The 57671-nt window shown below is 54.4% G+C and carries 40 protein-coding genes and 1 pseudogene (1 of these 41 only partly in view); 36 read left to right on the top strand and 5 right to left on the bottom strand.

Annotated features, from left to right (window positions below):
* Nucleotides 1–2085: the 3' portion of a YhgE/Pip domain-containing protein gene (locus tag MKZ24_RS29485; RefSeq protein WP_340789352.1), read on the top strand. 834 nt of this gene lie to the left of the window's left edge; 2085 of the gene's 2919 nt are visible here — the last part of the coding sequence; its start codon lies off the left edge, out of view; it ends in the stop codon at nucleotides 2083–2085.
* A gap of 150 nt (nucleotides 2086–2235) precedes the next feature.
* On the top strand, nucleotides 2236–3630 hold the full coding sequence (locus MKZ24_RS29480; RefSeq protein WP_231637802.1) for a helix-turn-helix domain-containing protein: 1395 nt from the start codon (nucleotides 2236–2238) through the stop codon (nucleotides 3628–3630).
* Between the two features lie 122 nt (nucleotides 3631–3752).
* Here MKZ24_RS29480 and MKZ24_RS29475 read toward each other — a convergent pair.
* Nucleotides 3753–4114, bottom strand: a pseudogene (locus MKZ24_RS29475) (aldo/keto reductase); the annotation flags it as partial.
* Between the two features lie 295 nt (nucleotides 4115–4409).
* On the opposite strand from MKZ24_RS29475, the gene MKZ24_RS29470 reads away from it, so the two are divergent.
* The 4 genes from MKZ24_RS29470 to MKZ24_RS29455 all read left to right on the top strand — a co-directional run bounded on the left by MKZ24_RS29470 (nucleotide 4410) and on the right by MKZ24_RS29455 (nucleotide 11685).
* On the top strand, nucleotides 4410–6020 hold the full coding sequence (locus tag MKZ24_RS29470) for a GAF domain-containing hybrid sensor histidine kinase/response regulator (RefSeq protein WP_340789349.1): 1611 nt from the start codon (nucleotides 4410–4412) through the stop codon (nucleotides 6018–6020).
* 1459 nt (nucleotides 6021–7479) lie between these two features.
* On the top strand, nucleotides 7480–9234 hold the full coding sequence (locus MKZ24_RS29465) for a cache domain-containing sensor histidine kinase (protein WP_340789347.1): 1755 nt from the start codon (nucleotides 7480–7482) through the stop codon (nucleotides 9232–9234).
* Nucleotides 9224–10861, top strand: a complete 1638-nt coding sequence (locus tag MKZ24_RS29460) for a response regulator (protein ID WP_340789345.1) — start codon at nucleotides 9224–9226, stop codon at nucleotides 10859–10861. The genes MKZ24_RS29465 and MKZ24_RS29460 overlap by 11 nt, the downstream gene beginning before the upstream one ends.
* Nucleotides 10858–11685 (top strand): AraC family transcriptional regulator, encoded by an 828-nt coding sequence (locus MKZ24_RS29455; protein ID WP_340789344.1) that lies wholly within the window; start codon nucleotides 10858–10860, stop codon nucleotides 11683–11685. The genes MKZ24_RS29460 and MKZ24_RS29455 overlap by 4 nt, the downstream gene beginning before the upstream one ends.
* 11 nt (nucleotides 11686–11696) lie before the next feature.
* Here MKZ24_RS29455 and MKZ24_RS29450 read toward each other — a convergent pair whose 3' ends face one another.
* Nucleotides 11697–13202, bottom strand: a complete 1506-nt coding sequence (locus tag MKZ24_RS29450; RefSeq protein WP_340789343.1) for an FAD-dependent oxidoreductase — start codon at nucleotides 13200–13202, stop codon at nucleotides 11697–11699.
* Nucleotides 13203–13433: 231 nt separating this feature from the next.
* On the opposite strand from MKZ24_RS29450, the gene MKZ24_RS29445 reads away from it, so the two are divergent.
* The 19 genes from MKZ24_RS29445 (at nucleotide 13434) to MKZ24_RS29355 (ending at nucleotide 36470) form a co-directional block, all read left to right on the top strand.
* Nucleotides 13434–14669, top strand: a complete 1236-nt coding sequence (locus MKZ24_RS29445; RefSeq protein WP_340789341.1) for a glycoside hydrolase family 130 protein — start codon at nucleotides 13434–13436, stop codon at nucleotides 14667–14669.
* A 132-nt stretch (nucleotides 14670–14801) separates the two neighbouring features.
* The gene (locus MKZ24_RS29440; protein WP_340789339.1) at nucleotides 14802–16220 is read left to right on the top strand and encodes an ABC transporter substrate-binding protein; all 1419 of its coding nucleotides are present in this window, start codon (nucleotides 14802–14804) and stop codon (nucleotides 16218–16220) included.
* Between the two features lie 69 nt (nucleotides 16221–16289).
* Nucleotides 16290–17189 (top strand): carbohydrate ABC transporter permease, encoded by a 900-nt coding sequence (locus MKZ24_RS29435; RefSeq protein ID WP_340789337.1) that lies wholly within the window; start codon nucleotides 16290–16292, stop codon nucleotides 17187–17189.
* Between the two features lie 13 nt (nucleotides 17190–17202).
* On the top strand, nucleotides 17203–18102 hold the full coding sequence (locus tag MKZ24_RS29430; RefSeq protein ID WP_340789335.1) for a carbohydrate ABC transporter permease: 900 nt from the start codon (nucleotides 17203–17205) through the stop codon (nucleotides 18100–18102).
* Between the two features lie 36 nt (nucleotides 18103–18138).
* Nucleotides 18139–19149 (top strand): glycoside hydrolase family 130 protein, encoded by a 1011-nt coding sequence (locus MKZ24_RS29425; RefSeq protein WP_340789334.1) that lies wholly within the window; start codon nucleotides 18139–18141, stop codon nucleotides 19147–19149.
* A 28-nt stretch (nucleotides 19150–19177) separates the two neighbouring features.
* On the top strand, nucleotides 19178–20593 hold the full coding sequence (locus MKZ24_RS29420; protein ID WP_340789332.1) for an FAD-dependent oxidoreductase: 1416 nt from the start codon (nucleotides 19178–19180) through the stop codon (nucleotides 20591–20593).
* Nucleotides 20590–21591, top strand: a complete 1002-nt coding sequence (locus MKZ24_RS29415; RefSeq protein WP_042233899.1) for an SGNH/GDSL hydrolase family protein — start codon at nucleotides 20590–20592, stop codon at nucleotides 21589–21591. Before MKZ24_RS29420 ends, MKZ24_RS29415 begins: the two co-directional genes overlap by 4 nt.
* A 505-nt stretch (nucleotides 21592–22096) precedes the next feature.
* Nucleotides 22097–22411, top strand: a complete 315-nt coding sequence (locus tag MKZ24_RS29410) for a helix-turn-helix domain-containing protein (RefSeq protein ID WP_052416735.1) — start codon at nucleotides 22097–22099, stop codon at nucleotides 22409–22411.
* Nucleotides 22412–22416: 5 nt separating this feature from the next.
* Nucleotides 22417–23349, top strand: coding sequence for an IS3 family transposase (locus tag MKZ24_RS29405; protein ID WP_340789329.1), 933 nt, complete (start codon nucleotides 22417–22419; stop codon nucleotides 23347–23349).
* 606 nt (nucleotides 23350–23955) lie between these two features.
* Nucleotides 23956–24093: a hypothetical protein gene (locus MKZ24_RS29400; RefSeq protein ID WP_156123013.1), complete on the top strand. Its 138-nt coding sequence runs from the start codon at nucleotides 23956–23958 to the stop codon at nucleotides 24091–24093.
* Nucleotides 24059–24214: a hypothetical protein gene (locus MKZ24_RS29395; protein WP_156123015.1), complete on the top strand. Its 156-nt coding sequence runs from the start codon at nucleotides 24059–24061 to the stop codon at nucleotides 24212–24214. The genes MKZ24_RS29400 and MKZ24_RS29395 overlap by 35 nt, the downstream gene beginning before the upstream one ends.
* Nucleotides 24215–24251: 37 nt before the next feature.
* Nucleotides 24252–26060 (top strand): cache domain-containing sensor histidine kinase, encoded by a 1809-nt coding sequence (locus tag MKZ24_RS29390; RefSeq protein WP_042233901.1) that lies wholly within the window; start codon nucleotides 24252–24254, stop codon nucleotides 26058–26060.
* A 2-nt stretch (nucleotides 26061–26062) separates the two neighbouring features.
* Nucleotides 26063–27706, top strand: a complete 1644-nt coding sequence (locus MKZ24_RS29385) for a response regulator (protein ID WP_042233903.1) — start codon at nucleotides 26063–26065, stop codon at nucleotides 27704–27706.
* A 195-nt stretch (nucleotides 27707–27901) separates the two neighbouring features.
* Nucleotides 27902–29284, top strand: coding sequence for an ABC transporter substrate-binding protein (locus tag MKZ24_RS29380; RefSeq protein ID WP_042233905.1), 1383 nt, complete (start codon nucleotides 27902–27904; stop codon nucleotides 29282–29284).
* Between the two features lie 107 nt (nucleotides 29285–29391).
* Nucleotides 29392–30294, top strand: a complete 903-nt coding sequence (locus tag MKZ24_RS29375) for a carbohydrate ABC transporter permease (protein WP_042233907.1) — start codon at nucleotides 29392–29394, stop codon at nucleotides 30292–30294.
* Between the two features lie 13 nt (nucleotides 30295–30307).
* The gene (locus MKZ24_RS29370; protein WP_052416103.1) at nucleotides 30308–31144 is read left to right on the top strand and encodes a carbohydrate ABC transporter permease; all 837 of its coding nucleotides are present in this window, start codon (nucleotides 30308–30310) and stop codon (nucleotides 31142–31144) included.
* A 50-nt stretch (nucleotides 31145–31194) separates the two neighbouring features.
* On the top strand, nucleotides 31195–32196 hold the full coding sequence (locus MKZ24_RS29365; protein ID WP_042233911.1) for a glycoside hydrolase family 130 protein: 1002 nt from the start codon (nucleotides 31195–31197) through the stop codon (nucleotides 32194–32196).
* A gap of 9 nt (nucleotides 32197–32205) precedes the next feature.
* Entirely contained in the window at nucleotides 32206–35292 is a 3087-nt protein-coding gene (locus MKZ24_RS29360; RefSeq protein WP_340789325.1) for a glycosyl hydrolase, read from the top strand.
* A gap of 665 nt (nucleotides 35293–35957) precedes the next feature.
* Nucleotides 35958–36470 carry a GNAT family N-acetyltransferase gene (locus tag MKZ24_RS29355; protein WP_340790236.1) on the top strand — a complete coding sequence of 171 codons (513 nt, stop codon included), beginning with the start codon at nucleotides 35958–35960 and terminating at the stop codon, nucleotides 36468–36470.
* Between the two features lie 155 nt (nucleotides 36471–36625).
* Here the strand turns inward: MKZ24_RS29355 and MKZ24_RS29350 are convergent, their stop codons facing one another.
* Both MKZ24_RS29350 and MKZ24_RS29345 read right to left on the bottom strand, forming a co-directional pair.
* Nucleotides 36626–37831, bottom strand: coding sequence for an ROK family protein (locus MKZ24_RS29350; RefSeq protein ID WP_042233915.1), 1206 nt, complete (start codon nucleotides 37829–37831; stop codon nucleotides 36626–36628).
* Nucleotides 37832–38037: 206 nt separating this feature from the next.
* The gene (locus MKZ24_RS29345) at nucleotides 38038–38493 is read right to left on the bottom strand and encodes a CBS domain-containing protein (RefSeq protein WP_042233917.1); all 456 of its coding nucleotides are present in this window, start codon (nucleotides 38491–38493) and stop codon (nucleotides 38038–38040) included.
* 126 nt (nucleotides 38494–38619) lie between these two features.
* Here MKZ24_RS29345 and MKZ24_RS29340 point away from each other — a divergent pair, with 126 nt between their 5' ends.
* Both MKZ24_RS29340 and MKZ24_RS29335 read left to right on the top strand, forming a co-directional pair.
* A complete protein-coding gene (locus tag MKZ24_RS29340; RefSeq protein ID WP_042233920.1) occupies nucleotides 38620–39054 on the top strand; it encodes a MarR family winged helix-turn-helix transcriptional regulator in 435 nt (144 codons plus the stop codon).
* Between the two features lie 82 nt (nucleotides 39055–39136).
* Complete coding sequence (locus MKZ24_RS29335) at nucleotides 39137–39604, top strand: MarR family winged helix-turn-helix transcriptional regulator (RefSeq protein WP_042233921.1); 468 nt, start codon at nucleotides 39137–39139, stop codon at nucleotides 39602–39604.
* Between the two features lie 93 nt (nucleotides 39605–39697).
* On the opposite strand, the gene MKZ24_RS29330 is transcribed toward MKZ24_RS29335, so the two are convergent.
* Nucleotides 39698–41332, bottom strand: a complete 1635-nt coding sequence (locus tag MKZ24_RS29330; protein WP_340789321.1) for an MDR family MFS transporter — start codon at nucleotides 41330–41332, stop codon at nucleotides 39698–39700.
* Nucleotides 41333–41539: 207 nt separating this feature from the next.
* Here MKZ24_RS29330 and MKZ24_RS29325 point away from each other — a divergent pair, with 207 nt between their 5' ends.
* The 9 genes from MKZ24_RS29325 (at nucleotide 41540) to MKZ24_RS29285 (ending at nucleotide 57617) form a co-directional block, all read left to right on the top strand.
* Entirely contained in the window at nucleotides 41540–42040 is a 501-nt protein-coding gene (locus MKZ24_RS29325; protein WP_042233925.1) for a MarR family winged helix-turn-helix transcriptional regulator, read from the top strand.
* Nucleotides 42041–42643: 603 nt separating this feature from the next.
* Entirely contained in the window at nucleotides 42644–46609 is a 3966-nt protein-coding gene (locus tag MKZ24_RS29320; protein WP_340789320.1) for a X2-like carbohydrate binding domain-containing protein, read from the top strand.
* Nucleotides 46610–46866: 257 nt separating this feature from the next.
* The gene (locus tag MKZ24_RS29315; protein ID WP_340789319.1) at nucleotides 46867–49158 is read left to right on the top strand and encodes a helix-turn-helix domain-containing protein; all 2292 of its coding nucleotides are present in this window, start codon (nucleotides 46867–46869) and stop codon (nucleotides 49156–49158) included.
* A 1095-nt stretch (nucleotides 49159–50253) separates the two neighbouring features.
* A complete protein-coding gene (locus MKZ24_RS29310) occupies nucleotides 50254–51138 on the top strand; it encodes an ABC transporter permease (protein ID WP_042233931.1) in 885 nt (294 codons plus the stop codon).
* A gap of 15 nt (nucleotides 51139–51153) precedes the next feature.
* Nucleotides 51154–52059, top strand: a complete 906-nt coding sequence (locus tag MKZ24_RS29305) for a carbohydrate ABC transporter permease (protein ID WP_340789316.1) — start codon at nucleotides 51154–51156, stop codon at nucleotides 52057–52059.
* 94 nt (nucleotides 52060–52153) lie between these two features.
* The gene (locus MKZ24_RS29300) at nucleotides 52154–53833 is read left to right on the top strand and encodes an extracellular solute-binding protein (RefSeq protein ID WP_042233935.1); all 1680 of its coding nucleotides are present in this window, start codon (nucleotides 52154–52156) and stop codon (nucleotides 53831–53833) included.
* Between the two features lie 119 nt (nucleotides 53834–53952).
* The gene (locus MKZ24_RS29295) at nucleotides 53953–55182 is read left to right on the top strand and encodes an SGNH/GDSL hydrolase family protein (protein WP_340789315.1); all 1230 of its coding nucleotides are present in this window, start codon (nucleotides 53953–53955) and stop codon (nucleotides 55180–55182) included.
* Nucleotides 55183–55326: 144 nt separating this feature from the next.
* A complete protein-coding gene (locus MKZ24_RS29290) occupies nucleotides 55327–57081 on the top strand; it encodes an alpha-1,3-galactosidase-related protein (protein WP_340789314.1) in 1755 nt (584 codons plus the stop codon).
* Between the two features lie 2 nt (nucleotides 57082–57083).
* Nucleotides 57084–57617: an HAD family hydrolase gene (locus tag MKZ24_RS29285; protein WP_042233937.1), complete on the top strand. Its 534-nt coding sequence runs from the start codon at nucleotides 57084–57086 to the stop codon at nucleotides 57615–57617.
* Nucleotides 57618–57671 lie beyond the last annotated feature (54 nt).

The following is a 57671-nucleotide window of genomic DNA, read 5'->3' as shown; positions in this document are numbered from 1 at the left end:
GCCCTGCTGGTATCCGAGCTGGATTCGAACTTCAGCAAGGTGGACGGTGTGCTGGACCGGGCGGAGGTCCGGTTGGAAGAGGCCGCAGCCGCAGTGGACACTGCGGCCAAGGTTCTGCCGCAGGCTGACCGGATCACCGCTGCCGGCAGCAGCTTCGGGCTTGCGCTGCAGCAGTTCCTGGCCGGGAACGGCACAGCCTTTGCGGCTGTCCCCGGGGTTGTGCAGCAGAACTTGTATCTGCTGCAGCAGGCCGGGGAAGCGGCCGTGCAGTTGACCGCGCAGCTGCGGCAAGATGCCGCGCAGCCAAGTGAAGCGCTGCGGCAAGACGCCGCGCGGTCAAGTGAAGCGCTGCGGCAAGGTGCTGCGCGGTCAAGTGAAGCGCTGCGGCAAGACGCCGCGCAGCCAAGTGAAGCGCTGCGGCAAGACGCCGCGCGGTCAAGTGAAGCGCTGCGGCAAGACGCTGCGCGGTCAAGTGAAGCGCTGCGGCAAGACGCCGCGCAGCCAAGTGAAGCGCTGCACCAGAGTGCGGTGCAGCAGGAACCCGCGCAGCGCTCTGCTGCGCGGCAGCTGCAGCTTGCCTCGGCCCGGCTGGCCGCGGCAAGCGAGGGGCTCGCCCACACAGCGCAGCTGCTGGGCGCCCTGAACACACTTGCGCCCGGGACCGCGGGCGCAAGTGATCTCCGCGCCGTCGAAGCGGCGCGGAAGCCCTATGCCGCCGCAGCTGCGCAGGCGGCGGCACTGGCACAGGCTGCGCAGGCAGGCGCGCAGCCCACGGAGGCTGAGCTGGATCAGCTCAGCCTGGTGGCAGGGCAGGCGGGAGCTGCCCTGGAGGGGGTTATCCCGCGGTACAACGCGGGAATTCTGCCCGCAGCGGAGCAGGTGCTGCAGCAGCTGACTGCGGATGCGGGGAATGCCGCGGCAGCGCTGCAGCATATTCCGCAGCGGCTGGCTGCGCTGGACACGATACTGGAGGAAGCGGGGACCGCCATCCAGTATGGACAATCCGGCCTGGCTGCCCTGCGGCAGGATTTGCCAGCCATCCGCGAAGAGGTGCATAACGCAACGGGGGGTATGACAGAGAAGATGGCGGCATTCAGCAATCTGGTCACTAACGTACTTCCGCGTATTAAGGAAGGACTGCCGGGGGCCGGGGCGCAGATTCACGAAGCGGCCGAATTTGCCAGAACCGGACTGCCTGCGGCGGAGGTGAAGTTCCGCAAGGCAGCGGATTTCATTACTGCCGGATTGCCGCGGGCAGACCAGGGAGTGGAACGTGCGGCGGAGCTGGTGCGCAGCGATTTGCCTGCGCTGGTGGCAGGCGTCCGCAAGGCGGCAGCGACGCTCCGCGATATCAAAGAAGAGGTCGATCTGGAGGAGATTGCCCAGCTGCTGGGCGGGGATATCCAGAGCCAGAGTGATTTCCTGGCGAATCCGGTTGTACTGAAGCAGCAGACGTTATATCCGATTCCAAACTATGGATCGGCGATGACGCCTTTTTATGTCGTGCTGTCCCTATGGGTAGGCGGTACCCTGCTGATCTCGCTGCTGCGTACAGCTGTGGATACCGGCGGAATCCGCTACCTTGGGTATCAGCTCTATTTCGGACGCCTGCTGACTTTCCTTACAGTCGGGATTCTTCAGGCGCTGGTGGCGGTTCTGGGTAATATCTTTCTGCTAGGCTGTTATGTTGCTGACCCGGTCTGGTTTGTCCTGTTTGCCGTACTGATCAGCGTGGTATTCGTGACGATAGTCTTCACGCTGGTCTCGGTGTTCGGCAGTATCGGCAAAGGGATTGCCATCGTATTTATGGTGCTGCAGTTCTCCAGCTCCGGCGGAACCTTTCCTATTAGTACCACCGGACACTTTTTTCAGGTACTGAATCCGTTTATGCCCTTTACTTATGCGATCAGCCTGCTGCGTGAAGCTGTAGGCGGTCTGCTGCCGGAGGTAGCGATCCGTGATGCGCTGCTGCTGGTCTTGTTCGGCGTGCTTGCGCTGCTGCTGGGACTTACGCTGCAAAAGCCGCTGCAGGGCTTCATCCGCAAAGCGGCCGCGCAGGCAGAAGAGTCTAAACTGATTTCGTAGATAAAATGGGGATATATAACATTTATTCCGTCTTTGTCAACCTATTTTGAACCGTTCAAACCGGATTGACCTGTATAATTGGGGGACTTATTATATAGGAATATCTGGATTAATATTCGAATATATGGTTTTTTGAGGGGCGGTATTGGTTTGCATCATAAGACTACAATTCAAGCGGAGCTGGCCGCTTTCCTAAGAAATGAAGGAATGACGATTAATCAATTCGCAGGGGTATCCGGCGTTAACTCCGGAACACTGAGCAGTATTATTAACGGCAACCGTCCCATTGCCATGCAGCAGCTGGACCGGATTACCTCCGGAATGGGGCTGGCTGAAGGGGCGTTCTACGAACTCTATATAGATGAATGTGTCATTCATTCCACACCCGACTGGCGGCGTCTGGGCCCGTTCCTCCACCGCTGCGCGGAGCTGAACAAACTGGAGTGTATCCGGCAGGTCGTCCTTATTATAATGGACAATATTACATATGCTCCTGTGCTGTTTGATACAGCGGAGCAATTCTACGGACAAGGCAACTATCAGGCGGCGGCTCTGCTCTATGAAGGGGTTGCCGACAGTGAGAAGTACCAGCATTCGGAACGGCTGGCCTTATGTCAGTACCGGCTGTTCACCATTAGGGTCGGCCAGGACCGGGAGGCGGACTTCCGGGCAGCCACGCGGTTCGAATATTTCGTGGAGCGGCTGGATGAGAGCGATCAATTAGGCGCTTTGCAGCAGCTGGCCGATGTCTATCTGTCATTACAGTACTGGGATAAGGTATGGCTGCTGGCCGAAGAGCTGTACCGTAAGACAGCGATTCAATATGAGATTAAGCATCACAAAGTCAGAAAGCAGAAAGAGCTGAAGGAACCTCCGAAGCCGCTATGCTTCTATATTTTATACGCCTACTGGCTGCAGTCCGTGGTATGTGACGGGCGCGGTGAATATGAGCGTGCTTTGCATTATGTAACCTTATATGCAGAAATGGACTGGATTGTGGAAGATTCAGAGGAAGTCCGGCAAATAAAAGAGTATTTCAGCAGTCAGGCAATAGTCAACACTTATCTGTTCCGTTTAATGTGCGGAGATTTGGAAGTGCTTCATAACTATGTGGAGTATATCGGCACGGGCGGCACCGGCCTGCTCCCCGGAATGCTGAAGGCCGTTCAGGCAGCCAACCGGTTTCACTGGAATGTGGATGAGCTGATCGGGCGGTTCCTGCCGCAGGTGGAGCAGGAGTGGTCTCCCCCGGGGTATGACAAGCCGGGAGCGGAACTGCCGGATAATTACGCGGAATTGCTCTATGAACTGGCGGGATATTACCTGCGTGCCGGGGAACAGGAGCAAGGATTCCGCTACGTATTCAAAAGCCTGGAGGCTTCGGCGGAACTGGGCAGCGAGACCTGTGTGATCCGCTGTGTGCGATTGTTTGAGCAATATCGGCCGCAGGCTTCGGCTGCGCAGCAAGAGGACTATAAGAAGCTGATCAATAAAGTACAGACTGCCCATGCCCGCAGACACATCGCGCCGGCAGGTAAATTGTAAGAGGAATATTATCCGCTATAGGCTTGCAACTATAGTAAAGCACCGTCCATTTCCGGGCGGTGCTTTAACGTGCAGGTATTTGCTGCAAATGGGAATTGCAGGGCGGGCTATGCCGTGCCGCTGATGCCGGCTGCATTAGAGATTTGGGCAGCGGTCCATCCGCTGACAGCCGAATAGAGGATTTTACCCTGTGCGGTCAGATCGTCGAGTGCGCGGAGCGTTGCTTCCACGGGGGTTCGTTATCGAACCGGTGGCAGAAATACACATCAATATAGTCCGAACCTGGGGCGGCGCAGACTGCTTGTTCACCTTCACCGCGGTTATAGGCATTAGCTGTATCAAAGAAATTGATACCGCATTCAAAAGCTTTGGCAACGCAGGCATCCGCCGCCTTCTGTTCCGCCGCCGTGCCGTAAGTAAGCCAGCTGCCCAGGCCGATTTCATTGACTTTAAGTCCTGTATTGCCCAGTTTTCTGTATTTCATCTTCTTTCCATTCCTTTCATAGTTTTTTTGTGCACTTTTTTAGGTTGTCTCTGTGTTTTTTCTGTTATGATGAGGAGCAGTCCAGTTGATCGTAACATACCCTCTTAAAGTGTAAGAACATAGGGAGTTTCCTTTCTAATTATCCAAATGGCTTATCATGCCGGCTCTGCTGGACAATCGGGCATTACAAGGTGAATGGTGACAAATAGGAATAATGGACAAAGTTCATACAGTGTGGAAATTAAAAATAAGTTTAAATAGTTAAATATGGATTTTGGAATGGAGTTCTAGAAAGATGATGGAGAAGATGAATACCCGGAGTCCGGTCATTTGCAATTTAGAGGATGCTGCAGACCGGATGATTGAACTGCTAAGCCAGATTTTTACGTCAAATACGATTATGATTACGATTCACGGTTTAGGCTTGGTTCCCCTGCTGCGGACCTTCAACCGGGAAGCGCCTATCATGAAGGAGGAGGACAATTTCGCCCTTCTTGATCCTATTCGTAGTCTGGTTATTCTTAATGACAATAAGCCGACAATGGTCGCTGACACGCATAATCATCCGGGGTCCACTGCTCTTGAATTTATACATACACGGGGCATACACTCGTTCATTGGCGTTCCTCTGATCACGGCGCAAGGGGAGTCTGTGGGTACGATCTGTCTGATGGACCCTGCAGCCGGCCTGCATACGAAGGAAGACCTGGATATATTAAGCGCAATGGCCTATTTTTTCACCTATATTATGAATTTGGAACGGAAAGTTGAATTCATAGAACAGCAGAGCCAATCCAAGCTGAATCTGTTTGCCATGCTCAGTCATGAAATCCGCACCCCGATGAACGGCATTATCGGCATGACCGATCTGATGATGACGACTGAAATGGACGAGCAGCAGCAGTTTTACATGGAGATCATTGAATCGAGCAATGCCAAGCTACTGCAATTTCTGAATGATGTTCTGGATTTCAGCAAAATGGAAGCGGGCAAGCTGGTCATTGAAAAGGAACCGTTTGATATTATCACCGCACTGGAGGAGAGCGTCTATTTGTTCTCCACCAAGGCTTTTGAGAAAAATCTGGAAGTGATTCTGAATGTGGATTCGGAAATTCCCCTGTATGTTCTGGGTGATGCCCCCAAGATACGCCAGATCATCATGAATATAGTAAGCAATGCCCTGAAGTTCACCCACGCCGGGGAAATCCTCATCGAGTTGAAATCATTGCCTGTCCTCCGAGAAGAAATAGGAATAAGGATCACGGTGCAGGATTCTGGAATAGGTATAGCGGAAGACAAGCTGAAGCTGCTGTTCAACAAATATACCCAGGTTCACCAGAGCAGCGAGCTTCATCATTACGGAGGTACCGGACTGGGACTGGCAATCTGCAGACAGCTGGTGGAGCTGATGGGGGGAGAGATCTCCGTTGAAAGCCGTGAGGGGACAGGGACGAAGCTGGAGGTCACTCTGTATCTCGAAAAATATACAAGCCTGCCCTCGATTCCTTTCGAGAAAGATGTGCTTGCCTCCATTAAGATGCTGGTTGTTGATGATAATCAGACCAGTCTGCATGTCATCTCTTCGGTACTTGAGGACTGGAGTGTGGTAGTTAATTCTGCCCAGACCGCCAAGCAGGCGATGGATCTTCTGGCAGCTAACAACGATTATGATCTGATCCTTATGGACAAGGATATTGCAGGGACAGAAGCTACAGAGCTTGCCAAGCGAATGCGCCAGCTTGCTCCGGGCAGGAAGCTGCCCGTGATTTTGCTTGCTCCCCTGGGGACGAATCTGGACGAGGAGACCAAATCGCAGTTCGCCTCCATCATTATCAAGCCCATCCGCAAGGTGCATCTGCTCAATAACATATTGGCTTTGCTGAAGCACAGCAAGCCGGAATCCTAATTGCGCATTCTCTTCATATAATTGACGCGAGCCGTTTCTCCTGAAGTTGGGCGCTCCTGCACAGAACTGGCCGGAATGGCTGAAGCTCCTGACTCATTGTTAGGAGGTTGTCCGCAGCCTTGCGGAGGAGTTCCAGGCTGTGCATGTACCGCTTCAGGCTGTTTTTGAGGGAACCGTAGCAAGAATAGATGCGTAATAATGGGTCTGGGATGGTGTGCATCCAACAGCGGCCAGTACAATCTGATCGCTGCAGAGTGGCTGAGAATTGTGGGGTAGAGCGGGATTCTGCAAGGGTAAGCCAGCCCGGTCTCAGCTCCTCTAAGACAAATTCGGATTACAGCACCTACAGTGACAACGGAATAAGAGTAACAACAGCAATAGCAATAGCAAGAGTACAAGTAACAGTAAATTAAAGTGAAAGTAACAGTTAAAGCAAAAGTATTTGCAGCAAAGTATACAAATACCGCAGCACTAGAGCCTGTTTGAAGCCGGGATGTTACCGGAATTCAAGCGGGCTTTTTGGTTAGGTTTACTTTAGGGAATCATGAGTTTTGTCTGTTGCGGATAAGTTTCATTGGGATGTGGAGCGGATCTGCCAGTCAAAGGGATAAATCCTTCTGAATCCGCCGAATGCGGGCGCCAGGCGGGAATGAGGGGCATTAGTGCGCTTGATTTCACAGGCGGCTGCCCGGAAGTAGTCTGTCTGGAGTGGCGTAAGTGGCTTGATCTACTTAAGCTGCACAGGCTCCATTAACTCCATAAACTCCATAAGCTCCATAAGCTCCAGCTTGATTTGCCTTCCGGGTGATTTTTTTCTTTGCCGAGCAAAGGCTGGCGAAATAAGCTGTTGCTGGTTGCTGGTTGCTGGTTGCTGGTTGTTGGTTGCTGGTTGCTGGTTGTTGGTTGCTAAGTGCTGGAGCAGGTGAGCGTACCGTCAGCAGAGTGAAGCGGACTGAAAAGCTCTTATTTCCCGAAAAACCCTTTTTATGAGGGTTAAGCGGACTGAGAATCAGCTATTTTGTTCATTTGGGCGTGAAATGGGCTGCGGCGGACCCATTTACGGAATCTGAGTCCGCTTAGCCAGCAAATCTGCCAGATTTGGGCAAATAGCGGATTTTCAGTCCGTTTGATTAGCTGATGGTCCAGATGGATGGACTATGATAAGCTCCGCCAAGCACTCGCATAGAGCGTGCGAGAAGTGCTAACTGCAAGTCCGCTTCATCCATTAGGGCTTCAGCCATGAAGGCCTCATCCATTACGGCGCCAACTCGGGTTGTAGCAGAGGAAATCCCCTCGAATTATGTTGGGGCGTATGAATTGGTGCCCTCCCCTTGTACATACGGTAAATCCATCCTCCGCATACGGTGAGTTCACTGTATCTTAAGCCGCTTATTGCCTGGCCCCTGGTCCGGGTGACATAATCGAAGAGTAGGCATGTACAGAGGAAGGCGTGAAGAACATGGACTATTTCCGGAAGCAATCGTTCCGCAGTAAATTAAAAACCGCATTCCTGGCCGTGATTCTCCTCTCTGTACTGATGACCGGAGGGCTATCCTATTCCATCTCGGCGGCGATCCTGGAGAAGAATGCGCTGAAGCTCACCCAGGATACCGTCGTCAAATCGGCACAGATCATCGACGAGAAGCTGAACAAGCTGACACTGATTATGATGACCTTTATGATCAGCCAGCCTTTTCACGATATGATGAGAGATGTCGTCTCCGGGGACACAGGCAGATATTATACCCACCTGAATGATCTTGATAACGTTTTCTCGCAGGCGCGGATTGCCGAGCCGCTGATTCAGTCCATCTATGTGTCCACGCCGATCGGGGAGTTCTACCCGTCGTCAATGAACCGCAACCGGCTGACGGAGTTCAAGGATACGTTTCTGTATGAGCGCATTGAACAGGATAAGAAGAACCTGTGGGTCGAGGGCCATGAGGATATGCTGTTCTCCGGTAAGGACCGGGTGATCTCACTGATTCTGGAGCCCATATTCGATACTCCGGTAAGAGGTGTATATATTGTAGTCAATATCCGCGAAGACGGCTTCCGCAAGCTGGTAAGCGGAGGCACCGGCGGCGGGGCGCGCAGCTTCCTGCTGAACGCTTCAGGTGAGCCCGTGTATTCTGTGAAGGACCCGCTGGTCTGGCAGGCGGTGGAGGGCAGTCATCTGACCGGTAGGATCAGCAGCAGCCGGGATCTCAGCAATACGTTTAAGCTCGGCGGTGAATCCTATCTGCTGAACTATGCCCATCTGGGCATCGCGGATTGGACGATGACCACGATCCAGTCCAAAGCCAGCGTGCTGAAGGATATGATCTATGTCAAGTGGATGCTTGTGGTGGTGGCCTTCGCTGCCTTCACGGTCACGATGATGGTATCCGGCGCATTTACCCGTTATCTGCTGAGGCCCCTTCAAGGTCTGATGAAGGTGATGAAAAAGGTGGAAAGCAATGATCTGACCGCCCGGTTCGAGAGCAGCAGTGGGGACGAGCTGGCCCAGGTCGGTATCCGCTTCAACCGGATGCTGGAGCAGATCGTAGTGCTGATCGGTGAAGTCACTGAGGCAGAGACGAATAAACGCTCGGCGGAGATCAAGGCGCTGTCGGCGCAGATGGACCCTCATTTTCTGTACAACACGCTGAATACGATCTACTGGAAGCTGAATCTGAAGCAGGTGGAGCAGTCGCAGCGAATGGTAGTGTCGCTGTCCCGGCTGTTTCAGCTGGGGCTGAATAAGGGGCAGGAGATTACTACGCTGTCCAAGGAGCTGGAGCATGTCCGCCAGTATCTGGAGCTGCAGTGCAGCTGCTATGAAGGGTTGTTCCGTTATGAAATCTACGTAGAGGATGAAGCGCTGAATACACTCGCTATTCCGCGCATTCTGCTTCAGCCGCTGGTGGAGAACAGCATTCTGCACGGCTTCCGTGATCTGGAAAGCGGCGGAGTGATTGATATAGAGATATTGGACGAGGGAGAGCGCTGGTGCCTTACAGTCCGCGACAATGGAACAGGCATGGAGGAGGATCAGGTTCGTGCGCTGTTCTGGCGGGAATCGGATAAGGGGTATGCCGTGTCCAATCTGATCCGCAGGCTGCAGCTCTATTACGGGGACAGTGCGGTGTTCCGGGTGGACAGCGGGCCAGGCAAGGGAACGGCGGTCATCATATCTTTACCCAAGAGAGAGGAGCATCAGGATGGACGATAATGGTGTGATCAGCATGTGCATTATAGACGATATCAAAAGCGTAGTCGCAGGACTCACCTGCATGAACTGGGCGGAGCAAAGTATCCGGGTGGCGGGTACGGCAGCCAACGGGGAGGATGGGCTGGACATGATCTCGGAGCTGCGCCCGGATCTTGTAATTACGGATATACGGATGCCGAGGATGGATGGGCTGTCCATGCTGCGGGCCGTGCTGGAACGCCACCGGGACTGTAAGGTGATTCTGATCAGCGGCTATGCTGATTTTGAATATGCGCAGCAGGCTGTCCAGCTTGGCGCTTTTGACTTTGTCGTCAAGCCGTTTACCGAAGAGGATATTATGAAGGCGGTGCTGCGGGCGAAGGCGGAGATTATGGAAGAACGGTCGAAGCTGCTTACCCTGCGGGAGATGGAAAATAGGCTGCGGGAGAGTCTGCCGGTACTGCGGCAGGAATATTTCGCCCTGCTGGTCAGCCACCGTACAGCCTGGGAGCAGGCGGCGGCCCGCTGGGAATTCCTGAATATTGATCTGAACCCGCAGGGGTTTGTGGTCATGCTGCTTGAGATTGATCACTTTCAGGAGCGGGCAGCCGAGCTGTCCATCCGCGAGGTGGAGCTGATCCGCTTCTCGCTGCTCAATATCACGCAGGAGACGATTGCCGAGCATGCGCGCTGCGTAGTCTTCCGCGCCAGACATAACCGCTATCTGGCGGTTATGAATGACTGCAGCGCGGTCAGTGCAGTGGAGATCGCCGAACGCTGCTGCCGGAATATTGAACGCTACACCAAGTTCACCGTTTCGGTCGGGGTCGGAGGCAGAGTGGAGGAGACGAGTGAGCTGCCCGATTCCTATCTGCAGGCCAACCGGGCGCTGGCCTATCATCTGTTCACAGAAGGCAATGCAGCCATCCGTTATGACGATATTCTCCCGGCCGGCAGCCAGGAGCCGCTGTCCCTGGAATACAAGGACGAGCTGCTGCTGGCTCTGCGCTCCGGCAATGCCAGCAAGGCAGCGGCCATTCTGGAGGATATCTCGACGGGCCTCCAGAGTCTTGTCTCCCGGCAGAATCCGGATTATCTGCTCAGCCTGTACGATGAGCTGGCTGCCTCGGCGATCCGGAGCTTCTATGAGCTGATTCCGTATGCGGATATTCAGCCGCTGATCCAGAGGTTCAGGGCCGCTCAGGGAACAGCGGGACTGCCGCTGGCCTCTCTGCAGCGGCAGCTGCTGGAATTATGCGTGGAAGGGGCCGGACTGGTGCGCAAGAACAGCCTGTCCGAGGGGCAGAAGGTTATCTATGCCTCACTCAATTATATTCAGAGCCATCTCTCTGAGGATATAACGGTAGGGGATTGCGCCGCTTACGTCCATCTTAGCGCGAGCTACTACTCCAGTCTTTTCAAGAAGGTGACCGGTATGACGGTCACGCAGTATGTGACTACGGAGAAAATCCAGAAGGCCAAAGCGCTGCTGGTAGAGGGGATGCCGGTGCAGGAGGTCGCCCTGGCAGCAGGTTATGAGGAGCGGCGGTATTTCAGTGAAATGTTCAAGAAAATCACCGGGCAGACACCTTCGGAATTCAGGGCGGGCTATCATCCTGACCGGCCGGAAGAGAAACCTTACCGATGACGAAGGCCGATCCGCAACGTACCGGCGTCATTTATGCTAATTATTTCGCACACACGGAGCCCCACTCCGTGAAGTACGAAGAGGGGCTGACCTACTATCTGTTCCGGTTTCAGGCGGAAGGAACCTGCCGGGCGCTGGTGGCGGGCAATTACGAGACCATCATCCCCGGAGACCTGCTCATTTATCCTCCCGGTCAGCCCTACGGACTAAACGTTCAGCCCCGGAGCGTAACAGCAGCGGGTGAGACTCAGCCTGCTTCGGACTATTTCCTGGCCGGCAAGGGGGAGTGGCTGGACTCGTGGTGGGCTAACACAAGCCTGCCCGTAAAAACGAATATCGGTTTTGACGATACGGTGCTTACGCTATGGAAGCATATCATCAGCGAGAAGAAAAAAATCATGCAGAACTTGGACGAGATCCTGGACTATCTTCTGAGAACGTTTTGCCTGACCCTGGAGCATGTGATTGGGGTCAATGCGCGCACCAAGGGAGCGGATACCGCGTACAAGCTTAAGTTATTCATAGACAACCATGCCCACGAACCGCTTAGCCTGGAGCAGATTTCGGCCTCCGCCGGGTTAAGTGTCTCCCGCTGCTCCTATCTGTTCAAGGCTGCTTTTGGCCATTCTATGTTCGCCTACTGTATCAGCGTCAGGCTGAAGCTTGCGCAGCAGCAGGTGCTGTACAGTGATCTGACGCTTGAACAGGTCGCCGACAAAACGGGCTTCCAGAGCTATGCCCATTTCTGCCGGATGTTCCGTGGACACTTTGAACATTCCCCGGGAGAATACCGGCGCAGATTCGGGTTCCGCTTCCATCCGTAGGGATGCACAGATTAGACATCTGTATACAGAACCTGATGCCCCTGAAGAAGGATCGAATGCAGCTTCTCCATCTGTACATTCTGAACAATCCCGTCTGCATCAAGCGCTAGTGCGGCAGCAGCCGCAGCCGATTGTCCAAGGATCATAAATACGGGCTCCATCCGGATTGATCCGTAGGCGGCATGAGTAGCAGATACACATACCGGTACGATCAGATTGGTGCACTCCGTCCGTTTCGGCACAACGGCCCGGTAGCTTATCGGGTAAGGCGCAGCCAGTCTGACATAGAATCCGCCCTCTGTGCTTACATGACCGTCTTCGTTCACATAATATTGGGTGTGGTGCGAGTCCATGGCGAAGGAGCCCATTCCGATGGAATCCGGCACCTGTTTGTCCAATCTGACATCATGCTCCGTAACCACATAATCGCTGATCATTCTGCGGGATTCCCTGATATACAATTGGGGTGTCCAGTGGCCACTGTCCGTGAATTCATCCAGCGGCAGCCCCCACGGCTTGTAGACCGCCCGGATGTCCTCCGGCACCCGCGGATGATTCTGCAGGGTCCAGACATAACCTTGCTGATAGATGCGGTGTGCCTCCCACATGGCTTCTCTTGCCGGATAATCCGCCTCCGCATAGCTATGGTTCATTCCATTGTAATCCGTTGAAATGCCGCTGTTGTTATTGGAATCCGTCTTCTCTGCTGTGACCCGGTTTAACTTGAAGAAGCGGGAGCGTTGTCCCTGCTCAATGGCCCGGAACAGAATTTCATAATCGGCCTCGTTATATCCCTCAGGCTTCCCGATCTCCAGGCGGTTGGCGGGGTTGTCCGTCAGGCACATGCGGAAGTTATAGGCCTGAAGCTTGTTGTCACCGTCACCGATGCCGCCGCCGCGGGTAACATTGACACGCGGGAGCAAACCGCTTGAGGGTACTCCTTTAATGATATAGGGATCAATACCGGATGGAAGCTCGTTCAGCTCGTCGCCGGGCTGAATACCGTTGAGCGTCTCTCCGTAAGCTGAATTCGGCTCCCGGCCGACAGTATAGGATACGCCGGATTTGCCCATCAGATCGCCTTCATACGTAGCGTCAATAAACATTCTGCCCCTATAGATGTTCCCTGATTCCATGCGTATAGAGGTTATTGTCGTGCCTTGTCTGGTCACTCCGTCCTGAAGCTCAAGCCTATCACCGCAGACAACTTCGATAGGTTGTTCGGACACCAGGTCCTGCAGTACTTCGAGCGCCACTTTGGGTTCGAACAGCCAGCGTGCCCCGTCCTGATTATATTTCCGGGCTACCCGCCGGTAGAACTCCAGGGACAGGCCGCCGACCGCCTGCTTCATCCCGATATCCGTATCTCCCAGACCTCCGCTGGTCATGCCCCCAATGCGCTGCCCCTGCTCGATCACCACCACGGTTTTGCCCATTTTTGCGGCTTGGACCGCAGCTGTAATCCCTGCCGCGGTTCCTCCGTAAATGACAATATCATACACTTGTTCCCGGTTCATAGTTCCCCTCCTAATGCCTGTTTTCACCTGCAGAAATTATCATAACCGCTGGCCGGCCAGGCGGGAATGATGGATCTTCCTTTTTGATTTGACGGATCTTACTGTTTTGGTCCGGAAGCTGTTTTTAGAGCAAAAGGCTTTTGAAATCAGGGATTTCGTATGATAAGGTGATTCCTGAAAAACGGCAAAAGCTCTTATTCCATGATGTATAACAGGAGGAACTATGAAACTATGAAACCGAAGAAACCGAAATTCCGCTATTTGGACAAACCGGCTCTTGAGCCTGTACCAGGCTGTGACTGGGCGGATAAAATGGTGTTGAATCCGGCTATTATTCAAGACCCTGATTCTGATGAAATCCATATGCTATTCCGGGCCACCGGGCCATGGCGGCACAAAAGAAGAGAGGGCTGTCATGATCCCTATCCGATTTTTCTGGGTTATGCGAGCAGCAAGGATGCGGGAGAAACCTGGGAGGCTGACTTTACAAGACCCGCTCTGGCGCCTGCACTGGGGTATGAGGAGCACGAGCTGTATATCACGGATATTTACGGTAATGAAGTGCGGAATTATGCCAACGGCTGTGTGGAGGACCCGCGTATCTTTTATATCGAAGAGGAGTTATACGTCACGGTGGCCTGCCGGCCGTTTCCCCCTGGCCCTTATTGGCTCAGCAGCCAGCAGCCTCCGGTACAGACGCGGTTTGAATATGTTCCGGATTGGATCTTTGCCGGAGATGAGGCAGACCCGTTCATTCAATCGACCCGGGCTAATGACACAGTCAGTGTGCTCTACAAGCTGAATCTGGATAAGCTGAAGCAGGGTGAATATGAAAGCGCTTTTCAGTATGTAGGTCCGCTCACCGAGGGACATGTCAGCGATAACCGTGATGTGTTCTTATTTCCCCGGAAAATGAGGATTGCCGGTAAAATGCAATATCTTATGCTGCATCGGCCGATGAATGTCCTTCCCTTTGAAGGGGGAGAGAAGGCGGGTAAGCCCTCGATTTATCTGGCGGCAGCGGAAGCCATAGCGGATTTGGCCTCGCCCAAAGCGGTGCACAGCCTGCTGGCTTCCCCGGTCTTTGACTGGGAGGAAGATCGTGTGGGCGCAAGCTGGCCGCCGGTAGACCTGGGGAACGGAGAATGGCTGGTGCCTTATCACGCGAAGAAAAATGTCCAGTTCGGGTATACGCAATCCTTCATGATCCTCAGGGAGCAGGACAATGATGTCCCGGCTGTTATTCACCGCTGCTCCGACCGTTTGATGTATGCAGAGCGGGATTGGGAAATGCCGGAGGATTACCCGACACCCTGCCTGTTTACGACCGGAGGCATTGTCGTGGGCGATGATTTAATCATGTCTTATGGCGCGGCAGATCAGAAGGTGGGGATATCGTGGGTTAATTTTGCAGAGTTGCTGGCGTATATCCGGAACTACGATGAGAACGGGAACCTGACCGGATAAGGAAGCTTCAGCAGCTAAGAACCATAGATTTCTGTCCCTAGAGAGTGAGTCTGCCGCACTCCTTTTGCGGGGGAGGGGGCTTATAATGAGAACGAGCTCACAATACAAATGTTAATCAAAGGGGTAGAATGTATGCAGAAAAAATGGTTGGGTCTCAGCTTGAGCCTCATGCTGGCCGCCGGAATCGCCGGCTGCGGCGGGAACAACAACAAGGGTGCGGCAACTGAAGCACCTGATGCAGGCACGGCAGCTCCCGCGGCAACAGCCGCTGCTGGCGGCAACTCTGCCGCAAGCGAGCCTGTACAGCTTAAATACTGGACGGACGACCGTCATGACCAGGAATATATCAAAGAGCTGATCAACAAGTTCAATGAGACCAACGGCGAGAATATCCAGGTGGAGCTGACGGTGATGTCCGAGAACTACGCGCAGAGCGTCGATATTGCTTTTACCAGCAATCAGGCACCGGATCTGCTCCGCCTCAAGAGCGGCAATACAGCTGAATTTGTCAAAAAAGGATATCTGGCACCGATTGACGCTTATCTTACCGATGACATGAAAACCAAATTCGGCAGCATAATTATTGACAATGTCAACCGGATTGACGGCAAAGTCTACTCCTTAGCGAATACCGGCCTCACTCTGCGCCTGATCTATAACAAGGATCTGTTTACCAAAGCGGGCATCGCGAATCCGCCTGTATCGCTGCAGGAAATGGTCGATGATGCCAAGAAAATTACCGAGCAGGGCAAAGGAGAAGGTGTGTATGGCTTCGCGCTGAACTTCAAAAGTCCGAAGTCGGCTTTTGACCGTTCGATCCGGGAGATTCTCTCCTTGAGCGGCTATCAGGGACTCGGCTTTGACCTGAAGACAGGCCAGTTTGATTTCGCACCTTACTCCCAGACCATCGAGTACTTCAAGCAGATGTATGAAGACGGCAGCATTCTGCCAGGTGCAGAGACGCTGGACATCGACCCGCTGCGCGCCCAATTTGCGGCAGGAAAAATCGGGATGTATCTCTCCTTCTCGACAGAGCCGGGGGTGTATCAGGACCAGTTCCCGACTGAAATCAACTGGGCGGGTGCCCTGGCTCCGACACTGGATGGCCAGATTAAAGGAACCTCTGAAATCGTGTCCGCCGGTACCTGGCTCGGCATCAGTGCCAAATCAGCGCATCAGGAGGCTGCCTGGAAATTCATGCAATACATGTACGGTGACGATATTCTGAAGACGTATCATGAGAAGGGCTTCGGGATTGCCGTAGTGCCAACCATTGTAGAACAGGCCAAAAACCCGGAAATTAACGGCATGGAGGGGTTCCTGGTCGGCGAGCATGACTCTCTCTGGCCTGCAGTGCCAAGCGTTACTCCGGAGGGCTCTACCTATGCGGATGCTTTCTTCAAATATATCCTTGCAGGCGGAGATGCCAAGGCCATCACTGAAGATTTGAACACAAGATATAATACCGCCTTGACCAAAGCGTTAGAGAAGGGTGAGGTTACCGTTACGCCGGACCCTGCCTTTGATCCGCTGAAACCGCAGGGAGAATAACAGGTTAGGAAGGGGCTTGTACGGGATTGCCGGCGCAGCCCCTTTGCTTTCCCCGAAGGAGGACAACGCATGATTTACAAATGGAGAAGGCTTGGGGAGAACTCCCTGTTCCTTGCGCCGAGCATTATTCTGACGATTACCCTTGGCATCTATCCTTTATTCTGGATGCTGCGTTATATGTTCTATGATTATGCCGGGTACGGTGAGGCGCTGTTCGTAGGCCTGGACAATTTCCGCCGGCTGCTCCGGGACGGCCTGTTCTGGGAATCGGTCCGCAATACCTTCGTCTTTGCCGGAGGCAAGCTGCTGCTGACCCTGCCGCTGTCCCTGCTGCTGGCTGTCATTCTTAATGGCAAACTGCGCGGGGTGAGTCTGCTCCGGGGCATCTATTTCATGCCGACCGTGATCAGTACGGCGGTGATCTCCGTTGTTTTTTATAACATCTTCAATTCCTATAACGGGATGGTTAACACGGTTCTGATGAAGCTGCATCTGGTCTCACAGCCGATTGACTGGCTTGGTCCGAAGCATGCAATGCTGACGGTTATCATCGTGGCGGTCTGGGGTGCGGTCGGCAACTATATGCTGCTCTTCCTCGCCGGGCTGCAGAGCATTCCGCAGGATCTGTACGAGAGCGCGGCCATTGACGGGGCGAACGCCGGAAGACGCTTCTGGAATATTACGCTTCCGATGCTGGCTCCGGTTGCCCAGATGGTCATTATGCTGGCGATTATCGCTTCCCTGAAGGGCTATGAGAGCATCATGGTCATTACAGAAGGCGGACCGATCGGCAAAACCGAAGTGATGTACCTCTATCTGTATAAGCTGCTATTCCCTGTATCCACCGGTTCACCGGTAGCGCAGCAGTTGGGCTACGGCAGTGCCGTGGGCTTCGCATCCGCCGTGATTGTCGGCGCGGTTACCGGACTGTATTTCTACTTCAGCCGCAAAATGAACAAGGTGTATTAGGAGGTTTATTGATATGAACGAACATGTGATAGCCAAGCAGCCGACGGGACGGCCGCAGACGGCGCCCCGGCCATCCGGCTATGCCGGAAGAATAGCGGTCCGGACGCTTATGTGGCTGTTCCTGCTGGCAACAGCACTCCTGACCTTATTTCCGCTGCTGATGACACTGACCGGCTCGCTGAAAACCGGGGCGGAAATGATGACCGGCGGGAGCCTGCTTCCGGCGAAGCTGCAATTCGCCAACTATGCGGAAGCCTGGAAACAGGCTAATTTTGCCCGCTATACCTGGAACAGTGCTTTTATGAGTGTAATGGTTACAGTGGGGACGCTGCTGGTAGCCTCGATGGCCGCCTATGTGGTGGACCGGCGTAATTTCCCCGGTAAACGGATCTATGTGACGGTGCAGGCGTCCATGATGTTTATTTCGGTGGGTGCGATTGTGCTGCGCCCGCAGTTCGATCTGATGGTTGCCCTGCATCTGAATACCACGCTGTGGGGGGTTATTCTGATTCTGGTGAGCGCCCATTCCAGCACCTTTTTCATGCTGCAGGGCTTCTTCAAAGCGATCCCCCGGGAACTGGATGAAGCGGCTATGGTCGATGGCTCCGGCTTCATCCGTACCTTTTTCCGTATCATCCTGCCACTACTGACTCCAGGACTGGGTGTTGCCGGACTATTCGCCTTCCGCCATTCGTGGAACGAATACATCCTGCCGCTGGTATTCACCATGACCAATCCGAAGCTGCAGACGCTGACTGTCGGGCTGGCGAATCTCCGCTACGGCTCCTCGGCCGCGATGCAGATCCATCTGATGATGGCCGGGGCCTGCCTGTCCATTCTGCCGATGCTGCTGGCGTATATTCTGGCCAATAAGACCTTCATCCAGGTTACAGCCGGTTCGGTGAAAGGGTAGCTCTAATCTTGTATATGCAAAGGAGAATCTTCCATAATGAACGATCTGACGATAGGAACACTTACCTCAAGTCCGGTGATGGTCCGGCATCCGCTTAACCCCATTCTGAAGCCTGCGGATGTCCCGTACGGGCCGGCTATGGTATTCAACGCCGGGGTGACGAAATTCAAGGGCAGATATGTAATGGTATTCCGCAATGACTACGGGGATGAGAGCAAGGGGATCGTCGCTCCCCACCATACAACGAATCTGGGACTCGCCTTCAGCGATGACGGAGTAAGCTGGGAGGTGCAGCCGGAGCCGTGCTGGTCCTGGCATGATGCGGAAGTGGTCCGGGTGTATGATCCGCGCCTGACCGTGATTGGCGAACGCTGCTATCTGTGCTTCGCGGTCGATACGCTTCACGGCCTGCGCGGCGGGATCGCCGTGACGGACGATTTCCGCTCCTTCGAGGTGCTGAGCCTGTCGCTGCCGGATAACCGCAATATGGTGCTGTTCCCGGAGAAGATCGGCGGCAGATACGTTAGGCTGGAGCGTCCGCTGCCGGTGTATAGCCGGGGCGGACTGGACCGCTTCGATATGTGGATGAGTGATTCCCCGGACCTGAAGTATTGGGGGAATCACAAGCTGCTGCTGGCTGTAGAGCATGTGGCGTATGCCAATGACAAGGTGGGGCCCGGTGCCCCGCCGGTCAAGACGGACAAAGGCTGGCTGACCACATTCCATGCTGTCGATCTTGACCGCAGCCGGGGGAAGAACGGCTGGGAGGACAGCTGGAAGAAGCGCTATACCGCCGGGATTATGCTGCTTGACCTTGAAGATCCCAGCCGGATTATCGGCCGGGCGGCAGCGCCGCTGCTGGCACCGGAGGCGCGGTATGAGACCTCGGGCGGGTTCCGCAACGATGTGATTTTTCCCGGCGGGATGATTCTGGAGGATTCCGGGGAGGTCAAAATGTATTACGGTGCTGCGGATACGGTGGAATGCCTGGCGACTGCGCATGTAGATGACCTGCTCCGGCTATGTCTGGAGAAGGGGACTGAATAACTAAACCGGCTTTACAAGGAGGGCAATTATGAATCACGGAGATATGAATTACGGACATATAACGCTACAGGTGGCAGATGTGCCTGTCTCCCGCGAGGTGGATGTGCTGGTGATCGGCGGGGGAGCGGCAGGGATTGCCGCCTCCATCTCTGCTGCCGAAGGCGGTGCAAGCACCATGATCGTAGAGCAGCGGGGTTATCTGGGCGGCATGGGGACTGTAGCGCTTGTACCTGCCTTCTGTCCTTACACGGACAAGGTCAAGCCGATTATCCGCGGCCTCGGCCTGAAGCTGATGGAGCGGATGAAGCAGGCCTGCGGGCCCGGCTATCAGAAGGAATACAGCGGTCTGCTGGACTGGGTGCCGATTGATCCTGAAGTGCTTAAACGCGTCTATGACGATGCCATTCTTGAGAGCGGTGTGACTCCGCTGTTCCATACCTTTGTCTATGATGTTGTGCTGTCACCGGATGGACAGAGTGTCGAGGGCGTGATTATTGTCAACAAATCGGGGCGGTCCTTCATCCGCTGCCGGTATATTATCGACTGTACGGGTGACGGGGACATCGCTGCCCTGTCGGGCGTTCCTTTTCAGAAAGGCGGCGAGGAAGGGGAGCTTCAGCCGGGCAGCATGTGTTATCTGCTGGCGAATGTGGACCGCAGGGAGTTCAGCCGGTTCCTGGAAGAAACGGGGGATACGAGTCAGCTGCACCGGACGGTTGAGCTGGCTATGGCTGAAGGGGTGCTGCCGGAAGGCCGCAAGTCCATTTCCGGCCTGGCCTGGGTGAGTGATTATCTGGTGGGTGTCAACTTCGGCCATGTGTTTGGTGTAGACGGAACGAAGGCCGAGGAGCTTACGCGCGGAGCTATCGAAGGCCGCCGGACCGTGCTGCGGCAGCTGGAATTCTTCCGGAAGTATGTGCCGGGCTTCGGGGCGGCACATCTGGTGGCGAGCGGTGAGCAGCTTGGCATCCGGGAGACGCGGCGCATTCAGGGCGATTATAGGCTAACCGTGGACGACTTCATTGCGGCCCGATCCTTCCCGGATGATATCGCCCGCAATGCCTATTACATCGATATCCACCTGGCTACCAGCAAAAGTGATATGACCTTCAATCATCTGCCGCCGGGAGTCTCCCACGGCGTGCCCTACAGGGTCATGCTTCCTGTAGGCATCCGGAATCTGTGGGTGGCCGGGCGCTCCGTGTCCTCGGACCGGGCGGTTCAGGGCTCCCTGCGGGTGATGCCGAACTGCTTCTCGATGGGCCAGGCCTGCGGGACGGCAGCATCGCTGGCGCTCCGGGATGGCGCGGATTCCCGCAGCATCTCGATCCCTGAGCTGCAGCAGCGGTTGCTGGAGCAGGATGTGTGGCTGGGGGAGGATTTCGTTCCGGGCACCGGAGCGGCGGACAGCAGGGAAGCAAGGGAAGCGGGGGAAGGGCATTGAAGAGCCTTCCTCTGACAGATGAATGCTTTCACGGCGCAGTTTCACTGGAGCACCGGGAGGAGGTGATCAAGCCCTGGCGTATTCCTTACCGGGATTATGAGTTGTATCCGCCTGACGGGATTGATGGCAAGGCGGAAATCTGCTCCGGTATCCGGCTGCGGCTGGCCACCGGCTCCCGGACATTGGCCTTGTCGTTCAGTCCGCTTGCGGAGGCTGCCGCACTGGACTGTCTCAGCGGCAGCGTGCTGCTCCAGACGCTCCGGCTTGCTGCGGGTGACACGGAAGCCTTGTTCACCGGGCTTCCGCCGGGAATAAAGGAGCTGGAAATCTATCTACCGCAGAATACCGGCATTACGCTTAGCGGGCTGCAGATCGAAGATGAAGCTGCTGCTGAACCGCTGCCGGACAACCGGCCGCGGTGGGTGACGTATGGAAGCTCCATCACCCAGTGTGTGGCAGCGTCCAGCCCTTCGCGCACCTGGCCGGTAATTGCCGCCGGGGCATGCGGCTATCATCTTACCAATCTTGGCTTCTCCGGCAACTGCCTAATGGAGCCGATGGCGGGCCGGCTGATCCGCGATTTGCCGGCTGAACTGATTACCTTGTGCGTCGGAGTCAATATATACGGTGCAGCAGCCTCCAGTCCGCGGATGTTCAAGCCGCTGCTGATCGGCATGCTGGAGACCATCCGTGAGAAGCACAAGGAGACGCCGCTGGCGGTCATCTCTCCGATCTACGGGACGGAGGAGCGGGAGACGAAGGAGAACAAGCTCGGGTTCACCCTGCCGCTGATGCGCAGGGAGATTAAGGATACGGTGAAGCTGCTGCAGTCGCGTGGAGACCGCCATCTGCATTACCTGGACGGTCTGGAATGGTTCGGCCCGGAAGATGGGGACCTGCTGACGGATGGCCTGCATCCGGGAGCCGAAGGCTACGAGCTGCTGGGAAGCCGTTTCGGCGACAGGCTGGCGGCTGCGCTTCAGGGTGGGCGGCTGTAGCCCGGCGGTGGAGCGCCTGAGCGGATTCATTGGGCGAGTATAACAGCAGGTGAAAGACAACCATAAAAAGGCAGCAGCCTCCCGGTTAAGGGGGACTGCTGCCTTTCCTGTTGTATAGGGGATTCTGATATTTGTCAATTGTGGACAATAAGTCCCTTGGAATTAGGAGCAGATCCGTAATCCCATTGAATCCCCTGGTAAGCGGGCCAAAGGTGGCCAGTGAATGCGAAAAACCGAACACAATGTGCTTCTGGGAAGGTAACCGGGCCCAATGTATGCGAAAAGCCGAATACATTGAGCTACTGCGAAGGTAACCGGACCAAATGTATGCGAAAAACCGAACACAATGAGCTACTGTGAAGGTAAGCGGACCAAATGTATGCGAAAAACCGAACACAATGTGCTATCACGAAGGTAACCGGACCAAATGCTCCACAGCCCCCTAAAGAAGTTGGAGTCCTCCCCCACAAAAATGTAGACTGAATACAAGAGGAGGAGGAGCACAATGGGACACCTAACAGGAACAAGAGAGAAGGCAGCGCAAGAGGTGTTGTCTGGCATAAAGGCAGCGGTGGTTGCCCGGAAATATGGGGTGACCCCAGCGACGGTGAATCAGTGGGTGAGAGACTACCGAGGGGCCCATGGGGAACAAGATCATCCGTATCCCCAGGAGCAGGTGGAGGAACTGAAGCGCCTGCTGGAAGTGGAGCAGAAATACGAGAAGGCCGTCAAGATGCTCGGCGAAAAGGAGTTAGAGATTGAGATTCTCCGTGAACTGCTAAAAAAGCCAACCCCTGCTTATCCGAAAAAATCGAGGTAGCCGACATGTTCATTAAGCAGGGGAATACAGCGGCCTTAGTGCTGCGTCTCATAGGGCTAGCGGAGTCCACGTACTACGACCGTAAGAAACGCAGGTCACTGTCCCCAACAGCCGTTCAAGGGGGGCGTGGAAGGCCCCAGCCAGGCTACTCCTTGAACGAGTCTGGCGAGAAGATTAGCGACGAGGAAATCCAGGAATGGCTGCTGGAATTAATCGCTGGAGAAGAGCACGTGTACGGGTACAAACTGCTGGCCAAGTGCTTGTGGAACCAGCACCGGTTGAAGCTCAATCACAAGAAAAGCTACCGGCTGTGTCAGGCGCTGGATATCCTGCAGCCCCAGCGTCAGAAGCGCTTTAAGCATCCCCGGAAGCTGCCGGAGAACCGGTTCATTACCGGAGCGGGCCAACTCTGGCAGATGGACATTAAGTACGGTTACGTGGTGGGCCGTGACAGGCACTTCTTTGTCCTGAGCATTATCGATGTGTTTACCCGTGTCATCGTCGGCTACCACCGGGGATCGTCGTGTGAGGCGAAGCATGCCTGCCAGACGCTGGGACGCGCCATGGAGCAACACTGCGCCCCTGACAGCGCACGTCCGGTGATTCGCACCGACAACGGACCACAGTTCGTCAGCCACCTGTTTGGCGACATGTGTGAAAGCTGGGAAATGACCCATGAACGCATTCCGCCTCGAACGCCGGATTTAAATGCTTTTATTGAATCGTTCCACAGCAATATCGATCGGGATTTGTTCCGCAAAGAGGCCTTCGACACGTTCGAAGAGGCCTATGAAGCCGTGGACCGGTACATGGACTTTTACAATAACCGCAGAATGCATACGAGTCTTCGCAACATGCCGCCAGCTACCTTTGCGGAGTGGGTGCTGACCCTAGAAGACCGCTCCGGCTTCTTCTGGCCGAGAGAAAAAGCGAAATAAAGAGCAAGGCTACGACAAGTACCGATTTTATACGGAGGACTCCGGGATAAGGGGGTCGCACCGAATGTATGCAAAAAACCGAACACATTGAGCTACTGTGAAGGTAACCGGACCAAATGTATGCGAAAAACCGAACACAAGCTCCACAGCCCCCTAAAGAAGTTGGAGCTATCACGAAGGTAACTGGACCAAATGTATAGGAAAAATCGAATAGATTTTGTTCCTTGTTAAGGCAATGGTGCTCAGTCCGCTTAGCTGGTAAATCTGCCTGATCTGTCCGAATAACGGAATCTCAGTCCGCTTCGCAGGCGGGCAGGCTGGTTTAATGACCTGCCATCGCTCGACAAGTTTCAGTTGAGAGAATGAATAATCGGTAAGCTCCAGCTGATTCGACTCTCATGGAGATTTGGTTCTCCGGCGGGCTGAGTAAGATGATACAAGTATAAAAGTATAATTTGGCAAAGCCTGTAACCACTATTGTTACGTCATCCGATACTATCATGCCCGAAGTGCTCAGCCACCGGCCCGGGCTGGCTGCCCTGGACTACTCGCTTAATGACCGGAGCACCGGACTGGCGGCGGCGCGGGACGCATGGAGGGATATGATTGAGCAAGGCGCTCGTGCAGAACATTAAGGGGATTCTCTTGACGCCGGGCCGGGACCGGTCGTATGGTACAAGGGACGGAAGCTGGCAGGCTCTGGTGCAGCATGCGGAGCAGCTCCGGGAGATGGCCGGAGAGTAGGGCACCGGGTTATCGCACCGGGTTATCCGATACCTTCCGCAGCTTCGAAGCCTATGTGAATCATCCGAACAGGCAGGGACATGAGCGGATTGCCGGAGAATTGCTGAAATGGCTGATCTGATTCCGGTTTTCTGACCAGTACTGAAGAAGGGGGAACTATGCATACATTCATAGCCTATTGCGGGCAAGTCTGGCGGCAGCTCGCAGGCAGGTATTACCGGATATCGATCAAGCAGAGGATTCTGTTTTCTTTTATTGTTTTGATAACGCTGTCAATTAGCGCGATGGGCAGCTTCTCGTATTGGACCGCCGCGCAGGAGATTGAGGATAATGCTTATGCCAGCAGCCAGGAGACGGTAAGCAAAACCACACAGCTGCTCGATTCCCGGCTGAACGATGTAGCGTTGTCCGTGCAGTCCCTGATGCTGAGCGATGCCTACCGGAAAATGATGATTGATGTATTCAGCCATGATGTGTCGAATTACTATGTGCATCTGTCGGATCTGCAATATGTGCTCTCCCAGGCAACGTTCAATCAGCCGATTATCGAGAACGTGCTGATCGTTACACCGATCGGCGACTTCTACTCCACCACGCAGATCCGCGCACAGGATAACTCGTTCTACGGCTCGGAATTATATGATCTCAGCAAGGAGCAGCCGGGCGGCTACTGGGCCAAAGGGCATTTTGACCGGCTGTTCACGGGCAACCAGCGGGTCATCTCATTCGTGGTCCGGGGAATCTATGAATATCCATACACACCGATCAGCAATGTGTATATCGTGGTCAACATCAAGGAGAGCCGGATTGACGGCCTGCTGAATCAGGGCGGGGAGCCGCTTGGCCGGAATTATTACCTGCTGAGCGGCGAAGGGGATGCGGTGGTAGAATCCCGTTGGCCGTTCGGCGGCAAGTTCCCCTGGAAGCCGTTGCTGGCGGCAAATGGGGAAGATGCTGATCCGCAGGACCACTCCTACCGCTATGACGGCAAGGAGTATCTGGTGAATTATAAAAGATCGGCAGTCTCACCGGACTGGATCATCTCCGGCATGCAGTCGCGGGACCTGCTGCTGGGCAAGCTGCAGCGGGTGCAGCGTACAACGCTGTATGTAATCGCCGTCTTTCTGCTGACCACCTGGCTGATCTCCAATCAGCTGACTTCAGCCCTGCTGAAGCCGCTGTTCAAACTTCGGCGGCTGATGCGCAGAGTGGAGGAGAACCAGCTCAGCGTAGTGTATGAGAGCAGGTACGAGGATGAGATCGCGCAGGTAGGCTTCCAGTTCAACCGGATGATGTCGGAGATCAAGGCGCTGATCGTGGATGTGAAATCCAAGGAGGAGGACAAGCGGCAGGCGGAGATCCGTGCGCTTACGGCGCAGATGGAGCCGCACTTTCTGTACAATACGCTGAATACGATCTACTGCAAATCGGTCATGGGCGAGAACGACGATGTGAATGAGATGATTCTGGCGCTGTCCCAGATGTTCCAGATCGGCCTCAGCGGAGGCAAGGATCTGATTTCGCTGGAGGATGAGCTGTCCCATGTCCGGCAGTATTTCGCGATTCAGCAGAAATGCTATGAAGATCTGTTTGAATATACCGTGAGCGTGGAGGATGAGCAGCTTCTGGCCTGCCAGATTCCGAAGATCGTGCTGCAGCCGGTTGTGGAGAACAGCATCCAGCACGGCTTCAGCGACCGGTCCGGGGGAGGAAGAATTGACATTACGGTGGGCAGGGAGCAGGGCATGCTGCATATTTCCCTTGCGGACAATGGACGGGGGCTGGATGCTGCGAGCGTGAAGCAGGGCATGAACACTGCACCCTTGTCCAAAAAGGGCTATGCCCTGTTCAACATCAGGCACCGGCTGGCGCTGTATTACGGGGCTGACGCCCGCATGGAAATAGACGGAGCACCGGGCAAGGGGTCACGGACGGATCTGTGGATTCCGCTAGGGGAGGAGAGATAAAGATGGAACAGGAGCTGGAGCGGGGGCAGGAGCCGGAGAGGTTCAAGCTGTGTATTATCGACGATATCAGAAGTGTAGTGGAGATGATCTCCCGTAAGCCGGGCTGGCAGGAGCATGGTATTGAGGTCTCCGGCACCGCGCTGGACGGAGAGGAGGGGTTGCGGATGATCCGCGAGACCCGGCCTGACATTGTGCTGACCGATATCCGCATGCCGAGAATGGACGGGCTGCAGATGACCCGGGCGATACTGGATTTTCTGCCGGACTGCAAGATTATTATTCTTAGTGCCTATTCCGAGTTCACCTATGCCCAGGAAGCGATCCGGCTGGGTGCACTTGATTTCGTGAAGAAGCCTTTTTCTCTGGATGAGATTGTGAATGTGGTGCTGAAGGCGAAGGAGCTGTGCCGGCAGGAGCGGCAGAAGACAGCCAGACTTGCGGTAATGGAATCCAAAATCAAAGAAAGCATGCCCATACTGCGCCAGGAATATCTGACCTTCCTGCTGCATCATCAGACGACGGAGGCAGATGCCCGGTCCAGATGGGCGTATCTGGACATCCCCCTTGCGCAGCATGATTTCTTCGTGTTTGTCGCCGAGATTGATCATTTTGCGGAGAAGCTTATGGGCCAGCCTGTGCAGGAGATCGAGCTGCTGCGGTTCAGCCTGCATAATATTCTCGAGGAGACGATTTCCGCCTGGACCCGCGGGGTGATTATCCGTGAGGCCACAGACCGCTATGTCTGCATTATCAACGGCTCGGACCCGGACACCGCTGCGCGGATCACGGAGGCCTGCTGCATGAACGTAAGCCAATTCTCACGCAATACGCTTTCGGTCGGCATGGGGCTGGGCGTATCTTCGATTCATGAACTGGCAACAGCGTACGGGCAGGCGCTCAGCGCGCTGGGGTATCATTTCTATACCGGCGGCAACGGTGTATACAACTACGGCGATATCGAGAATAAACCGCTCGCACTTCACAGCTATTCCGCAGCCGCCGAGCAGGAGCTGCTGTTTGCCCTGCGTTCCGGGAATAGCGGCAAAAGCCTGCAGGTGCTGGATCAGCTGTTCACAGAGCTGCTGGACAATGAGCTGCTGCCCGAGCCGCGTTATGTTGAAAGCGTGGGCTATGAGCTGAGCTTCCGGATCTGCCGCGTTATGCTGGAGCAGTTCCCGTATGAGCAGGTAGAGCCGCTGGAACGGAGCATTGAAGTTATGAGGAACCGCATGCATCCGTCCTTGCAGGATATCCGAGGCTTGCTTGATCACCTGTGCCGGGCGGCTTGCTCCCTGGTGGAAGAAGCGCGATCTGTAGAATCCACGCGGATTATTCAACAGGCCAAGGCATATATCCGGGAGCATTTGGATACCAGTCTGTCGCTGGAGCAGGTTGCGAAGCAGATCAGCCTCAGCCAGGGCTATTTTTCCAACCTGTTCAAGAAGGTGCAAGGGGTTTCGTTCCAGCAGTATGTGATGCATGAGAAGATGGAGAAGGCTAAGGCGATGCTGATTGACGGCCTGCAGGTGCAGGAGATTGCCCTCGATCTTGGTTATGAGCACAGGCGTTACTTCAGTGAGGTGTTCAAGAAGTACACGGGCATGACCCCGTCGGAGTTTAAACTGCATTACCTGGGAAAAGAATAAACAGGAACAAGGGAGGGATTTCCGCCATAACGGAGATTCGCTCCCTTTTGTGTACAGGGCAGCTTCAGCCACTTCAGCAATTCCCGCAAAAACCTGCCCTCAATGTGGGCTTACCCGCCTTATGTGTAAGCGTTACCCCATCTATAATCAGGTTGTAAGTTAAATTCAGCAGCGATAAATAAGGGGGCACTACCAATGATGAAGCGTATGCTTATGACATCTTTAAGCCTGGTTATGGCACTTGGCCTGGCAGCCTGCGGCAACGGCAACAATGCAGCAGAAGGCACAGGAGATGCTGGAACAGGCGGTTCAGGTTCAGGGGAAAAGACTAAAATCAGCTACTGGACGGGCGACCGCCATGATGCCGATTTTGTGAAGGAGAAGGTTGCCGAGTTCAACGAAACCAACACTGACGGAATTGAGGTGGAACTGGTCGTTAAGGGCGACGACTTCGACACGGCGCTGGATCTGTCCTTCCAGACCTCGGATGCGCCGGATGTGATCCGGGTGAAGGAGAATACCATCCAGACGTTCTACAAAAAAGGCTTCCTCGCTCCTATTGATGAATTCCTCACCGATGAGCTGAAGGCGAAGTTCCCGGCTATGCCGGATCTGAACGAATTCGACGGTAAACGTTACAGTCTGCCGAACTACGGAACGACGATGCGTCTGGTGTACAACAAGGACCTGTTCGCCAAAGCAGGCATTGAGCATCCTCCAACTACACTTCAGGAGCTGGTGGATACAGCCAAGAAGCTGACGGAAGCGGGCAAGGCGGACGGGGCTTACGGCTTTGCACAGAATTTCAAGAGTCCCGGCAGTGCGTTCGGGCGTTCGGCGCGGGTGATTGCGGAGTTGAGCGGCTTCGGCGGCTTCGGGTATGACTTCAAGACAGCACGGTACGACTTCAGCGGCTTCGAGCCTATTATCAACGCGTTCAAGCAGATTAAGGATGACGGCAGCATGCTTCCGGGCGTAGAATCCCTGGATATCGATCCGCTGCGGGCACAGTTTGCAGAAGGCAAGATCGGGATGTATCTGTCCTACTCCTCTGAGCCGGGCGTCTACAAGAATCAGTTCCCGGCCAAAATTGACTGGGCAGCAGCACCGGCTCCTACGATCGACGGCAATGTGAAGGGCGCTTCCGGCTTCCTCGGCGGCCAATGGCTGGGTCTAAGCTCCAAATCGGAGAATAAGGAAGCGGCATGGAAGTTCATGCAGTTCATGTATGAAGATCAGGTGCTGACGGATTATCAGGAAAAAGGCTTCGGTATCTCCATGGTTCCATCGGTTAGCTCGGTAGCCAAAACGCCAGATGTAAGCGGTATTGAAGGGTTCCTGCCGAACAAGTATGACGGGGTATGGCCGGTCTATCCGGCGGTTGCTCCCGAGGGCATGAAATCGGATGACGCCTTTTTCAAGTACATGCTCAACGGCGGCGACCTGCAAGCAATCATCGCTGACCTCAACAAACGTTACAATGCTGCGCTGGACAGCGCAATTAAGAATGATGGTGTAAAAGCTGAGCCCGATGCCAGCTTCGATCCGGCCAGCCTGGGCGGCAAGTTCGCCAAATAATCAGCGGTTTAGCATACAGATACAGGTCAGGGCAGCGGGGATGGGGGAAGAAGCCTTCTCCATCCCCGCTGCCCTGACCGCAAGGGAAAGGAGCCGGGAGAGACCCTATGAATAAAACAAAAAATGCCTTATTCTCATACAGCTTTATCTTTCCAAGTGCCTTTCTGACACTTGTGCTCGGAATCTACCCGATTGCCTGGGCGTTCCGCTACATGTTCTATGACTATAAAGGTTATGGAACCGCACGGTTTACCGGGCTGGACAACTTCAGCCGCATCCTGAAGGATACCCAGTTCTGGGATTCGGTTGTGAATACGTTCATCTACGCAGGAGGCAAGCTGCTGATCACCATTCCGCTGGCTCTGCTGCTGGCCGCCATCCTGAACCGCGGGCTGCGGGGCAGACAGCTGCTGCGGGGGATTTTTTTCATGCCGACCGTCATCAGTACAGCTGTTATGGCCGTAGTCTTCTTCACCATATTCAACTCCTATAACGGAATTCTGAATCAGTTCCTGATCAAGTTCAATCTGTCGGACACCGGCGTTGACTGGCTGGGGCCGAAGTATGCGATGCTAACCGTCATTCTCGTTGCAGCGTGGGGGGCGGTCGGGAATTATATGCTGCTCTTCCTCGCCGGTCTGCAGAATATTCCTGAGGATGTGTATGAGGCCTCTTCCCTGGACGGGGCAGGCAGAATCCAGCAATTCCGCTATGTAACGCTGCCGATGCTGGGTCCGGTCATGCAGATGGTTATTATGCTGGCAATTATTACAGCCTTGAAGGGCTACGAGAGTATTATGGTCCTGACCGAAGGCGGTCCGGTAGGCAAGACTGAGGTGATGTTCCTGTACTTATACAAATTATTCTTCCCTGTCGGCGGAGGCAGTGCGGCGGTTCAGGTGCAGGAGTTCGGATATGGCAGTGCGGTCGCCTTCGTGTCCGCGCTAATCGTAGGGATGATTTCACTCATTTATTTCTATGCATCCAGACGAATGAATCAGACCGATTGAGGAGAGACGTGAGATGAGAATAAGAACCATACTGGGCAACACTGTGCTCTGGATATTTTTGCTGGCTTTTGCTTTTATAACCCTGATTCCGGTCGTGATTACGCTACTGGGCTCCTTCAAGACGAATGCCGAGCTGACCACCGGAGCGACCTTCCTGCCAAGCAGCTGGCATGTCTCCAACTATTCCGAAGCCTGGGAACAGGCGAACTTCTCCAGGTACACCCTGAACAGCCTGATCATCTCCCTGTCGGCGGTGGCCGGCACACTGCTGGTCTCATCCATGGCTGCTTATGTGGTGGACCGGATGGACTTTTTCGGCAAAAAAATATATATCGGCCTGCAGTCCTTCACCATGTTCGTTGCCGTGGGGGCGGTAGTGCTGCGTCCGCAATTCGATCTGATGGTCAAGCTTCATCTGCACAGCAGCCTCTGGGGGGTCATTCTGATCCTGATCTCCGCGCATGCTTCCATCTTCTTCATTCTGCTCAGCTTCATGAAGGGGATTCCCAGAGAGCTGGATGAAGCCGCGCTGATTGACGGCAGCTCCCTGGGCCGTACCTTTTGGAGAATTATTCTCCCGCTGCTGGGGCCGGGACTCGGCGTAGGCGCCTTATTCACCTTCCGGGGCGCGTGGAATGAATATCTGCTGCCGCTGGTGTTCACCATGACCAAGCCGGAGCTGCAGACGCTGACTGTCGGCCTGGCGAACCTGAAATACGGGATATCTGCGGCTTCCCAGACCCACTACATGATGGCAGGCGCCTGCTTATCCATCCTGCCGATTCTCATTGCCTATCTGTTTGCCAACAAGTCCTTTATGCAGATGACGGCGGGTTCCCTCAAAGGGTAGATCCCTGCTGATGCTGCATGAGCTTAACTATATTCAAGGAGGTATACCCCATGACTTTACAGGTTCCTGCTATTCTGCAATCCGCCCCGTTCATTCAGCGCTATCCGGGTAATCCGGTGCTGGATGCATCCAAGGTCCCTTACCCTACCGCACTGGTATTCAATGCTGGTGTAACGAAATTTAACGGCAAATATGTGATGATCTTCCGCAACGATTACGGCTCGCTGGACAAACAGACGATTGAGCCGCATCACACGACCGATCTTGGCATTGCTTACAGTGATGACGGATTGACCTGGACAGCCGGCCCGAAGCCGGTATTCAAAATGCATGACGAAGAGATTATCCGCGCCTACGACCCGCGCCTTACGGTGATCGGCGGACGCTGCTATATGTGCTTTGCCGTCGATACGAAGCATGGCATCCGCGGCGGGATAGCCGTTACCGATGATCTGGAGCATTTCGAGGTGCTCAGCCTATCCACACCGGATTTGCGCAATATGGTGCTGTTCCCCGAGAAAATCGGCGGCCATTATGTCCGGCTGGAGCGTCCCTTCACCGTATACAGCCGCGGGGGGCAGGACCGCTTCGATGCCTGGATCTCCGAGTCACCGGATCTAAGGTATTGGGGGAATTCCAGCCTGCTGCTCGCTGTCGAGCAGGTGCCGTTCGCCAATGACAAGGTTGGTCCCGCTGCACCTCCGGTCAGAACGGACAAGGGCTGGCTGACCACCTTCCATGCGGTGGATATTGACCCGGCGAGAGGCAAACACGGCTGGGAGCCTACCTGGAAGAAACGTTATACGGCAGGCATCATGCTGCTGGATCTGGAAGATCCGCGTAAAATTATTGGGATGGCCAGGCAGCCGCTGCTGGCGCCGGAGACGGATTATGAGATTGACGGGGGCTTCCGCAATCATGTTATTTTTCCGGGCGGGATGATTCTTGAGGATAACGGTGAGGTCAAAATCTACTACGGCTCTGCGGATACGATTGAATGCCTGGCTACGGCTCATGTGGACGATCTGATCAGCTACTGCCTGAAGGGCTAAGGACGGGCGATGAGCAAGCTATGGGAGAAGCTGCCCAGACCTCCGGCAGAATACCGGTCTGCGCCGCTCTGGTCCTGGAATGATAAGCTGGAGCCGGCTGAGCTGGAGCGGCAGATCGAAGAGATGCATGCAGCCGGGATCGGCGGGTTCTTCATGCACGCCCGCGGGGGACTACAGACCCCGTACATGGGCGAAGCCTGGATGGAGGCGATCCGCCTCTCGATTGTGAAGAGCCGGGAGCTGGGCATGAACGCCTGGTTCTACGACGAGAACGGCTGGCCCAGCGGCTTCGCGGACGGTGAGGTTCCGGCCAAAGGCATTGCCTATCAGCAGAAGATGCTGGCCTGGGAGAAGCCGCCGTTCCGTTATCCGGTGGAAAGGGCAATTGCCTGCTATTCGCTAGAAGCAGCTTCGGGCGAATATCGTCTGCTGCCGCCGGAAGATCGCGGTACTGCGGATCTCGCCATGTATTATGAGGTGAATCCGTATTATACCGATACACTAAGCAAGCTGGCGGTAGGTGAGTTCATTACAGCCGCCTACGAACGGTACTGGGAGGCATTCGGCCAGTTCGAGGCGGAAGGCGCTGCCCTGCCGGGCATATTCACGGATGAGCCGCAATTCGCCAGAGGCAGGCTGCCGTGGTCCTTCGAGCTGGAAGAGGCATTCGCCTCGCAGAGCGGATATGCCGTGCAGGAGATTCTGCCCGCGCTGTTCTTCCCCCAGAGCAGCTCAAACAAAGCCCGTTATGATTACTGGAGCACGGTGACTGCCATGTTCACCGAAGCCTATGCTAAGCAGATCGGCGATTTCTGCGCCGCTAAGGGCTGGGCGGCCACGGGTCATGTGGTCGACGAGCAGGAGCTGATGCATCAGGTTACTTCCGTCGGCGATCCGATGGCCTTCTACGAATATTTGCAGATTCCCGGCTGTGACTGGCTGGGCCGGTTCGTCGGGGAGGAGCCGCTGGTTCCGAAGCAGGTCAGCTCGGCGGCCCGCCAGACCGGGAAGAAGCGGACGATTACCGAGAGCTTCGGCTGCTCCGGCTGGAATGTCAGCTTTCAGGATCTGAAGCGGATCGGGGAGTGGCAGTTCGTCCACGGTATCAATTTTCTCTGCCAGCATCTGCAGGGCTATTCGCTCCGGGGGCTGCGCAAGCGTGATTATCCGCCCTCCCTGTTCTATCAGCAGCCGTGGTGGAAGGATTACCGGGGCTTCAATGATTATTTCGCCCGGCTGGCGATGATTCTGGCGGAAGGAACGGGCCGCGCGGAGGTGCTGCTGCTTCACCCGGTAAGGTCCGCGTGGCTGGCCCAATGCGGAGAGAACACTTCGGCGATTGTGCCTTATCATGAGGCTTTTGCACGGCTGACCCGCTGGCTCTGCCAGGAACTTATCGAACATGATTACGGCAGTGAGAGCATAATTGCCCGCCATGGCCGCGTAAGTGAAGGACGGTTTATCGTCGGGGAGGCGGCGTACCGCACTGTAATTATTCCGCCGAGCCTGACGCTGGACCGGGTAACGGTAGCGCTGCTGGAGGAGTTCGTTGAGCAGGGTGGTCATCTGGTTGCCTGTGGATCTGCTCCGGCACTCGTGAGCGGAGAGGACAGCATGCAACTGGAATGGCTGCTGCAGCATGCGGTCCAGCCGGAATGGAATTCGGAAGCACTGTGCAGCGCGGTAACAGCGGTCTCGGCACCCTTCGTGCAGATTACCGGTGAGGCAGGCAGGAAGCTTGCATCCGATACGCTGAATGTACGGTCGGTAAATCTGGAAGATTCGGTGGTCTATTATATAGTCAATTCCGGGACAGAAGGCTGCGGCAATGTGAACATCGAGCTGCGCCAGCGGGGCCGGGTATCCCTGATCGACCCGGAAACCGGGAGCATCACTGAACTGGATAGCGAGGCTTCTGCACAAGGTATGCGGGTTGCCTTGCCGCTCTATGCTGCGCATTCCCTGCTGCTGAAGGTGGAGGAGTACGGTGATGCGGATGAGGCCAGGGAGACAGCGGAGAGTATGGGAGCGGCAGAAAGCCGGGAGGTAGCGGAGAATAGAGAAGCAGCTGTAGTACTGGAGCTTGGCCCGGAATGGATAGTTGCTGCCGCTGACCTGAACAGTCTGACGCTGGATACCGCCCGTATGCGGCTGGATGGCGGTGAGTGGTCCGCTCAGCAGCCGGTTATCTTCATTCAGGAGCAGCTGCTGGCGTATGGCCGGGCAGCTGCCGTTGAGCTGCAGTTCCGCTTCCAGGCGGATTCCAGTCTGCTGGAGGTGCAGGAGCTGTATCTGGCTCTGGAGCAGCCTGAAGATATGGAACTGATGCTGAACGGACAGCCGCTCTCTTCGGCGGATTGCGGCTGGTGGCGGGATATCTCCTTCCGCACCCTGCCCATCGCCGGAAAGGTGGTTGCTGGAGAGAATATTCTGCAATTGAGTACCCGGTTCAGTCCCAGCGGTGAGCTGCTTGCCAAGCTTGAGAAGGCGAAGCAGTTTGAAGCGGAGGGCAATAATCTGACAATTGATCAGGAGTTTGAGAGTATATATATCGTTGGCGCTTTTGGCGTAGAATCTGCTGCGCCGTATACGTATGGAGAGCGGCGTGCCGTGTTCACGGAAGGACCTTTCAAGCTGACACGACTGCCCGAATCCGTAACAACCGGTGATCTGGTCCAGCAGGGCTTCCCGTTCTTTGCCGGCATCCTCACGCTTGAGCAGAACGTTCGTATTAATGAAGGCACAGCACTTCCGGCAAGCTGGTCCTTCTACTCGCCTCCGGACACCATTGTGTCCCGGCTGTTCATCAACGGTACAGAGGTGCGGAGATTCCTGTGGGAGCCGTATACCGCTGGTATTTCGGGGCTGCTGCATGCAGGAGAGAACCGGATACGGCTGGAACTGACCGGCAGCTGCCGCAATCTGCTCGGACCGCATCATCATATCAAAGGTGAGGTCTACAAGGTAGGTCCGGACAGCTTCAAGGATAAGCCCGGCTGGACCGACAAAGACCTGGAGCCTGACACGCATGTCTATCAGGACCGGTATGGCTTTGTCCGCTTCGGATTATCTTCGGCACCTGTGCTCCGGGGCTAAGGGCAGCAGGCAACAAAATCAACAAAGCGAAACACCTCTGGACTCCCTGTTAAGCGGAATCCTGAGGTGTTTTTGTTAAGAAGATAAGATCTAGCTCCAATAGATTAGATTTGCTGTGTGCTACTAAAGTTCCATACCTTAATAGCTGAGCGGACTGAGAGGACGCTATATCTCCAAAAAACCTCTATATGAGGCTGAAGCGGACTGAGAATCGCTTATCTTGCAGATTCGGGCCACGAAAGAGGTGAATTCGCTCACTTAACGGAATCTGAGTCCGCTTAGCCGGCAAATCTGCCTGATCTGCCCGAATAACGGAATCTCAGTCCGCGTCACCGGCGGGCAGGCCGACTGGTTTGTTGAGCCCGCAAGCACTCTGCGAACATCGGCATTCCACAGGGCGCCAGCACTCACTGAGAATAATCGTACCCGATAAGCCCCACCCCGAAATTACCCTGATGCACCGTTAGGAGTGATTGTCGTGTGCAAGAGTAATGAGCGGCGTGCTAGAGTATAATCGGTGTGTTAGAGTGATAATCGATGCGTAAGTGTGATTACCGATGTCAAAAGAAAATAAAGTATTAGACTGACAATGCTTGATTAAGCTCACGGGCAGGAATGAAATTGTTGAAAGGCTATTGATAGAATAGAAAGGTGGGAGATTTTTTATAGAAACAAAACGTCTTTTAATTAGAGAAATGGTGCAGTCCGATTATGATGCATTGTGCGGAATATTGTGTGATGAGGAAGTAATGTGTGCTGCTTATGAAAGTGCATTCAACTTAGAAGAAGCACAAAATTGGCTTAACAGACATCTTAAAAGATATGAAGAATATGGTTTTGGACTTTGGGCAGTTGTATTAAAAAAAACAAACGAAATGATTGGTCAATGTGGCTTGACAATGCAAGGCTGGAGAGAAAAAGAAATTTTGGAAATAGGATTTTTGTTTCAAAAAGCGTATTGGCACAAAGGTTACGCAACAGAAGCGGCCATTGCTTGCAAGGAATACGCTTTCTCAGTTCTTAATGCAAATAGGGTTTATTCTATTATTAGGGACACAAACATAGCCTCTCAAAAAGTTGCTGTTCGAAATGGTATGAATATTATTGATAAAGATACTAAGAATTTTAGGAATATAGATATGGAATTTCTTCTGTATTCTGTAGAGCGAACCAAATAAGCATTATACACAGTGAAAACAATTGATAATGTAATATGCCTTTAAATGCTATTATGAAAGTTTTACTACTCATGGCAAAGCATCCGTTCAACTAACGGGAAGTGTTAGTTGAACGACAACAGCGGCAGTCTAAGACTTTATTTTCACCTGTTCCCCTAGTTCGTCAGCTCTTGCAGCACCATGGCGCATGCGCCCGTTGCCACGGAGCGTTCACCGAGTCTGCTGCGGGTAAAGCGGACGTTATACTGCTCGCGGTAATAGGTCCGCTCAAGGGCGATCCGGGTTGCCTCCTGATAGAAATCCTCTGCCGCGAGGAATAGCGGGCCGCCGAGGATGACTTCCTCGGGGTGGAGGATATTAATCAGATTTGCCAGCCCGATGCCGCAGTAGACGGCCATCTCATGAAATAACCGGACAACCACAGGGTCGCGGGCATGAAGTGCTTCTATTAAATGAGCGAACTCCAGCTGCTCCGCACTCTCTGCCCAGCCTCGGAGCAACTCGCTGCTGCCCAGCCGCCACGCTTCGCGCGCCTGTCTCTCCAGGGTGTGGATGGACACATAGCTCTCCCACGCACCGGCGTTGCCGCCGGGAATATGCGGCGGCAACCCGGAGCCTTCAATGATCATCTGCCCGACAGCTCCCTCGGTATCGATCATGCCATAGAGCAGCCGGCCATCATTCATGATGGCGGAGCGCAGGCCGATTCCAGCATGGAGGTAGAGCAGATGATGCTGCATCCGGTTGCTGCTGGCCCAGTATTCGCCGAGCAGGGCCGTGTTGGCTCCATTATCCAGATATACCGGCACACCCAGCCGCTGCTCCAGCTCCTCCTTAATAGGTACCTGCGACCAGCCCGGGGCTGCGAACCGTGCCGGATTCAGAATCACTCCGGCTTTGCGGTCCAGCGGACCGACGGCACCGATGCCAAGTCCGGCGACCCGGCTAAAGTCAAGGGAGGCTGAGGCCAGAAGACGCCGCGCCTCTTCATGAAGGGATTCCATCAGGTGCTCCGGGGTAAGGGCGGTATCCATATTCCAAGTATATTCGCCGAGCAGCTGCAGATGAAAGTCCATCAATACGAGCTTAGCGTGGGTCCGGGAGATCTCCAGCCCCAGCAGATAGGCATAGGCCGGGTTGGTCTCATAGAGGATAGGACGGCGGCCCCCGGTAGATTCGCCGAAGCCGACTTCCATCAGCAGCTTCATAGACAGCAATTCGTCCAGTATTCGTGTTAACGTGCTTATGGTCAGTCCGCTTTCGTCCAGCAGAGTATGTTTGGAGACGGTACCGTGTTTTCTTATGGTGAAATAGATTTCTCTGGCTTTGGGATTGGCGATAACTTCATGAATAAGCAGCAAAGACGGTTCTCTCCTTATGAATGTACTAGACCTGTGAATAGACTACACTTACTTCAACAATGACACAAAAGGTAGGGTGCCCGCAACTAGCCCAAGATGAGAAGAAGGTGAGGATATAAGGGTGGTGTTCCTGCTTGGTGGCGGGGACGGTTCAGCCGCAGTAGCGGGCAGTGGCGGCTAACGCTGTCTTGCAGGCGGGACCGGGGCTAGAGCAGAGCCTTGAAGGAATGGCGGATCACATCGCCGCGGCTGATGATGCCGACCAGCACACGGTTACGCTCAACGGGGACCTTTTTGATCTGCTTTTTGCCAAGTATGGTGGCGATCTGTTCAATGTCCTCTTCGTAGTGCACCGTGACCACTTTCTTCTTGGCGATGGCCATAACGTTCAGACTCAGCAGCTTGCGCGTCCGTTCTTCGAACTCATCATTATCCCCGACGAATACATTGATCTGGAAAAAAGAATCCACAATCAGATCCTCATGCCTGCCGATATAGCGCATAATATCTCCGTCGCTCAAATAAGCGACAATCTCGTTCCGGTCATTGACTACAGGCATGCCACTGATCCGGTGGGTGATGCATTTCTCGATAAAAGTCCGTACAGTGTCTTCCTGCTTGACCTTGTAGACCTGTCGGATCATGAACTCATGGGCTTTCATATAGGTTCCCCCTGAAAAGTATGTATGCAAAAATAAGTTGCATAATGAAAGTATATACTTGTATTATACAAGTGGAAAGAATGATGTCAATGAAGAAGAAGATGATGAAGAAGAGGATGGGACTGCATGGAGAAACGTTCAATAGAGACGATAGAGCTGGAAATGGCGGTTCTTGTCCGCCGGCTGACTTCGCTTACCACGTACAAAAAAATCGGCAATCTCGACCGGGCGGCCTACCTGCTGTTGCATCAGATTGCTTTTAATAACGGAACTGCCGGAGTGAAGGCTCTCTCTGATGAATTCCAGCTGGATATCTCCACCGTCAGCAGGCAGGCAGCTGCACTGGAGAACAAGGGATATATCATCCGTGTACCAGACCCTGTGGATGGACGGGCCTATACCCTGCAGATTACGGAGCTGGGCGGAGAAATTCTGGATGAGAACCGGCAGATGCGGCAGGAAATTATGGGCAAGCTGCTGGTAAACTGGTCGGATGAAGAGGGAGATTCCTTCGGCGAGCTGCTGCGGAAATTCAATGCGGCTTTTCTGGAAGAGGATTAATCAGGGCAGTGCTGTTTCCTTAGTGGAGGGTTTGGGCTAATTTGGGCTATACTTAAGTTAATAAAGCTTATGGGGTGTACCGATGAACGAAGATAAATATGAACATATTGATGATTTAATAGAAGCCTTTCAGCAGTTTGCCCGGATGAATTGGCGCAAGACGACGCTCTGGGGACTGAAGCCGAGTGAAATCCGTGTGCTGGTCTCGATCAAGAAGGGCATGGAGCAGGAAGGCAGCAAGGGGCGGACGGTTTCCGATATCAGCAAGCTCCTCAAAGTGACTTCTCCCACGGTCACGCAGATGGTGAACAGCCTGATTGCCCAAGGATACGCTGTCCGCACGCCAGATAGCCAGGACCGCAGAATCAGCGACATTACTTTAACGGACAAGGGAGCGCATCTTGCCGATATGGCGGTGGCGAAATCCCGGGAGACCTTCCAGGGGATGATTGACCATCTCGGCAAAGAACGAAGCGAGACCTTAAGCGAGCTGCTGAACGGGGTGTACGAATATTTCGAGCAGCTGAACAGCCAGCAGAATGATTTCTGAACAGTAATGTTGAGCATTGTATACACAAAGAGATGTCCCACAGCTGCAGCTGCGGGACATCTCTTTGTTTTTTCAGGATGAACTCCGGAGCTGTTAATGCCCTGCGGTCGCATTCTCCTTCCGCAGCTTGCTTCCTGCACCGGCTTCCTCTGCGGCAGCCTCTGTCTTAGATTCGCTGGAACGCAGCGGGATCTCCTTCAGGAACAGAACAAGCACGGCTGCAATAACGAGCAGCGCAGTACCGCTCAGGAACACTACCGTCAGGGAGTCGCTCAGCGCCCCGCGCAGCATCTCAATCAATTGATTGAAGAGCGGCCGGATCTGCTCCGGCAGCGTGGTGTGCAGCTCCTTCAGCTTGGGCTGGTCGAGCAGCAGCTGCGGATTCATGAAGGCTGTAAGCTGCTTAGCGGCTTCCGGATCAAGCTTGGACAGGTCAGGGCCTTTGCCTGAGGCTACCACAGATTCCAGCTTATGCGTAAGGGTTGTGTTCATCACGGTACCCATAACGGCAATCCCGATGGTTCCGCCAAGGTTGCGGAATAGGGTGTTGGTAGCCGTAGCTACGCCCAGCATCTGCGGAGCCACGGCGTTCTGTACGGTCAGCGTGAATACCGGCATGGCCAGCCCGAGGCCAATCCCGAACACGATCATGCTGGCCACAGCCATGACGATGCTGTTCATGAAGGCCATCATAATCATGGCGGCGACCATAAACGGCATGCCGATCATGGCGTAGCGCTTGTATTTACCGGACTTGGAGATCCAGCGGCCGGCCAGTGTGCTGAGCACAATCATCATCAGCGACATCGGCATGTTGATGAAGCCGGAATTGGTCGGGGACACGCCCTCGACCCCTTGCACGAAGAACGGCAGATAGATCATTGCACCCATCATGCCCGCATTCATCAGGAAGCCGATAATCATCGAGAGGGTGACAATCGAATTCTTGAACAGGGAGAGGGGGAGCACCGGACTCTTGGCCTTGCGCTCGATCCATATCAGAATGACTGCACTGGCAATGGCAGCCGCGAACAGTCCGAGAATCTCCGGTGAACTCCAAGCATATTTGGTGCCTGCCCAGGAGAAGCCGAGCAGCAGGGCGACGATGCTGAGGGACAGGAAGATGGAACCCGGATAGTCGATCGTTTCGGAAACGGCGCGCGTGCTTTTCGGGAACATTCTCCAGATCATGATGAAGGCTACAATTCCGAGTGGCAGGAAGATCCAGAAGATCCAGCGCCAATCCATATGATCGACCATGAATCCGCCGAGGGTAGGGCCGATTACGCTGGAGAATCCGAAGATGGCCATCATAATTCCCGTCCACTTCGCCCTTTCCCGGGGAGCGAACAGGTCACCTACGGCAGTGACGGTGGCCGACATCAGAATCCCGCCGCCGACGCCCTGTATCCCGCGGTAGGTGATCATCTGATAGATGTTGTCAGACAAGCCTGACAGGAAGGCCCCGATGATGAAAATAACGATCCCGGCGAGCAGGAAGGGCTTGCGGCCGTAGATATCGGATAACTTACCGACCAGCACCGTGGCAATGGTGGAGGTTAGCATATAGATGGTGATTACCCAGGTGTAATGCTCAATTCCGCCCAGGATGGCAATAATCCGGGGCATCGCGGTGCCGACAATCGTCTGATTGATCGCCGCGAAGAACATCGCTGCCATTAAGGCGACCATAATGGTTACTTTCTTTTTTTGCGTGAGATGCTCCATGGCAGGGTACTCTCCTTTGATCCTGAACGTATTATAGTTTGGCATTTTATGATATTCTAATTAGGTAGCCAAACTACCTTTTATGTATAATACACAAATAGTTTAAACACCACAATATTTTTATTTTTTTGCCAGGAGAGAATAGCGGTTTGTATTGATTTTTACATGTTAGGTAGGTAATCTAATGGTATAGATCGGAGGTGTCTCATGAGTGTCCAGGACAGCCGGGAAAGGCAGCTGCTTATCGCACTGGAAAATATAAAACGCCTAACCCCCCGTCAGCAGAGCCTAGACTCTATCCCGCATGGAGAATTTGTAACGATGTTTGTCATTCATGCAGCCATGAAGCAGCAGGAGGCGGATGAACAGGAACGGGGAGGCCCGTGCCGCGGCCTGATGGTCTCCCGGTTAAGTGAGCTGATGCAGGTCAGCCGGCCGACGGCTTCACAAATGGTCAGTGCGCTGGAAGAGAAGGGATACATTGAACGTGTAATGTCCGAAACCGACCGCAGGGTCATTTATATCTGCCTGTCGGCCAAAGGCCAGGCGGTATTCGGCAGCAGAATGGACCGTTATTCGGGTGTGCTGGCCGAGATTATCGATAAGGTGGGTGGGGAGGAGATTGATCAGCTGATCTCAACCTGCGGCCGTCTGATGGAAGCCGTGAACGAGGTGCGGCCACGTGTGATGGGGAATCCGTCCGAATGAGCCGGAATCCGGGTAATTTATAACCCTGTAAGCTGTAACCCTGTAAGCGATGAAGACTTTAAACCATAAATTCCACTTTTGTTAACCGTCTGATTTCAGGCGGTTTTTTCTGTTGCTTGATGTACCGCAGATTGTGCAATGTCCTCTCCACAGCAGGCAATTTCTGCTGGGTCCACACGTAAAGAAGAGAAGGGCAGCTAAGTGGAAAAACGACATCTATTAACGCAGAAACTTCTGTATACGGTAGATTAGTTGGAGAAATAGCATTTGCTGCCACACGGATCGGAGAAGAACGAGGGAAAAGGAAAAATTAGGCGGAGAAAATCCAACTAATCTCCGAGCACCATTCACCATCACAAGGAGCAATAACTGCAGGAAAACTGGATGCCCGACTGAGTTTTGTCCCCCGCGAACAGGGGCAGCTGTACGCCAAACACCGCAGATGTACCTATTCAAGGAAGGCGGCAACCGCCTATGATCAACTCGTATGGAAAGCGCTACCATTATTCGCCGTTCCACCATGAGTAAGCAGAGAGCATGCAATGAGCAAGTTGCGGCAGAAATAGAAAGCGCTTTATAAATTGCCGAGGGGAGCTGGGATATTTGAAGTCTTTGGGTAAGAAAATCGGCTTGTGCCTGCTGATGCTGATCATGACAGCAGCGCAAACCGGACTTGCGGGAACCAGGCAGGATGTAGCGGAGGCAGCTGACAAGGAGCTGGCACAGAAGCCTTATATGGGCTGGAGCAGCTTCAGTATGCAGGTGTATGAGCCTTCAGGGAACTGGATATCGGCGGACAGCATCAAGAAGCAGTCGGATGCCATGCATGAGAAGCTGCAGTCGCACGGCTATGAATACATTAATATCGACGCAGGCTGGAACGGCAGTATGGATGAATACGGCAGACCGGTTCCTAGTACGGAACGGTATCCGGACGGTTTTCAGGATGTCATCGACTATGTCCACAACAACGGGCAGAAAATCGGAATCTACCTGATCCCCGGCTTGTCCATCGACGCCTATAATCAGAATCTTGAAATCTACGGAACTGCCGGTGAATGCCGGATGCAGGACATTGCCGTGCAGCCGCTCAAGATCGTGGATGCCTGGAATGCTTACAGCTACAAGATCGATTTCAGCAACCCCTGCGCGCAAAAGTATATTGATTCCATCGCCGATATGCTTGGCGAATGGGGGATCAACTTCGTCAAATTTGACAGCGTAACTCCGGGGTCGGGAATCAACAATCTGAGTCTTGATGCACGCGGCGATGTGGAAGCCTGGTCCAAGGCTTTGGCCCGGCATGACATCTGGTTCGAGCTCTCCTGGGCGCTCGATCATAATTATGTGGACTTCTGGAAGAAATACGCCAACGGCTGGCGGATCCAGTGGGATGTTGAAGCCTACGACAGCAATGTGGGATTAACCCAGTGGGCCAATATCGCCCGGCTGTTCCCGGATGCTGCCGTATGGTGGCGGGATGCCGGTCCCGGCGGATGGAATGACTTCGATTCGCTGAATGTCGGGAACGGAGCAATGGACGGTCTGACCAAGGATGAACGGCAGACAGCCATGACCTTCTGGGCGGTGTCTGCGGCGCAGCTCTATATCGGCAACGACATGACCCGGCTTGACGACTATGGCCTGCAGCTGCTGACGAATGACGAGGTCATTGCCGTCAACCAGTCCGGGCGTCCTGCCCATCCGGTGTCGATGGATACGAAGCAGCAGGTCTGGTATGCGAATAACGGCGACGGTACCTACAATGTGGCGCTGTTCAATCTCGGCAGCCGCAGTGCAGCAGTGGAGGTGAAGTGGAGCGATATCGGACTCGAAGGTCCCGCTTCTGTCCGCGATCTCTGGAGCCACACGGAGCTTGGAACCTTTGAGGACGGTTACAATGCAGGTGCGCTTGAACCGCATGCTTCGCGGATGTTCAAGGTGACAGCCAAGGAGGGCACCTCGATTGTTAACGATGATGATACCGGACTGCGCTACACCGGCTCCTGGCAGCGTAACGCCGGGAAGGAGCAGGTCCCCGGCAGCCAGGATATGAATATTAGCATCACGGATTCCTCCCCGGCTCCGGGTGAAGGAGAGCCGGGGGACGGCGGGCAACAGGGAGGCGGAGCTGGAGGGGAAGCTGGAGCAGATCCGAGTGATCCGGGAACAGGCAGCGGAGCTTCGGTTACCCGCTCGGTCTATGTCAATGACAGCAATCCGGCCATTGCCTACAGCGGCTCCTGGTCTTCCTCGACCGGCAGATCTGCCGGAGACCACAGGGCAGATGTTCACTATACGGAGCAGAACGGGGACTATTTCCAGTATACCTTCAGCGGTACGGGAATTGAGCTGCTGACGGAGAAGGACCCGGCACAAGGCGATATGCTGGTGTATCTGGACGATGCTGCAAGCCCGGACCGGGTGAGAACGTATACGTCCGGGGATAAGGAAGCCCAGCAGATCGTATATAGCGCTTCGGGGCTGGCGGAGGGGGAGCATACCCTGAAGGTGGTCAAGGACACCGGCCAATATATGCTGCTCGATGCGTTGCGGATTACGGCAGGCCAGCTGATTAATCCGCAGGCAGGCAGCTTCGACAAGGCCCCCGGCAGCCAGGCGGATCTGGAGCTTGCACTGGCAGCCGGCAGCGACTCGCTGCTGGCAATCACGAATAATGGCGTTGCCCTGCTGCCGGGCGCCGATTACACTGCTGACGGCAGCACAGTCATCCTGAATAAGGAGTATTTGTTCAACCAGCCATCCGGCCGGACGGAGCTGGCCCTCACCTTCGACGGAGGAAGCAGCGAGCTGTTCACTGTCCAGATCACAGGCTCCTCTACCGTACGCTACGAACAGATCAACAATGATGATCCGGGAATTACCTATAATGGCTCCTGGTCGCGCAGTACAGGAAGAAACATGGGAGACTACAAGGATGATGTGCAGTACACCGAGCTTAACGGTGATTCCTTCGAGTATGCCTTCAACGGGACAGGGATCAGTCTATATACCGAAGTAGACAGCTCGCAGGGGGATATGGATATCTATGTCGATGGAGAATTCAAAGAAACCGTAAGCGCGTACCGGAACGGCCGGCTGGCCCAGCAGAATCTGTACAGCATTTCCGGTCTTCCGGAAGGCATTCATACATTGCGGGCAGTGAAGAAGTCAGGCCGGTTCATGCTGCTGGATATGCTGAAAGTGGAAATTCCCGACCTCGTTAATCCTGTGGAAGCTGTCTTCGACAAGGCAGCTGCGGCTCAGGCCGATATAGACGTGACGCTGCTCCGGCAGCCGGGCCTGTTCGGGGGTATCCGCCAAGGGTCTTACACGTTGGTGGAGGGTATGGATTATACGCTCTCCGGCAGTACAGTCACGCTCGCGAAGTCCTATCTGGCTGCTCAGTCGGCTGGAACACTTACGCTGACCTTTGAATTCAGCGGTGATTATCAGAACGATGTGCATTACACAGAGCATGATGGTGATTATGTCGAATATGCCTTCACGGGTAGCGGGATTTCACTCGTAGGGCCGACAGGCCCGGATCTGGGAGACATTGAGCTGTACGTGGACGGCGAACTGCGGCAGACAGCCAGCGCCTATAGCGCGAACCGGCAGATCCTGCAGAGTATTGCCGTGATTACGGGACTGGAGGCAGGCTCGCATGTGCTGAAGGCCGAGAAGAAATCAGGCAGTCTTATGCTGGCCGATCAGTTAAGAATCACCTTGCCGGCTGCTAACGAGGGTCCGGGTGAAGAGCCGACGGCAACACCGGCTCCAAGTGTAACGCCGGAACCTGCTGCAACGCCGGAAGCTACAGCCACACCACAGCCCGGAGCCACCGCGCAAACCGGAGGCAATCCGGCTCCGGCAGCAACCGCTTCACCGGCAGTGACCGGGACGCCTACACCGTCTCCAGCAGTGGCTCCGTCTTCTACGCCGGGCATTGCAGAGGAGCAGCATGCTGCATATGCCAAAGGATATCCGGACGGCTTGTTTAAGCCGGACCAGAAAATTAACCGCGCCGAGATGGCGTCACTGCTGTTCGAAGCCATCACTCCGGAGGCAGGCGGAACAGCGGCATCGTTCAGTGATGTAAGCGCAGATTACTGGGCAGCGGCGGCGATATCCGCTGTGGCCGAAGCCGGATTTATGACTGGCTACAGTGACGGCAGCTTCAGGCCCGGGAAGCTGATTACCCGTGCCGAGATGGCGAGTCTGGCAGCCGTACTGATACCGGCAGACACGGCAGACACGGCGGCAGGCCGCGGATTCCCGGATATTGCCGGGCACTGGGCAGAGGCAGCCATCCTGAAGGCGCAGGGTGCCGGAATATTGAGCGGCTACAGCGACGGCAGCTTCAAGCCCGGCAATCCGTTAACGCGGGCAGAGGCGGTTACGGTGATTAACAGACTTACCGGCAGAGGACCATTACGCGGGATGGCAGTTACCCCGTGGCGGGATGTTCCGCTTACCCACTGGGCTTATGCTGACATCATGGAGGCTTCGGTGAATCATGCCTGGAAGCCTGCAGACGGAGGGGGTGAGCAGTTCAGCGGCTCCTGATTCCTAGATTTCTAACATCTGACTAATGTTAATCATCCGCTTGCACTGCCGCTCGCGCGAATCTCGCGCCGGGCGGCAGTGGTCTGCAGCGAGATCGGAATTACTAATAAAAAGCAGTGATGCCGGCCTGCATCGCTGCTTTTTATTAAATTCCCGATTGCCGCCATGCGGGGGCGCAGGACAAAAGCTTGACTGGACGGCAAATTGTTTTAAGCTAATATTATGATAGCGCTACCAATAGAGGGGAGAATCTTACCATGCCCAAGTACTCCAAGGTGTTCCGCAGATTTCTGATCTCCTATCTGGTCATCTTAATCATTCCCAGCATTGGGGGCTACATGTCGTACCAAACTTCAATCTCTGTAACCCAGTCCATTTCGATTGAGAATAGCGTGACCCAGCTGGAGAAAAGCCAGGAGATTCTGGAGCGCCGCATGGCTGAGGTTGAAGGGCTTACCCGGCAGTTGGCCATAAATCAGGAACTGAATGTACTGATGAATGAACAAGGTCGTGAAACGAATGTGTTCGGGATCTGGAGAGCGATGCGCAATGTCCTGACCTTCGGACAGACGAATGATTTTTTGCAGGACTATTATATTTATCTGGCCAATTATGATCTGGTGCTGACTGCCGGCTCCTCCTACCGCCCGGATCATTATTACGAGATCTATCACTACAAGGATCTCCCGCTGGAGGATTGGAAAAAGGAGATTCTGGACCGTACGCACCGGAGTGAGATTAAGCCGCTGAGCGCATACGTAAGTAAAGGTACGTCAACGTCAGTGATTACTTACATGCAGTCGCTGCCGCTGGACAGCTTCAATAATTCTTCGCCGGCTGTCGTGGTGGTTAATATTGACGAGAAGATTATCGCCAGTCTGCTGTCCGGGCTGACCGAGCGTGATGGAGGCTGGGTACATATCAGCGATGCAGAGGGCAATACGATAGTGCTGCAGGGGCAAAATGATGCTTACGTGGATAAGCTGGCTGCTGATCCTTTTTTTGACGCGGATAAGGTAAGCCAGTTCTACAGGGATGATCTCGTGATCACGACCCGCTCCGGCACGAACGGCTGGGTGTACCAGGCGGGGATTCCCCGCAGTGTGCTGATGAAGAACGCGAATACTATTAAGCATATGACCTGGCTGATTACGGTTGGCGCCCTGTTCCTCGGTCTGTTGGCCGGGCTTGTGCTTGCCTACAGAAACAGTATGCCGATTAACCGTCTGCTGGCCGTGATGAAGGAGCAGTTCGGCAAGGAGGATAGCCCCGAGCGCAATGAATTCGACTTCCTGAGCGGGAATATCGCCGACATGATTACGAAGAACAAGCTGCTGGAGACCGAGCTTAACCGTCAGCTGCCGCTGGTCCGGGATGCTTTTCTTAAACGGCTGATCGCCGGGGAATTTGAATCCAGGGAAGAGATTGTCTCGGCAGCCGTGCAGGCGGATATCGGACTGGGTGAAGGAACCGGGTATGCGGGAATTCTGCAGATCAAAGGGTATTCCGGTATGGACAGTGTTGAAATCCTGAATGAGCTGAATGCGGCCCGGCTCCTGCTGAAGCAGACGTTTGCCGAGCTGGCGGGTCCGCTCCCGATGACAGATATGGGTTCGGACAAAATAGTCATCCTGTTCTTCTCCAGCACAGCTGACGGTGGGCCGGCGGGCAAGGAAGATGGGATGGAGCTCCTGATGGATCAGTGGGTTCAGCGGGTGTTTGAGGAATACCGCATTTCAGTGCAGGGCGGCTTCGGGGAGTATTTCTCGTCGGTTACTGAGGTTAGCCAGTCCTTCGAGCAGGCCAGACAGGCACTGGAATATGCCGTATATACGAACCGTAAAGGAGTCATGCGCCATCAGGAGGTGCAGATTGAGAATACGACCTATTATTATCCTCTGGAGACGGAGCAGCGTCTGATCAGTACGATCCGTGCCGGCGAGCTGGCCGAGGCGGAGCGGATTATTGACGCTACTTTTGCGCAGAATCTGGGGCCCCGCGAGCTGTCTATGGAGATGAAGCATCAGCTGATCGGGGAGATGAAGGGCACCTTCCTCAAGCTGCTGGATCAAAAAATATTCATGGAGTCCCCGCTCGGTGAGAGCATCAAACGTCAGATTATCGACATTGACACCTCGTCGCCGATCGAGAGTATTCAGGCAGAATTCCTTGAGCTGACCGGAGAGCTCTGCGGATTCATCACCAACAAAAAGAAGGATGCGCACACCCAGATCATCAAGCAGATGTACCAGTATACCGCAGAGATGTACGCCGATACTGAGCTCACCCTGTACCGCGTCGCTGAGCATGTGGAGCGGCCCGAGAAATATATCTCGCAGCTGTTTAAGGAAGTGACGGGGGTGAATTATTCGGATCACCTGATTAAGGTACGGATGGATGAGGCGGCAATCCTGCTGAGAGAGAGCCGGTACACGGTGGATGAGATCGCGGCCAGAGTCGGCTACAACAGCTCGCATTCTTTCCGGCGGGCGTTCAAGCGGCTGACGGGCATTTCGCCGAGCACCTACCGACAATCGCATGGCGAATAGAACTGATTTCACATGCTCAAGCGGCTGCAGCTGTCCATGGTCCGGACGCGCGGTCGTTTTTTTATTTTCTGGTAAAGTACATCGTTAGAAAAGAACACCATTCAGATAACTGTTGATAAAACAAATTTTCTCATTTTAAATTAGTACCAAGTTGAGGTAGCCGGAAATAGCAGCTGCCTTTAAATGCCCGGAAAGTGGGCGGGATGGCAGTATGAGAGGGATAAATCCCTTTAAATGCGCCGGAAGTGGGCGAGATGAGGAAATGAGGGGCAGAAGTGCCCCTGATTCCGCCAAAAGTGGGCGGGAGGAGGAAATGAGGGGCAGAAGTGCCCCTGATTCCGCCAAAAGTGGGCGGGAGGAGGAAATGAGGGGCAGAAGTGCCCCTGAATCCGCCAAAAGTGAGCGGGAGGAGGAAATGAGGAGCAGAAGTGCCCCTGATTCCGCCAAAAGTGGGCGGGAGGAGGAAATGAGGAGCAGAAGTGCCCCTGAATCCGCCAAAAGTGGGCGGGATGAGGAAATGAGGGGCAGAAGTGCCCCTGATTCCGCCAAAAGTGGGCGGGATGAGGAAATGAGGGGCAGAAGTGCCCCTGATTCCGCCAAAAGTGGGCGGGATGAGGAAATGAGGAGCAGAAGTGCCCCTGATTCCGCCAAAAGTGGGCGGGAGGAGGAAATGAGGAGCAGAAGTGCCCCTGATTTGGACAAGGGATAAGCGGAATCCTGGATGTAAGCGTATGCAATGGCCCCCGGAATCCGGGTGAACTGTACGCAAAATACGGAAATGTACCTGTTCAAGACCGCCACCGGACCTTATGATCGAGTCGTGGAGAAAGCGCTATCACACAATTTAGCCATTCAAACTTAAACACCTGCTTCCCCAGCAAGTTTTACGCAAAATGAACCAACAAAGTAATACGGAAACCAATCACACGCTTCCGAAGCGATTTTTGCACGAGGTACAATCATGAGCACAATCCAACGCAGTACACGCTGGCACAACTTTAGGGGGGGATTAATCTGGAGAAAAATCTGATTTTAAACAACAAGCCGGCTCCCCGGAGCAAAGGCCAGAGCTGGCTCTCGAACGCCGGAAAAAGCATGCTGAAGCACTGGCAGCTCCATCTGCTGGTCATTCCGCCTTTACTGTTTTTTCTGATCTTCAAGTATTATCCGATGGCGAATGCGGTTCTGGCGTTCAAGGATTATAACGTGATCAAAGGCATATGGGGCAGTCCATGGGTAGGCTTCAGGAATTTTGAACTCTTTTTCGAGAATCCGATGTTCTGGACGCTGGTGAAGAATACCATTCTGCTTAGCGGCTTCCTGCTGCTGGCGGGGTTCCCGATTCCCATCCTGCTGGCACTGATGATCAACGAAATCCGCGGCGGACGGTTCAAACGGTTTGTCCAGCTGGTCTCCTTCGCTCCTTACTTTATCTCGACGGTGGTGATGGTATCGATTATTATGCTGTTTCTCGCTCCGCGCCTCGGCTTCGCCAATATTGCCCTGAATTTCTTCGGGCTGCAGTCGGTGAATTTCCTCGGGGAGCCCGGCATGTTCCGCTCAATTTATGTCTGGTCCGATATTTGGCAGACCGCAGGCTATAGCGCCGTAATCTATCTGGCCGCCCTGGCCGGCATCGACCCTACGCTGTACGAGGCCGCCAAGGTGGACGGAGCTTCACGGTTCCAGAAAATCCGCCACATTGACCTTCCGGGCATCGTGCCGACAATTGTGATTATCCTTATTCTGAATGTGGGCAACGTGATGGCGATCGGTTTTGAAAAGGTATATCTGCTGCAGAATCCGCTGAATATCGTCAATTCCGAGATCATCGCTACGTATGTGTACCGGATCGGCCTGCTGAATGCCAATTACAGCTTCGCTACCGCCGTCGGCTTATTCAATTCCTTAATTAATCTGGTCCTGCTGCTCACGGTTAACGGCTTGGCCAAACGAATCACGAACAACAGCATCTGGTAGGAAAGGAGTGCTCGTATGGCCGCTTCACCAGCAATTTCCCAAAAAATCAAAGAATCCACCGGTGACCGGATCTTCCTCACTGTGGTCTATACGGTGCTCATCCTTGTGGTGATAGCCGTACTGTACCCGCTTATCTTCATTATCAGCAGCTCCATCAGCAGCCCGGCGGCTGTAACCTCCGGCCGGGTGTGGCTCTGGCCCGTCGATATTTCCTTCAAGGCGTTCAAGGTGCTGTTCAGTACGCATGAGATTGTTTCCGGCTATGCCAATTCAATTTTTTATACGGCGGCCGGCACACTGATCAGCGTAACCCTGACGGTTATGATTGCTTACCCTTTGTCGCGCAAAGCGTTTTTTGGACGGAATGCGTTAATGATGATCATTACGTTCACGATGATCTTCAGCGGCGGGCTGATCCCCACCTATATGGTGGTCCGGCAGATGCACCTGATCGATACCCGCTGGGCGCTCCTGATTCCGAATGCTATCTGGGTGTGGCAGGTGATCATCGCCCGTTCTTTCTTCCAGGCCTCGATTCCGGAGGAGCTGCTTGAAGCCAGTGAAATTGACGGCTGCAGTGACATGCGGTTCATCCGCAGCATAGTGCTTCCGTTATCCAAGCCGATCCTTGCGGTGCTGGTGCTGATGTACGCCGTCGGACAATGGAATTCCTATTTCGATGCATTGATCTATCTGAAGTCGGCGGATCTGTTCCCGCTTCAGCTGGTGCTGCGCAGCATTATTATCCAGAACAACAGTGCCGGAGCGATGGATGCGATGGCGATGGTGGAACGGCAGCAGATGGCGGAGCTTCTGAAATATGCGCTGATTGTTGTGGCTACGCTGCCTGTGCTGGTGATTTATCCTTTTGTACAGCGTTATTTCGTTCAAGGGATGCTGGTCGGGTCCGTTAAGGGCTGAGGCCTGGCATATACACCTGCAAAGGGGGTGAGTTCATCCGCCGGCAGCAAGAAATATCCACCCTGTTCAACTCAAAAAAAGGGAGTGATTGATTTTGAAGAAAAGCCTTATTAGTTTGTTAATGCTGGTAACGGTACTTACTGTTGTGATCAGCGGATGCTCGGGCAAAAATACAGACAGCTCTTCGGGCGCCCAGGCCACTAGTGGGAATGCAAGCGAAAATACACCGGCGGCAACGGAGCCTGTTGAAGTCAGCGTCTTTGCCGTTCAGGAATCGGGCATTGATATTCCAACCAATAAATTCACCACCTTCCTTCAGGACAAATTTGGCATCAAGTTCGACTGGCAGATCAACCCGTCTGACGGAGCCAAAGAGAAACGCCAGATCTCGCTGGCCAGCGGCGACTATCCCGATGCGTATCTGCTCACTGCCTACATTGATGAATTCTCGCAGGGCGATGTGCTGAAATACGGCCAGCAGGGCGTTCTTGTGCCGCTGAATGATCTGATTGACAAGTATGCACCCAACATTAAGGCAGCGATGGAAAAAACGCCTGCGCTGAAGACGCTGAACACGGCGCCGGACGGCAATATTTACGGGCTGGGTGCTTACACGGAATGCTTCCACTGCTCTTATCCCAATAAAATGTGGATTAACACCGAATGGCTCAAAAAGCTGAATCTGGAAGAACCGAAAACTACCGAAGACTTCAAGCAGATGCTTGAAGCATTCAAGACACAGGACCCGAACGGCAACGGTAAAGCGGATGAAGTGCCGCTCAGCGGTTCCACCGAAGATTTCGGTGTACGGATTATTCCTTATCTGATGAACAGCTTCGTCTATGACGATGACCGCAATTACCTCAACCTGACACCTGACGGCAAGGTCGAATCGGCAGCCATCAAGCCGGAATGGAAAGAGGGCCTGACCTATATCAAATCCCTGTTCGATGCGGGGCTGATTGATCCGGGGGCCTTCACCCAGAATGCTGAAGCGTTCAAGAAAATCGGCGAGAATGCCGATGCGGAAATTCTTGGCGCTGGTGCGGGCATGCACCCTGCCATCTTCATCAACATTGATCCGGGCAACACGCGTTCAGCGCATTACAACCCGCTCGCTCCGCTTACCGGTCCTTCCGGAGTCTCATTTGCTACACATGATGCAGGCGGTGTATCGCCGGGAGCCAAGTTTGTCATTACCAACAAAGCGAGTGAAGAAGCACAGATTGCTTTGATCAAAATGGTGGATTATATGTTCACGCCGGAAGGCCAGACCAACTCGGCCAGCGGGATGAAAGGCATTGACTGGACCGATCCGGGTGAAGGCGATGTGGCACTTGGCAAAGATGTTACACCGGTGATCAAGCAGATTCCGATGAAAGAAGGCGAAGCGCCGCGCAATGCAGGCTGGAGCGGAATGGGCCACTTCTATATGCCGAAGGAATACCGCGATACCTTTGTCCAGGGAACCGATATCTATGCTTCGAACGGCTACGAACGCAGACTGTATGATGCATCGCTGCTGTATCAGGGCCATGAGCCGAGGGACTTGTTCCCGCTGTGGTCCATCTGGATTGATCCGACCGACATCGATGAAGCTAGTATGCTGCAGACGAACCTGAGAAACTACATTGAGCAGAACGAACTGCAGTTCATTACGGGCAACAAGGACTTGAACAAAGACTGGGATGCTTATGTAAAAGGCTTGAAGGATCTGAAGCTGGACCGCTACCTGGAGATTCTGCAGAAGGCTTATGATGTGTCAGCGAAATAAAGCCGGATAGTGCGGAAACGCGGGCGGCCTGAATGCTGCAAAACGGATGCCGGCCTCCTTGGCCGGCATTGCTGTCTGTAGGTATGATGTATCCATTTATTGCTTCTGGAGGTGAACTCATGGGCTACAAGAACAGCGGCGGCAATCCAGGTATGACACCGCGCCGGGGACTGCCCGGGATGAGAAGTAAGCTTGCGGGGAATGCCCCGCTTACAGCCGCTTTTCTGGGCGGCTCAATTACGGAGGGGGCAGGCGCTTCAGATCCGGATGCCGCCAGCTGGCGCGCGTTGACTGGGGCGTACCTGCAAAATTTATATGCAGGCCATCCCGTACGCTGCATCAATGCCGGGGTCGGCGGGACTACCTCCACCTTCGGTGCACACCGGCTGCAGGAGCATGTGCTGCGGCACGGGGAGATAGATCTGCTGTTTGTAGAATTCAGCGTCAATGACGGGGAGGACCGTGAGGAGTCCATTCGCGGTATGGAGGGAATTGTCCGCCAGTGTCGGCGGCTGTCACCGGAGACGGAGCTGATCTTTGTGTACACGGCAGCCGACAAGAATCTGACCGGTTACAAGCCGTTCAATATCGCCGTACATGAGGAGGTGGCCGATCATTATGGCATCCCGTCGATTGACTGTGCGGCAAAGGTGTACACCATGATCCACACAGGTGAGCTGAATTGGAAGAGATTCGCTCCGGATGGATATCATCCGCTGGATGCTGGGCATGCGCTGTATGCCGGCTTGGTGCAGGAGTACTTGCACCAGGCGATTGTGCCATGCGGCGTTCAGCCGGGATGGCTGGAGGAAGCAGGGCGGGAAGCGGGAGCGGAAGTGGCGGTGCCTGGAGAGGAGGCAGGGATGCAAGAGAATGCGCTGCTGATAAAGGAAGCAGGTGAAAAGGCGCTGCTGCCCGCTCCGCTGGACAGCCAAAATTATGAATATGGCGGGCTGCTGGATTACAGTGCCGCTGCCTATTCCGCAGGCTTCCGCATACAAGAGCTCCAGCCTGGGGAGCCGCTGATGAACTGGCGGTTCTCTACGGAGCATGCCCATACAGATGATCCGCAGGAGGAATTCACCTTCACGGTGACGGGACAATGTGCCGGGCTGGTGCTGCTGTACGGGCCGGACTCGGGTATTGTGGAATACTCGCTGAACGGCGGACTTTTCGCTGAAATTAATCTGTTCGATGACTGGTGCCTGAATGCTTACCGTCCTATCCTGGCGTTATTCCCGGTTCAATTGGAACGCGGGGTGCTGCGGATTACCGTCCGCAACACTGAGCACAAGGACAGTCGGAGTACCGGGACCGGCCTGCGGGTACTTAAGCTGCTCTATAATTGACTAGTGCTGCTCAGCCAACTGATGCAGTTCTGTTCTCTGTAACTAGTGCTGCTCGGCAGCTGAATTATCTCTGTTTTCTGTAACTAAAGCTACTCAGAAGCTGCAGCTAATGTGCTGTCTGCTTCATAACCATTCATCAGGGAGGTGGAGGATATTCATCACGTAGTTCATCCCGTAGACGATGACCAGCCGGTTCACCGGACGGTGCTGCGCTTCACCGATTTCGGCGCGGTTCCGGATTCAGGCGGGGATACCCAGCCTGCGATGCGGCGGGCCATAGAAGCCGCAGGCAGGCTGGAAGGACCGGTGCTGCTGGATTGCCCGCAGGGCAGCTATCATTTCTACCCGGATCACGCACTCCGGGTTCCTTACTGCATCACCAACACGACAAGTGAGGAAGAACATCCGGATGTGACCAAGACCGCCGGTCTGCTGCTGAAGAGGCAGCATCAGCTGACGCTGGAAGGGAACGGCTCGCTATTCGTCTTCCACGGCAAGCAGACTATGCTGATTCTGGACGAATGCACGGACCTGGAAATCCGCAACCTGCATCTGGATTACAGCCGGCCTACTGTAGCCGAGATGACCGTGGACTGCTGCGGTACTGACTGCTGCGAAGTCACCGTTCATCCGGATTCACGGTATGAACTGAACGGCGGCAGGCTGGACTGGATCGGCGAAGGCTGGCGGTTCCGTGAAGGTCCGATGCAGATCTGCGATCTCCTGCAGAACATAACCTGGCGGACTGAGAACTGGCTGGCAGAGGCGCGGCATGTCGAGGAGATCAGCCCGCACAGGCTGCGATTCTATTTCGCATTCCAGCCGGATGCTGTCCCGGGGAACGTCCTGCAGGTCAGGGACGGCATCCGTGATCAGGCGGGAATCCTCATCACCGAGAGTTCCGGCATTACGTTTCAGAACGTAGGGATACATTTCATGCACGGGCTGGGGATTGTCGGCCAATTCAGCCGGGATCTTACCTTCTTGCAGCTGGATTTGTCACCGCGTCCTGAAACCGGACGGACCGTGGCCGGGTTCGCCGATTTCATTCATCTGTCCGGCTGCAAGGGACGGGTCCGGATTGAAGACAGCCGCTTTACCGGAGCACACGATGACGCCATTAATGTTCACGGTACCTATCTGCGGATTGTGGGGCAGCTGGCGGAGGATGCGCTGAAGGTCCGGTTCATGCATCCGCAAACGTATGGCTTCAAGGCCTTTCACCCGGGGGACGAGATTGAGTTCGTCCGCGCGGATTCCCTGACAGCTTATGCTGTCAGCCGGGTTGCCAGTGTTCTTCAGCTGAATCCGCGTGAACTGATGCTGACGCTGGACGGGCCGGTCCCGCCGGGTATCGGCGGGACCGATGTCATTGAGAATGTCACCTGGACCCCCGAGCTGGAGATCACGGGCAATGCTTTTGCGCGGATTCCGACCCGGGGGATTCTGGCAACTACCCGGCGCAATACGGTAATCAGCGACAATGGATTTGAGCGGATGCAGATAAGCGCCATTCTGGTCGCTGCCGATGCGGAGTCCTGGTATGAGTCCGGGGCAGTCAGGGATATGACGATTACCGGGAACCGGTTCATTGCATGCGGCAGCCGCGAAGCCCCTGTCATCGACATTGCTCCGGAGAATAAGGAAGCTGACAGGGATGCACCGGTGCACCGGAATATATGCATAGAGAATAACATCTTTGAGATTATGGATGCCCCTGTACTCAGTGCCAAAAGCACGCAGGGACTGGTGTTCAGGCACAACGATATTGTTGCTTTGGCGGCAGATGGCAGGGATAAGGGCAGGGATAAGCACTCCAGTCTTGAGGAGGCAATCCGGCTGACAGCCTGCAGCGGGGCAGACATCTCTGGGAATTCATTTGATGTGGAGGAGCAGTGAAGATGCAGAAGAAGCCGGTTATCTTTCTGGACAGCGGAGACACGCTTATCGATGAAGGCACGGAGCTTCGCGACGGGGAGGGCATTGTTATCTGTGCACAGCTCATTCCGGGGGCGGATATGCTGGTCAGGACGCTTTTCGAGCGGGGATACCTGCTCGCGCTGGTTGCTGACGGAGAGGTCCGGTCCTTTGACAATATCTATTCGCAGAATGGACTGGATCAATATTTTTCGGCGAAGATCTATTCAGGGCATATTGGGGTAGAGAAGCCGGATCCGAGAATGTTCAGAGCGGCAGCTGATGCGCTCGGGCTGGGGCCGTCCGATTATTCCCGGATTCTGATGATGGGCAATAACCTCAGTAGGGATATCAGGGGAGCCAATGCACTGGGGATGATCAGCGTGTTTCTCAGCTGGACGCCGCGTTATCCCCTGGTCCCCGCAGATGAAGAGGAGGTACCGGATTATACAATCAGTGAACCGCTGCAATTGCTTGAGCTGGTGGAACGATTAGTCGCGGAGCTGCGGCCAAGCTGACTGAAGGGGCTTGGGGGAAATGCGTCAGATCGCGTTATAGATCGGAAGATCGCT

Origin of the sequence: Paenibacillus sp. FSL R7-0297 (assembly GCF_038009025.1) — a bacterium.
Classification (GTDB): Bacteria; Bacillota; Bacilli; order Paenibacillales; family Paenibacillaceae; genus Paenibacillus_AQ.
This window is presented reverse-complemented; position numbering and strand designations above follow the sequence as displayed.

What these genes read in the sequence shown, in the direction of transcription:
- MKZ24_RS29470 (WP_340789349.1), top strand. Translation starts at nt 4,410, where the DNA reads ATGATGGAGAAGATGAATACCCGGAGTCCGGTCATTTGCAATTTAGAG.
- MKZ24_RS29465 (WP_340789347.1), top strand. Translation starts at nt 7,480, where the DNA reads ATGGACTATTTCCGGAAGCAATCGTTCCGCAGTAAATTAAAAACCGCA.
- MKZ24_RS29460 (WP_340789345.1), top strand. Translation starts at nt 9,224, where the DNA reads ATGGACGATAATGGTGTGATCAGCATGTGCATTATAGACGATATCAAA.
- MKZ24_RS29455 (WP_340789344.1), top strand. Translation starts at nt 10,858, where the DNA reads ATGACGAAGGCCGATCCGCAACGTACCGGCGTCATTTATGCTAATTAT.
- MKZ24_RS29450 (WP_340789343.1), bottom strand. Translation starts at nt 13,202, where the DNA reads ATGAACCGGGAACAAGTGTATGATATTGTCATTTACGGAGGAACCGCG.
- MKZ24_RS29445 (WP_340789341.1), top strand. Translation starts at nt 13,434, where the DNA reads ATGAAACCGAAGAAACCGAAATTCCGCTATTTGGACAAACCGGCTCTT.
- MKZ24_RS29440 (WP_340789339.1), top strand. Translation starts at nt 14,802, where the DNA reads ATGCAGAAAAAATGGTTGGGTCTCAGCTTGAGCCTCATGCTGGCCGCC.
- MKZ24_RS29435 (WP_340789337.1), top strand. Translation starts at nt 16,290, where the DNA reads ATGATTTACAAATGGAGAAGGCTTGGGGAGAACTCCCTGTTCCTTGCG.
- MKZ24_RS29430 (WP_340789335.1), top strand. Translation starts at nt 17,203, where the DNA reads ATGAACGAACATGTGATAGCCAAGCAGCCGACGGGACGGCCGCAGACG.
- MKZ24_RS29425 (WP_340789334.1), top strand. Translation starts at nt 18,139, where the DNA reads ATGAACGATCTGACGATAGGAACACTTACCTCAAGTCCGGTGATGGTC.
- MKZ24_RS29420 (WP_340789332.1), top strand. Translation starts at nt 19,178, where the DNA reads ATGAATCACGGAGATATGAATTACGGACATATAACGCTACAGGTGGCA.
- MKZ24_RS29410 (WP_052416735.1), top strand. Translation starts at nt 22,097, where the DNA reads ATGGGACACCTAACAGGAACAAGAGAGAAGGCAGCGCAAGAGGTGTTG.
- MKZ24_RS29405 (WP_340789329.1), top strand. Translation starts at nt 22,417, where the DNA reads ATGTTCATTAAGCAGGGGAATACAGCGGCCTTAGTGCTGCGTCTCATA.
- MKZ24_RS29395 (WP_156123015.1), top strand. Translation starts at nt 24,059, where the DNA reads ATGCGGAGCAGCTCCGGGAGATGGCCGGAGAGTAGGGCACCGGGTTAT.
- MKZ24_RS29390 (WP_042233901.1), top strand. Translation starts at nt 24,252, where the DNA reads ATGCATACATTCATAGCCTATTGCGGGCAAGTCTGGCGGCAGCTCGCA.
- MKZ24_RS29385 (WP_042233903.1), top strand. Translation starts at nt 26,063, where the DNA reads ATGGAACAGGAGCTGGAGCGGGGGCAGGAGCCGGAGAGGTTCAAGCTG.
- MKZ24_RS29380 (WP_042233905.1), top strand. Translation starts at nt 27,902, where the DNA reads ATGATGAAGCGTATGCTTATGACATCTTTAAGCCTGGTTATGGCACTT.
- MKZ24_RS29375 (WP_042233907.1), top strand. Translation starts at nt 29,392, where the DNA reads ATGAATAAAACAAAAAATGCCTTATTCTCATACAGCTTTATCTTTCCA.
- MKZ24_RS29370 (WP_052416103.1), top strand. Translation starts at nt 30,308, where the DNA reads ATGAGAATAAGAACCATACTGGGCAACACTGTGCTCTGGATATTTTTG.
- MKZ24_RS29365 (WP_042233911.1), top strand. Translation starts at nt 31,195, where the DNA reads ATGACTTTACAGGTTCCTGCTATTCTGCAATCCGCCCCGTTCATTCAG.
- MKZ24_RS29360 (WP_340789325.1), top strand. Translation starts at nt 32,206, where the DNA reads ATGAGCAAGCTATGGGAGAAGCTGCCCAGACCTCCGGCAGAATACCGG.
- MKZ24_RS29345 (WP_042233917.1), bottom strand. Translation starts at nt 38,493, where the DNA reads ATGAAAGCCCATGAGTTCATGATCCGACAGGTCTACAAGGTCAAGCAG.
- MKZ24_RS29340 (WP_042233920.1), top strand. Translation starts at nt 38,620, where the DNA reads ATGGAGAAACGTTCAATAGAGACGATAGAGCTGGAAATGGCGGTTCTT.
- MKZ24_RS29335 (WP_042233921.1), top strand. Translation starts at nt 39,137, where the DNA reads ATGAACGAAGATAAATATGAACATATTGATGATTTAATAGAAGCCTTT.
- MKZ24_RS29330 (WP_340789321.1), bottom strand. Translation starts at nt 41,332, where the DNA reads ATGGAGCATCTCACGCAAAAAAAGAAAGTAACCATTATGGTCGCCTTA.
- MKZ24_RS29325 (WP_042233925.1), top strand. Translation starts at nt 41,540, where the DNA reads ATGAGTGTCCAGGACAGCCGGGAAAGGCAGCTGCTTATCGCACTGGAA.
- MKZ24_RS29315 (WP_340789319.1), top strand. Translation starts at nt 46,867, where the DNA reads ATGCCCAAGTACTCCAAGGTGTTCCGCAGATTTCTGATCTCCTATCTG.
- MKZ24_RS29310 (WP_042233931.1), top strand. Translation starts at nt 50,254, where the DNA reads ATGCTGAAGCACTGGCAGCTCCATCTGCTGGTCATTCCGCCTTTACTG.
- MKZ24_RS29305 (WP_340789316.1), top strand. Translation starts at nt 51,154, where the DNA reads ATGGCCGCTTCACCAGCAATTTCCCAAAAAATCAAAGAATCCACCGGT.
- MKZ24_RS29295 (WP_340789315.1), top strand. Translation starts at nt 53,953, where the DNA reads ATGGGCTACAAGAACAGCGGCGGCAATCCAGGTATGACACCGCGCCGG.
- MKZ24_RS29285 (WP_042233937.1), top strand. Translation starts at nt 57,084, where the DNA reads ATGCAGAAGAAGCCGGTTATCTTTCTGGACAGCGGAGACACGCTTATC.